This is a genomic window from Priestia iocasae, from assembly GCF_016909075.1.
Classification (GTDB): Bacteria; Bacillota; Bacilli; order Bacillales; family Bacillaceae_H; genus Priestia; species Priestia iocasae.
Window position 1 is genome coordinate 115,343 of the sequence record NZ_JAFBFC010000006.1, and the last position, 57,671, is coordinate 173,013.

Consider the following 57,671-nt stretch of genomic DNA (forward strand, 5'->3'; position numbering starts at 1 on the left):
ACTGTTCCATCGTTTCCGGTTACAATTTCAACTGCGTAATCGTATCTTTCTTGTAATCCAGGGAATTTATCCATATCTAGTGGCTTAAATTCAGTTCCCTGACCACCAAAAGTAGTTATTTTCATTTCAAACTTTCTTACCTCTCTGTCGAGGCTAGAAGAAGCCTTCTCTTTTCTTACATGTACCCAAAAGTTTTCATATGCATCTGTACCTTGAGCTTGAAATCTATTTTCATCTAATTCTTTCCCTTCAAACCCACTTGGAAGTAATAATTCTTCTGCTAGTTCTGAAGAAATAGACATTGGTACCAATTCTTCCTCTTTCTTTTCTCCGCCAACTTCAAACACAAGGACGTTCTCTTCCTCTTCTACTTGTTCCTCTTTTTCGTTATTTTCTTTTTCAGTTGTTACGGATTGTTCTTTGTCGCTGCAAGCACCTAGAAATAGTGCAGATGTAACGAACAAACCAATTATAAGTTGTTTTTTCATTGATGTACTCCCTTTTATGTAACTTTTTTATTATTCTAAAATAATTTTACCATAATTTAACCATGCTTACTTCCTATTTTGATTTTATTATTAACAAGCCGCTATTATAGTAATGTTTTTTGAGAAAAGAGATTTAGAATAGTAGTTTTTACTTTAAAAAACGCAAAGGTAAGGTGCAAAGTGAACTTTACATTGGGCCTAATCTTTGCTGAAGAGCTCATGTTTAATAGAGGTAAACAGATGAAAGCGGAGAAAAGCCGTACATCTTCCCCTTTCTCACATTCTATTAAAGTAGAGGATGACCTTCCCATTTAATGTTAAAAGCAGCGAGAATCCTCGTTGCTTTTCTTAAGAAAGTGCTGTCACTCCTCAAAAACCTTGTTTCACAGCACAATGTCATATAGCCATTCGATGATAGTATGACTACTTATTAAAAAGTATCAGGTACATATCACTATTCATCTGTCATCACCATTCAAGCTACGTACAGGATACAACAAAACTAACATGATATGAAAAAAGAACAAGCCCACAACCTTGTTCTTTTTTTCATAAACAACCTTCTCTTCCAATCACCACATGTATATAATTAACAATGATAGAGTGTGCTGACTAGTAGCTACGAGTACACTTCGATGTACGGCTATCAAAAAGCAAGGGGGGATCAAGTATGGAAGTAAAGAGAGTTCTCCCCGAACCTCATCGGTATGCGGTTTGTGCATATGAAGACGTACCGATAAAGGAATTTTATAAGGGTGTGTTTAATGAAGTGTTTATTTTCTTTCATCCTTTTATTAAGCCGGTGACGATTGATTTGGAATTGTTTTGTGCAGAAACGTATCCAGACAAATTTCAACTGATCAATCATTGTGAAAGGGTGAGGTGGAACGAATTTTTAGCTCTTAGTGGGATGAAGAGTTATGAAGAGTTGGATATTGGACTTCGCACGAGAATACTGGGCTTACATAAGAAGTATGAGGATCAGAAGTTAAAGGAGATCATTCATACTGTGAGTGAGAAGCACCAGCTTGTTCCACCATTAGAAGGGATTCTGCCTACTATCCTCATCAATACATTGCTAGAAGCGGTAAAAAAAGAAAAGGATGATTGGATTTGGGTAGGGGATGAATTTGGTACGGAACGAAAGTTAGAATACATTGATGACCTTATCAACCAAGATACACTCGCAAGACACAATCTCTTTACACATGACCATTCAATGCTAATCACGACTCATTGGGATAGCCATTTTTCCATGATTTGTTCAGATGATAAAGGGAAGATAAATCGAATCATTAAAGCGTGTAATCTTGATGGTTTTTACTGTGATGATCGTACAGAAATCTATTGGAGCGTACAGTCACGGTGACGATAAAAAGGAGTTGATCAAACATGATCTATACATACTCACTTAATGGAATTTCAACTGATAGATTGAGAGGCTTCTTTGTAGGCTGGCCTAACCCACCAAGTCCAGAAACGCACTTGAAGCTGCTGCAAAATAGTAGTAAGGTGGTTCTAGCGATTGATGAGGATACGAATCAAGTGGTTGGGTTTATTACCGCAATTAGTGATGGGGTTCTGTCTGCTTATATTCCATTTCTTGAAGTTCTGCCTGCGTACAAGAACCGAGGGATCGGTAAGGAATTAGTAGATCGCATGTTAAAAGAGCTTGATACCATTTATATGATTGACTTGTGCTGTGATGATGCGCTCGTTCCTTACTATGAGAGATTTGGAATGATCAAATCAAACGGAATGCTTGTCAGAAATTACGAGATGCAGTCGGGAAATGTAAATAAATAGATGTGAAGAAACGCTTGGGGTGCAGGTCGCTTTCAAGCGTTTTTGCGTGCAGGGCTATGTATGGATTTACCATTACTTGTACCAAATAATAACAGAATATGGTAGTATAGTAATGGGTTAAAAGATTGATAGTGATGAAAACGGATGAAAGAATGGATAGACAAGCGAGGTGCTTACAATGGAAGAGTGGTTAAAGATGAATCAAACGTATAACTTGTTTGACCCGATAACGAACGAGTTAATGAAAAAACTCAGCGTGTTCAAAAGGCATGTGAATGAGTTGAATACAAAAGCTCTTGAAGTGACTGTTCGCAATGTGTATAAGATTTATGAAGATGAATATTGCATTTATCTCTTTTTTCAAAAAGAGTGGAATGAGGAAGAGATCGATAGAGATTGTCGAACAGAGAATATACGCTACATGCTGACCATCAATGATGACCTTGTTAGTCATAAGCTGTATTCGACACTCTATGAGGTAGAGATTTTAATCTTCCTACAGGAGCTTAATAAAAATTACAATAGTGTTTATTGTGAGCAATCGCTGATTCACTTGCAGCCATTTATTGATATTCAGCATCTTATTGACGACCTTGTGTTGTTTAATTCGAAACAAGCCGTGCAAGATGTTCATGAAGGGAAACTGCCTTGGTGTTAATAAGCCTATCTCGTCGTGATCTCTTCTTACAATCGTTTAAGACTGCGATCTTACAACCTTATTATGTTATGACGGAGGGTTAGAATGAAGAAAACACGTTTCCTCATTTTAGTGTTAACACTACTTATCGCTTTGTTTTCACCTAGTTTGAACACAGGGCAAGCAGCAAGCTCTTTTAAAGATGTACCAAGCAATCATTCTACGAAGAAAGAGATTGATTACCTAATCGGTCTTGGCATTATTAAAGGATACAATGATGGCACGTTCAGACCTTACAACAATGTCACAAATGCTCAAGCAGCGACGATGCTAGTGAGAGCGTTAAAGCTACATACAAACGGAAGACCTAATCCTCAATTTACGGATGTTTTCTCCACAAATCCTGCATTTAAAGAGATTGCGACGGCTGTAGACGCTGGTATTTTCCCGAAAAGCAAAGCGTTTTATCCGAATGCTTCCATTTCACGAGAGGCGATGGCAAGAGCATTAGTGAATGCCTTTAAGCTTCAAGGGAGCGAGGGTATTTATTTTACGGATGTGTCAGAGTCTTATTGGTCGTATCCGTACATCTCAAAGCTAGCTGCTAATCAAATTACAACTGGATACCCAGATGGTTCATTTAAACCGAAGAATACAGTAACGCGTGCTCAGTTTTCGGCTTTTGTTGCACGTTCATTAAACAAAACGTTTAAGCCTCGTGTTGAAAACCGAGTGGTGACAGGTGGATTGAAGCATAATCCTACTAAGAGTTATGTGTACAACCTATACAACCATTTTACGGGTTATGAGAAAGCATCTTGGCAATATGAATGGACAAATCAATCTGGATGGGATAATTGGACCGCTTACTATGAAGATGATTATGACGGTGAAGATGTTTATTATAGCCAACGAGAAGATAAAGGAGGCATGTACTTTGGATGGCAAGACTCCGAAATTTCCTTCGCGCTTCCTTATCCTTTAACGTTAAATAAAAAGTGGAGTAGTGAGCGATATACGTATGAGGGAGACAAAATAGATTATTATGTAGTGACCAATATTGCCAAAACGATCACAACGCCTGCTGGTACGTTTCATAACGTAATTGAAATCAAGGATTACGATGGATACTACCTGTATTACGCACAAGGAATTGGTCACATTCTAACGATTGACGCAACGCAACAACCAGCTAAAAAGACGATAGAATTAGTTGAAATCTATTAAAACGTGCCTGTCACTCCTCGACATCTGTTTAAAAACGTTGAGGGGTGACAGGTATTTTCAATAGAGGTTGTACGTGTATCAACCCATTGAACACCTACTACCCTAGGATTATTGTGTGTAGAACGATTCAATGGGTGTGAAAGAAAAGGTTAATCATGTGAAGCTATCTCCTGATTCTCCAAATAGTCAAGAGTTAATGAGGGAATGTTTAGAAGTACTTGCACTAGTTACATAGACTTATTTTCTCTTATTTAGATACCAACATATGGAATTTTTTATATAATAAAGATGATTTGGTGGTGTGTGTTTCTAAGTGACATCACCGCAGCAAAACTAGTAGGAGTGAGTATAGTTTGGGATGTCTTGGTTCCATCTTTCGGTTTTTCGTCTTTTTTGTATGTGCCATGATTGTGTCCATGGGTGCTGTGATCACTGGTTTGACCTTTTTTGATGCCTTGTCTTCTCGAGGAGATTGGTTTGATTTCTTCTTTGCCTTTACGGTTTGGTTTGTTGGAAGCTACATCACGGGCTGGTTCATTGAGGCGAGGAATTACGATGTAGGTGGAGGCAGTGAAATCGGAGAAGAGTACTTCATCATGTTGGTGCTTTTTATATTAACGGTGTGTGTATACCACGGGACGAATTGGCTCGTTCGCTTGCCGTTTCGACGGAAGTCAAAATCAAGAGACTAAAGAAGATCCTCTTTCACGTTAAGAAGAGAATCTTCTTTAGCATTCTTGCGTTTAGCTCATTTTATCTGTAATCAATGCCTTTGAGATACACATCGCTTTAATGATCTTTTCACAGCGAGTGTGCGCAGGGGTTCCTTGGGCCAATGTTCGCGTTGCTTTTTCACATTTGCGGATGATCGAAGAAAGAGGTTGCAATGCTTCCCTTACTTCATCTTTTGTATAGTGATTGAGGACGGGTTCATCTGTTAGGCATGATTTTGCAATAGATAAGGCTTTGATTCTGTTTTTAAGCAGTGTGTGCTGAGAGGTACCTTCAGCAAACTTTGGTTGCATGTTTTCGCAGTTACGGATGGAGGAATCGACCACTCGTAGCGCTTGAGTTACGGCTTCTTTTGAATAATTTTCCATGCTGTTACACCTCTCATGTGTGATTTCTGTTCGTTAACACCCCAACCCACTCAACCCTCGATTCACAAATCCAAATAAAAACTCCGCCATTTCCTGTGGGGTTTTCTTTTTGCCGGTTTCGAGCCAGTTTTTGATGACGTACATACTGCCGCTCACAAGAAACAAATTGAGGTAGTCGTACGTTTCTTTGTCTAGCTTTTTATCAAGTATCCAATTGTCAAATACGTATTCTTGGGTGATCTGCATCCCTTTGTTTTGAAAGTGCATGTCGTTGTTTTCGCTAAAGAGAACAAGGCAGATGTCACTTTTGTCCGCCATGAATTCAAAAAGCTTCACCATCATTTGAATGGCTTCTTCTTCTTTTGAAAAATTGTATTGATTGAGCGTCTGAACTAATTCACCCATAAACTCTTCTTCAATCGCATACAGTAGTTCATATGGACTTGCATAGTGGGCATAGTAGGTAGAGCGGTTAATATCGGCGCGTTCACATAGTTCTTTTACGGTAATATTGGCAATTGGCTTTTCTTTAATGAGCGCAAGTAGGCTTTCTTTTAAGACCATTTGCGTATATTTTTTTCGGCGATCCATACATAAACTCCTATTCTGTTCGTTTCTCTACATATTGATCAAAAGTGTAGGTTATCAAACATATTCTAAGCAACTGTTTGTTGTATCTCCAACACGGTGTTTACTATAATGATAGAGAAGTTAGAAGCAAGAAACAAGAGAGGGTGAACAACGATATCAATTGCATCTCGCATTATTAAACATAAAAAAGCCGTTTTACTTGTCTTTTTCGTCTTAACGGTACTATCAGCTGTGGCTTCATCTTTTGTTTCGGTGAACTACAACATGGTTGATTATTTACCAGAAGAGGCTCAATCGGTTAAAGGCATTCACATTATGGAAGAAGAGTTCTCAGGAGCGGTCCCGAATACTCGGGTGATGATTCCAGATGTTACCGTGCCAGAAGCGCTTGACTATAAAGAGAAGCTTACGGCCATTGATGGCGTGACGGATGTTCTATGGCTCGATGATGTCATGGATGTGAAAACACCGTTAGAGCTAGCCGACTCGTCCTTAGTCGAAACATATTACAAAGATGAAACGGCACTCTTTTCCATCGGCGTCGAAAACGGGAAAGAAGTAGCCGCAACGGATGCCATTTACACGTTAATTGGCGAAGACGGAGCGATTGCGGGAGAAGCAAGCAATACCGCAAGCTCACAAAAGATGGCCGGATCAGAGTCGATGTATGCCGGACTTCTGTTAGTTCCCATTATTATTTTCATTTTAGTCATTTCCACGACATCATGGATTGAGCCAGTGTTTTTCTTAACCGCGATTGGTGTATCAGTTTTAATTAACCTTGGTACGAACATTTTTATCGGAGAAGTGTCGTTTGTGACTCAATCGGTTGCTCCGATCTTACAGCTAGCGGTCTCACTTGATTATGCGGTCTTTCTGTTACATAGTTTTTCAGATTATCGAAAAACAACCGAAGACCCTGCAGAAGCAATGAAGTTAGCGATGAAAAAGTCGTTTCCAGCGATTACAGCAAGTGCGGCGACGACATTCTTTGGGTTTATCGCCTTGATGTTTATGAACTTTGAAATTGGGTCAGATCTTGGGTTAAACCTTGTGAAAGGCATCTTGTTAAGTTTTATTAGTGTGATGGTGTTCCTGCCTGCCCTTACGCTTTATTTTTATAAATGGATGGATAAAACGAAGCATAAAAGCTTTATTCCGGATTTTAAAGGAATTGGAAATAAGTTTGTGAAGCTGAAAGTTCCTAGTTTGCTTATTATCGCGATCATTATCATTCCAGCGTTTTTAGCACAAAGCAACACCTCGTTCATTTACGGTTTAGGTGAACAGCCGGAGAATACGCGAAATGGAAGAGACTTGGTGAAAGTACAAGAAGCGTTCGGAGATATGACGCCGATTGTTGTGTTAGTACCTAGAGGAGACATAGCGAAAGAAGAAGAGATGGTCAAAGAGTTTGAACAGCTTGACTATGTCACGGGTGTCATTGCGTATGCGAACAGTGTGGGGACGGCGATTCCACCAGAGTACTTAGACGAATCCGTTCGCGATGAGTTTTACTCCGAAAACTATAGTCGTATCGTCATTAATACGAACCAGACCACAGAAGGAGACGTTCCGTTTTCAATCGTGGAAAATGTCGAGAAAATCGCAGCGAATTATTATGGAGAGCAGGCACTTAGTTTAGGGGAAAGTGTGACACTGTACGATATTAAAAATACGGTCACAAAAGACAATATCGTCGTAAACACGTTAACGATTGCGACGATTGCGCTTGTGCTACTCATTAGCTTCCGTTCCATCTCCATGCCGGTTGTATTACTGATTACGATTCAAGCAGCGGTGTGGATCAACTTGTCGATTCCATACTTTGCGAACACCTCACTCGTATTCGTAGGGTACCTCATTATTAGTACCGTGCAGCTTGCAGCGACGGTCGACTATGCGATTTTATTAACAGAAGCGTACAATCACAATCGAAAAGAGCTGTCTGCGAAAGAAGCGATGATCAAAACGTTAGATGAAAAGACGTTTTCGATTTCGATTTCGGCCGCGATTTTATCAAGCGTCGGGTTCATTTTATGGATTACCTCGTCGAACCCAATCGTACAGTCGATTGGACTGTTACTCGGTCGAGGAGCGCTACTGGCGTTTATTATGGTCGTCATTTTGTTACCGGCATTACTGATTGTTTTAGATAAAGTCATTAAGAAAACAACCTATCAAGCAAATTATCATGAGGAGAAGTGAGGATGATGAAAACACGATACGTATCCGTAGCCGTTGCCACGATGCTTGCTGTTCCAACCGTCCTATCTGCTCCTGCTTATGCAGCGACAGGAGAAGTCGCTTCTAAGGAAGAAGTCGTGTATGCGACCCTTACGGCAGATGGGGACGTTGATCGTGTGTATGTGGTGAACACGCTAGATGTTGAGCAAGCAGGAGTCATCACGGATTATGGACAGTACAAAACGGTCAAAAATTTAACGAATGTGGAAAAGATGAACCGAGAAGGCAAATCAATCTCGGTGGAAGCACCAGAAGGGAAATTTTATTATCAAGGGAACATGGACAATACAACACAGCTGCCTTGGAATGTTGACGTGTCGTATACCTTAGACGGCGAGGAGAAGGAAGCCTCAGAGCTTGCGGGGACCTCAGGTAAGGTCGAGATGACTATTACGACGAAGAAAAATGAAAAAGTAAACCCTGCTTTTTATGAAAATTATTTGTTACAGATTTCCGTTACCTTGCCAAACACGTACCAAAACATTGAATCCACAGGCGGAATGGTCGCGAACGTCGGAAAGAATAAGCAAATCACGTTCACCGTTTTACCAGAACGAGAAGAAGCGTTAAAAGTGGAGGCGGATGTGAAGGACTTTGAATTTCAAGGGGTCGAGATTGCTGCTGTTCCATCAAGCTTTCCGATTGATATGGGCGATACCGATCGCTTAACAGACGATATGGGTAAGCTGTCAGATGGAATTCGTGACGTGCACAGTGGTGTGACGGAGCTAGAGGATGGTGTCACAGAGCTAAATAAAGGAGCCGCTAAGCTAGCAAAAGGCTCTGCACAGATGAAATCAGGCATCAATGAACTCAATCGTCCATCGGGTGACATTGTTTCTGGGTCAACCGAGATTAAACATGCGCTTCAAACGTTAAATAAAGAGCTATCGGGTAGTGCTAGTGGCATGGATTTAGAAGCGTTAAGTGAATTACCTGGTGGCTTAAAAAAATTAGCGGACGGACTACAGCAAACGAATGCTGGATTAACAACGCTGCAACAAAATTATCAACAATCCTACACGGCACTAGATGGAGCCATTCGTGCGATTCCAGCCACACAAGTGACAGAAGAAGAAATTGCGACTCTGTACGCGAGTGGAGCAAATAAGCAAGTGGTGGATACATTGGTTGCTTCCTATACAGCGGCGCAAAAGGTAAGAGGCACATATGAAGCGGTGCAAGCAGCCTTTGCGGCCGTGGATCCAACATTAACGCAAGTAAAAAGCTCGCTTGGAACGATTAGCGGGCAATTACAAGAAATCTCAAAAGGTATCGCCATCTCGCTAGAAAGCATGGATACGGGTGGATTAGCGGAGCTTCAAAAAGGGATTGAACAATTAGCAACGAACTACAACACGTTTCATACAGGCATTGTTCAGTACACACAAGGAGTCGGGCAGCTAGCCAACTCGTATAGTGAGCTGCATGGTGGCATGACCAGCCTTTCGAGTGGCACCAATGAGCTCAAAGGCGGTGTCGGAGAGCTACAGGATGGCACAGCGCAGCTGAACAATGAAACAAAAGATTTACCAGAGCGCCTACAAGCCGAAATCAATGAGATGATTGCGCAGTTCGATAAGTCGGACTTCAAACCCATCTCGTTTGTCTCACCTGAAAACGAAAACGTTCAATCGGTTCAATTCGTCTTGAAAACCGAAAGCATCAAAAACGAGGAGCCGAAAGAAAAGAAAGCCGTAGAAGAAGAGAAGAAAGGGTTTTGGGCGTTGTTTAAGGAATTGTTTAACAAGTAATCGAATAAAAGGCCTGTCACAACCGTAATTCGGACAGTGACAGGCCTTTTTTTACTTCCAGATCCCTTTTTTAAAGGTCGCAGCTTCCTTTTCATATTTTGATAAGGTTGTTGCGTATTTATTATTTGCAGAATTTGTAACAGCTCGAGCATATCCTTCACGCACTAAGGTCTGGTTAATCATATTTTTTCCTACATGTACATAAGCCCACAAGTTTCCTTGCTTATCGTATTTTACTTTATCAAACTCTAAAGTGACTGTTTGATTCAATATTTTACGTTGTAAGAAGTCGTGAGCTAAATTTTGTGAAAGATTATTAGATAATTTAACTCCAATAAGGTTAATGGTTGTTGCTTTACCATTGACATAACCACGGATAGCCGACCCATTACGAATGTATGTAACTTTCACTGTTGTGGGTTGTGCTTCTGCTTTCTTAGGTGCTACTGTCGTTCCTTGTTTAGGCTTTGTTGTTGGAGCTCCACTGTTGTGATTATGATATTGACCATAATTTAAACCCCAATTTTCACAATTAGTACGACAAGTATGACCGCCATTTCCATCTGTACGCCCTGGATGAGCATAAGTAGGTGCAGTTATACCTAGAAGTAAGGACGTTGATAATAAGGCACTTACTATTTGTTTTTTCATTACATATTCTCCCTATCTTATAAATATCAAACTGATACTATATTACTACCAAGGGCGAGAAATTTCCATATATATTTTATTTACATAGTGTTAATAGTGAAAAGGAACTATACAGCACCACAATTAAGGTATAGTGGGAATAGAAAGGCTAAAATGATTGTTGCTTAATAAAGGTTAAAGAATAATCCAGATACGTTCTTACGCGTAGTTAAAAGACTGATAGATTAATAAAAGATAAAAACTCCTATCAGCCCCTTTTTGATAACCTCACCCAAAATAGGTACACCTTTTTTGTTAGGATGTAAAAAACAATCACCTAAAAGAAAAGAGGAGAGCCCTTGTTTACAATAAGAAGACTTACCCCAACGTGCCCTAAATGTAACGGTTGCCATACGTACGATGTGATTCCGGAACTCCCAAGCGAACCACAGTGGCAGCTACGACCCTTTGATTTTTCTCTAGAAACCTATTCGGTAGGCAATGCAACGTATTACTGTATGGACTGCGAGTATAAATGGAAGAAGTATAGAGGAAAGAAGCCTTATGAAAAGATAAAGGTCATTTACGCACACGCTGGTGGATTCCCTGGCCCTTATCATAAGGTAAAAGTGGATGTAGCGAGAAGTATAGTCGAATACAAAGCAGATTTTTCTTATGACAGTGAATTACCTGTTCACGATCGTAAGGAACGATCGAAAGAAGAACTCGAATTCTTTCTTGCCAAGCTGTACACATGTGATTTTATGAATTGGGCTGAAGAGTATGACATGTCAGGGCCTGTGCTAGATGGGACACATTGGAGCATTCGGATTGAATACGATACGCACTGCGAGATGAAACGAGGGAGTAACCACTATCCATCTAAATGGGCGACATTTTGTAAAGCAATTTCGAGCTTAAGTGGATATGAGTATTACTAGAAGGTAGATTCCTAATGTCGGGTACCTGTCATTTCCCAAATAGATTGAAGAAGTTGGGGGCGTGACAGGCACTTTTATTTATAAGAGTAGTCTTCTGCAAACGGATCAAATTATTGAAAGCCACAACTCAATAGGTGATAGAGATTATAAGGAAATTTACTCATAGTAATGGTCGGGTAGTTTAAGGTGAGTGTGATACATCATGCAATCATTTAATTAAATCTTTAAAGTCCTTCGTTCATAACGATAACGGCGTTCAAAAATTATTCATTTAATAGTATGAAAAGATTCATAACACTACCTTTAGCTCAAACGTTTCCCAACAACATTTTTAGCTGAATGATACATCTACTAGAACATTCTGTCTCAAAAGAGGGAATGACCTGAAAAATATAATAACTTTAGTAGAAACGTACAGGCATTTTCTTGAAAAAATAATAGAATATAGCGTAGTGAATCAGAAAGAGGTGTTATTTATGAATTTATGTAAAAGATGCGGACAACGTACGGATATGTGCCGCTGCTTATCCCCTTATAAACAACGTTATAACTACGCACAGCCTTCTAAACATGTTTTCGTTAAAGGTTATAATAAAAGTTATACTGATTGTGATAATGACTATTACAACGACCATTGTAAATACAGAGAGTGCAGAAGGAAGCCAAAATCGACCCCTCCATCTTCATCTCCATCACAAAGTGCAAACCCAAACTCCAATCCACCTTCCTGTCCACCTCCTTGTCCACCTAAACCATGCAACGAAAGCCTTAGTGAACTCATTTCATCAGCTGCAGAAATTGAAAATGCAATGGCAAACGCTATTAATGCGGAAGTAGATTTGCTTAAACGTGGAAATTTAACAACTGAACAGCTGATAATTCTGACAAATAAATTAGAAAATCTATTAAAATTGGTAATAAAAAAAGAAATTGTATTGGAATTTTTAATTGAGGATGCAACGAAAGCTTGTAAAGAGTCGGACTCTAAGTAACCTTAGTTATTTAGCCTTTTTATTGTTGCTTATCCTTTTAAGGGATAATCGTTTATACCAATTCTAGTAGACAAGCATAAAGTGTAGATAGGGACTCTGAAATACCAAGTATCGTATGAAATAGAAGTCTACTAAAATTGAGAAAGGGAGTTTAAAATGGCAAATGGACCATTTATCAATGCGGCTGCAAAGATTGAAGAGGCAATCGCAGCTATTTTACAGTTTGCTGCAACAACTGAAGATAAGGGGTTTATTGAACGTATTACCAGATTGGCTATCAAAAAAGAAATTGTGTTGGAATTGTTACTGGATGAAGTCGGTCAAGTTGAAACTGAATGTCGATGTAGTGGTGCAGTTAATGTAACCATTCCGAATACGAGTATAACTGTTAATAATGTTCAAGACATAGGGACTGTTATGTTTGTTGGTCAAATTTGTCCTAACTGTTTTGTGGAAGGATCTGGTTTTACTTTTAATTTCATGGATAATACACCTAACCCAGATAATTCTTTTACGTTTGTGTCAACTAGTATCTCACCTTCTACGTGTAGTATTAGTCCTACTAGTATAAGTTTGAGCTTTAATGGATTAGGGGTTGTTACAAGAGCAGATATGTCAACAGTTAACGTATTCTTTAGTGGGAGCTTAACTGAAGGGACAGTTCCACCTGGTGCAACTGATAACTTTTTCATGTTTTTCAATAGTCAAGAAGTGGGTAATCCGTTTAGTGCATCATATAGTTCTCCTAGTTTACCAGATAGTTCTATTACTGTTGAAGAGTGTAATTCCTAAGAATGTAACCAATCTCCTATCACGAAAAAAGGTATAATTGGTTGCTTTTTTATAAAGCTATTATATGTTGGTTTGAAATGTTGTTCACCTAATAGACGATAGAATTGTATGTAAAAACAATGTTTTTCACATGCAATCTATTATTCCAAAGGTGGATTACATTAATTTAATAGATCTAGAGAAACTCACTATAACGAAAACAATTAAACTAGCAAACAAGCCTTTGGGAGTAATCATATGCATATTAAAAAAAGCTGTACCGATTTAATCAATCCGTACAGCCTTTTTAATACCTTACTTCGTTTTTGTTAATAGTAATGAGATAATCTTTGCCGCTTGTGCTCGTGTGGCTGCTTGGTTTGGTTTGAATTCGCCTTGTTCATATCCGCTCATGACTTGTAGCTCGTATGCTTTTTGTACCGCTTCTTTGGCATAAGGAGCAATAGCTGCTTCGTCTTTGTACGTGAATGAGCCTTGCTTGACCTCAGTGTTCATCACCGTTTCATACGCATAAACAAGAATCGTCGCAAGCTCTGCACGTGAAAGCGGATGGTTCGGTTGGATGAGCTCGGCTGGGATGATGTTCTGTTCGTTTAATTGCGTCATAAGCTGTTCAAATGAATGCGCTGGAAACGCTCTTGATAAAATTGACGAAAGCTGAGCATACGTTAAGGGTTTGTTCGGTGAAAATGTGTGAGCATCTGTACCAAACAAAATGCCACGATTCACTAATTCGTTTACATATGAATAGCTCCAATGCGAAGCAGGGACATCGTTAAACTCATAAGACTGATCTGTTGTTAGGGTTTTGTCGTCTAATTCATAAACGGCGACGGTTCCTGATACTTCATGCGTGGCACTTAATAAAGGCTTGCCAGTTGGGCTATCAGATGCCGGGATAAAAACCAATCCTTCTGGTGAAACGTCTCCTTTTACATTTTCAGAAAAATCACGGCTTGAAATCATCGTCACAAATTTAGAAGAAGCAGGGTTTGTCACATCATAGACCATAATCGCACTGATTCGCTCTAAGGCAATAAAGGCATACTTGTTGCTGCCGATTTCCCCGGTCACAACGGTTTCGGGTTCTGGTCCTTTCGATGAGCTACGCTTGTCCATGTTGATTTCATCGTTACTCGTATTAAAATATTCAGGTAGGGCGTCATGTGTAATACGCTCAAAGTCAGAGCCAGAGTCGAATACAACGTCCATCGTCTCGGCATCAAAAATCGTAAAGCTACGCGTACCATAAGAATGAAGAGACTCATATACATCGTTGACTTGTCCGTTTTCAGTTGTAATCTTCGTTTTATTCAGGCGATCCAACCAGCCGTCTTTGATAAGTTCATCTAATTCTTCTTGTGTATAACCTGCATAATGCTTTGCGTCCAGTCGTACAGAGCCTGCGATATCACCAATGGATGCTTCTTCTGAGTACGCTTGATAATCGCGTGCATCCCCTTCATTTGGTGTTAAAATGTACGTTTTACCTTTATACTCCATCACATCAATCGCATCAGGCATGTAATACCCTAAAAGAGGTTGTTTCTCTAAGCTATATTTTCCGTCTTGAACCGCATCAAGCTCGTTGCCTTTCACCGAATGATCCTTTACGCCAAGACCTTTTACATGTAGAATCTTTTTTGCTTCAAGGTCAACCGTTGCGATAGCATTGTTTTCTTGCATAGAGACGTAAGCCGTTTTACTATCGGCTGACACCGAAATATATTCTGGTTCTAATTGTTGAGCGATGGTTCCTTTTGATTGAACACGGACGTTCTCGTCAAGTAACTCTTCGCTAAACGGAAGCAACGTATGAGAGAGTATGTCGTTTTGTTTCATTTGACTTTTTAGCTCAATAATGGAAAGAGAGCCTTCAGGGTCAACGCTGTAATCGTCTGTTGGTTCGCCTTCATTCGCAACAATGACCTTTGTGCCATCTTTTGAGAACGTCACCATATCAGGCAAAGAACCAACTTTTACTTTCGTGAGATATGTACCGTCTTTTTTCAAAAAGACAATGTAGCCAGGATCCGTTTTGGGCTGACTGACAACGGCTAGTGCGATAAGGTCTTTCGTTGGGTGTGACGCAATGCTTGTTATATCATCAACACGATCAATGCCTAAGTCTTTTGAGAAAATTCGTTTTTTCGAGGGAATGCTTGAGAATTGATTTGATTTTAATGATTGAAATGAAAGGATATCAAAAGCTGTCTCTGCTCCGTTTGTGACAAACGCTTGTTTTGACGCTGCATCAAACGCTAAAATCTCCGTTCCACCTTTTCCTGATTGACTATTATATTGACCAATCTGTGAAATAGACAGCGACTCTCCTTTGTATTGATAAAAAGAAGTCTCCGGATTCTCTGCTAACACCGCAAGCGGTGCGCCGACTGTACATACAAGACTAGCAGCGATGGCGCTAGACCATAACGATTTTTTCATCTTCATATCGATTCCTCCTATTTAAAAATACCTTTTAATGGTATCAATTGTTTGTAAAATCAATATGAAGCTTGTGTAAAGGTATAAATGGTTAACTACAAAAAAGGGCTGATCACATTCCGTATCATGTCGGAAGTAATCGGTCCTTTTTATTATTTTGCTAGATACAGCTGAATGCCAGCTGCTTCGTATGTTTTTTGGATGTCCTTTGGCAGGTTGCAGTCGGTAATAATGGCGTGAACGTCACTTAGAGGCGTGACGGCCACAGTGACGTTCTTCTCAAATTTTTCACTACCAGCTGCGACGTAGACTTGTTCGGCAAGAGAGATGATTTTTTTTCGGGTAACGACTTCTTCTAAGCTGTAATCTGAAATGCCTTTTTCAAGTGAAATGCCGCTTGCGCAAATGAAGGCTTTTGTGACGTTTAGTTTTTCAAAGTTAAATAAATAGTCATAAGTCACAATGGACTGTTCTTGTTTGCGCATTTTTCCACCTATTATAATCAGCTCTACGTCGCTATGTAGAAGTTCAGACGCCGCTGGAAGTGAATTGGTGACAACGGTTAGTTTCTTTTTTGTTTTCATGTATTTTGCAATATGGTACGTCGTGGATCCGCTATCTAAATAGATGCAGTCGCCGTCATTAATGAGCTGACTACATGCTTTAGCAATCGCTTCTTTTTCCTCGAGGTTTTTCACCATTCGCTCATCAATGTTCGATTCTCCCATGATGGTTTCAATTAGTTTAATTCCACCATAAATCTTTTCAATCTTTCCTTGTTTCACAAGCTGTTGAATGTCTCTGCGAACCGTATCAATCGATATATCTAATGCTTCAGTTAATTCATTCATCGTTAATGTTTTTTTGACAACGAGCATTCGTAAAATAAGTTGTTGTCGTTCTAATGGATACATAATGGGCACGTCCTTTGTCGGTATTTCCTTCTTTATTTTACTAAATGATGCCTAACTCATCAACATGGTAAATGTTAAAGTGTGAATAACATATGCAAAACTTTATTAAAAGTTATGAATAACATATGCAAATTTTAACGTCTTGTTTACAAAATTCGTGTTTTTCTTTTACAAACTGATTTTATACTGAGGGGGAATAAGGAGGTGGCGATGTGCTACATGTACAACACGTGTCAAAGCAATTTGGTGAAAAAATGGTGTTAGAGGATATTAGTTTTCATGTGAAGCCAGGAGAGATTGTTTCTCTACTGGGTGCAAGTGGCAGTGGAAAGACAACATTATTAAAAATGATACTAGGCTTAATGCCAGTAGACGGTGGGACAATTCATTATCAGGATAAAGATGTCACACATCTTCCAATGAAAAAACGAGGATTTAACATTGTGTTTCAGGACTATGCGTTGTTTCCGCATTTAAATGCGGTTGATAATATCACATATGGATTACGAAATAACCCGGACTTAACGACGGAGGCAGAAGTTGAGGAGTATATCGACTTTCTAGGGTTAACGCCTCATAAGCACAAAAAAATTCATGAATTGTCTGGTGGGCAAAAACAACGAGTAGCACTTGCACGAACGTTAGTCATGAAGCCGAATGTACTGTTATTAGATGAACCGCTTAGTGCATTAGATGGCGTAATTAAAGAGTCAATTAAGGAGCGAATTCAATCGATTGCTAAAGAGTTTGGTCTTGCAACGATTATTGTCACACATGATCCTGAAGAGGCGTTAACGTTATCCGATAAGATTCTATTGATTAATAAAGGAAGAGTAGCTCAGTTTGATACGCCAGAACGCATTATCCAATCACCAGCCTCAACATTTGTAGATGAGTTTATTGTAAGACAGCTGAATATTAAACGTCGCAATCTTTTCACACTTTTTGGTGGTTCGTATGCGTAATACGACAGGAACAATGAGAGGAATTACGTCAGGCATTTGGTTTGTATTTATTTGCTTTTTGTGTGTCCCACTTTTGTTCTTATTTTATCGTTCATTTTCAGTCGATGAAGAACAATTGCTTCGTCATTATGAAGATGTGATGACAGATGCAACGTTTCAGCAAGCGTTTCTTAATAGTATAAAGGTTTCATTGGTGTCAGCAGTTATCACGACGGTACTTGCTTTTTGGATAGCGTATACCGTACACGCGACGAACCTTACAAAAGGGTTTAAGCGTGTAATTCATATAGGAATTCTACTGCCGATGCTGTTGCCAACCATTACATATGGTTTTGCGATTATGTACTCATTTGGCAATCAGGGTTTGATGACCAAACTAGTGGGAAGTCAAATCTTTTCGATTTACGGCTTTCCAGGCTTGCTTATTGGCTATGTAATCTATACATTACCGCCTGCTTTTCTACTCATTTCAAATGGTTTTTTGTATGTAGATAAGAAGGTGGTGATTGTGTCGAACTTAATGGCCGACTCTCCGTGGCGAGCGCTTTGGCACACGACGTTACGTCCGTTAGTAGGTGCCATTAGTGGAGCGTTTGTGCTGGCTTTTATTTTGAGTTTTACCGACTTTGGGATTCCTGCTTCATTAGGTGGGACTTATCCAGTTGTAGCAACACAGCTATATCAAGCGATGTTAGGCGCGATTCCAAGTTTCGCAAATGGGGCAGTTATTGCGATTATCATGCTTCTTCCTGCAGTGATGGGGGTTATACTTCTTCGTTATGTAGATCGCTTCCACTTTCATTCAGAAGATTTGACCGACATGGACATGCTTCCGAATCGAGTGCGTGATGTTTTCGCTGGAGTTGTGGCTACGCTCGTTTGCGGGGGAGTGGTATCGATTTTCTTAGTCATGTTTTTCGTACCGTTTTTTCAAAGGTTTCCATATGACTTAACGCTAACGGCAGATCATGTGGTACAAGTGCTGCAGTCGAACATGCTACTTTCTGTGTATCAAAACTCTGTCATCATTGCCGTACTAACCGCGATTGCGGGGACTCTTTTAGCGTTTACAGCTGCACTTATGCGTGTCCGAACATCTGTAAAAGGAGCCAATGCGTTTGATTGGTTTGCGATGGTGGCCAATACGGTTCCAGGGATGGTGCTTGGAATTTCCTATCTGCTTTTATTTAATGGCAGCTCGTTAAAAGGAACATTTACCATCATCGTTATTAGCATTGTAATTCACTATTTTACAACACCATATTTAATGGCAAAGCAAGCGCTTGAAAAAATCAATCCGTCATGGGAAACGACGGCTGCGTTACTTGGCGATTCTTGGTGGCAAACCATTCGTCGCCTCTTGTTGCCAAATGTGAAGGACACACTGGTTGGAATGCTTTCTTATTTTTTTATTCATGCCATGGTGACAATTAGTGGGATTATCTTTTTAGTGACGCCGGAAACGTCTGTGATGGCAAGTAAAATCAAAGAACTTCAGCATTTTGCTAAATTTAACGATATTTTTGTGTTGTCTCTCCTCATTTTTGCGACGAATTTATTGGTTAAAATCGGGAGTGGATTTGTTGTTCAGCAATTTCAATATTCAAAAGAAGAGAGGAAACAAAACATGAAGAAATGGTGGAAACGATTAGCGGTAACAGCATCTCTAGCAAGTGTGATTGGAATAATTGTTGCATGCAGTAACGGTGCAGGTGATGAGAAGGTTGTGATTCAAACGAACGGAGACGAAGAAGCAGTAGATGCGATGGAATCGGCCCTTCAAGAAGCAGGATACGATGATCAATACGTGGTCCAATCGTTAGGAACGTCTGAATTAGGTGGGAAGCTTTTAGCAGAGGGCGAGAACATTGATGCAGATTTAGTCACCATGAGCTCATACTTTTTAGAAAGTGCACAAGAAGAGCATGACATGTTTGCTGATATCTCGTTTGATACGAAGCCATTAGCGGAATATCCTTCTTATTATACTCCGATCTTAGCGAACACAGGAGCAATCTTTGTAAATGAAGAGGCGTTAAAAGAAAAAGGATTACCAATGCCAACATCGCTGCAAGATTTAACCGATCCAAGGTTTAAAGGAGCAATCTCAATCCCGAATATTATGGACTCCTCGACAGGCTGGTTACTTGTACAATCCATTATGGAAACATACGGGGAAGAGGAAGGTAAAAACATGTTACAAGCGCTAGTAGAGAATAGCGGTCCGCATTTAGAAAGCTCTGGTTCTGGCCCGATTAAGAAAGTACAAGCAGGTGAAACAGTAGCAGGCTTTGGTTTGCGTCATCAGGCAGTCAAAGCAAAAGCAGAAGGAGCACCGATTGCTTTTGTTGACCCGAACGAAGGAAATTATTCGTTAACAGAGTCAGTAGCCGTCGTGAAAAAGGGAGAAGAGAAAGAAGCGCTAGCAACTGAAATGGCAGAAGTACTGATTAAAGATGCACGTGAACAGCTTCTTACTCATTACCCAGTTGCGTTGTATGAAGGTGAGACTGTATCAGCGGAAAATAAGCCTGCGAATCCGAAAACATACAAAGAGTCTCTAACGGTTGAGTTATTAGAGAAACATCAAACATTGTTCCAATCTGTTCAATAAGAAAGGAGGACACAGTATGTCATCATATAAATTGTTAACCCCAGGTCCATTAACAACGTCCAGAGCGGTGAAAGAACAAATGTTAGTAGACCGCTGCACATGGGATGATGATTATAAAGCTATTACACAGAAGATTCGCCGTCAATTGCTAGGACTTGCTCACGTACCGGAACATGTGTACACGACCGTTTTAATGCAAGGTAGTGGAACGTTTGTGGTAGAGGCCGTATTAAATACGTGCCTTGGTCCCACTGACAAAGCGTTGATTATTACAAACGGAGCGTATGGAGAGCGTCTAGCACAAATTGCAGCTTACAATCAAAAGAACTTTTGTACATATGCATTGCCTTATAATGCAGTTCCTGAAGGAGATGTAGTAGAGGACATATTGAAAGGTGATCAGGCTATTACGCATGTGGTGATGGTTCATTGCGAAACAACAACAGGAATGTTAAATCCAGTAGAGATGGTTGCCAACATTGCAAAGCGTCATGGTAAAATCGTCATCATTGATGCGATGAGTAGCTTTGGTGGTATACCGATGCATGTGGAAGACCTTCAGCTAGACTTTGTGATTAGTAGTGCTAATAAGTGTATTCAAGGTGTGCCAGGCTTCGGTTTTGTAGTGGCTAAAAAAGAGCAACTGCTTGCTTGTGAAGGCAATGCAACGAGTCTATCACTAGACTTAGTGGCACAGTGGAAAGAGATGGACAAAGACGGAAAGTGGCGCTACACCTCTCCAACCCATGTGGTCGCGGCATTTTCAAAAGCATTGGACGAGCTAGAAGAAGAAGGAGGCGTACAAGCACGGTATACAAGATATCGGACAAACAATGCGACCTTACGAAAAGAGATGGAGAAGCTTGGATTTCACTCATATATTGCAGAAGTAGTGCAATCGCCAATTATCACAACCTTTTTGTTTCCATCTTCTACATTCTCATTTAAATCTTTCTATGAATTTATTAAAGCACGAGGCTATGTCATTTATCCCGGGAAGTTAACGAATGTTGACACATTTCGAATTGGTAACATTGGAGACATTCACGAAGAGGATATGATCGAACTTGTTCAAATCATCGCTGATTATCAAGGAGGAAAAATAGATGCGTAACATTCAAGGTGTGATTTTTGATTGGGCTGGAACGATGGTTGATTTTGGTTGCTTTGCCCCGGTTCAGGTATTCATTGATATCTTTACAGAGGCAGGAGTGGTTCCGACGATGGAGGAGGCGCGTGCGCCAATGGGAATGTTAAAGATTGACCATATTCGAGCGATGTTGCAAGGAGAACGATTAGGAGCAAAGTGGCAAGAAGTACATGGCCGTTCGTTTACCGAAGAAGATGTGAAACAATTGTACGCTGAATTTGAGTCGGCTCTTTTAGCATCGCTAGCGAACTATACGACTCCGATTCAAGGCGTCGTCGCCACCATTGAAGTGTTACGTAAAAACGGACTAAAGATTGGATCGACAACAGGCTATACAGATAACATGATGGATATTGTGGTCCCACACGCAAAGGAAAAAGGCTATTCGCCAGATTTTATGGTAACAGCTGATGCGACAAACGGATACGGTCGTCCTTATCCATACATGATTTATCGCAACATGGAGAAGCTATCGATTGCATCATGTGCCCAAGCGGTGAAGGTAGGAGACACCATTTCGGATATAAAAGAAGGACTTCATGCAGGTGTTTGGACAGTTGGGGTAGTCGTAGGAAGTTCTGAAATGGGCTTAACAGAAGAAGAATACTACGCACTTTCGGATGAGAAGAAACGAGAAGTGAAAGAGCTCGTCACAAATCGCTTCTTAGAGGCAGGAGCGCATTACGTAATTGAGACGATAAACGAACTGCCTCAATTAATTGACACAATTAATGAAGTGATGGAGCAAGGAGAAACTCCTTATGCTCGATTATAATTGGCTCAATCGAGAGGGAGATACGAATCATGGAAAGGGACGGGAAGCCTGGATGCGTACCGTCCCTCCTTTAATCAGTGAAGCAATTGAAGCTGACAAGCAATCTTTTTTCAAGCAGTCGATGTCGACTCCTTGTCTTTCTTCTATCGTCGATGCAGAAGGTTGTTATCTGATTGATAAGACAGGCAAGAAGTATTTAGATTTTCATGGAAACAGCTTGCACCAAGTAGGCTATAAAAATCCATATGTAGTTGAGGCGGTCACGCGCCAACTGAATCAGCTTCCGTTTATACCACGGCGATTCACAGCAGACATTACGGTTGAAGCCGCTCAAACTTTAATTCAGCAAACAACATCGCATGATTACTGTGTTCTTTTTACGCCATCTGGTGCAGCGGCAGTAGGAATCGCTTTAAAAATTGCACGTAAAGTCACGGGTCGTCACAAAGTCATTTCAATGTGGGAATCGTTTCACGGTGCAGGATTAGACACGATTTCAATCGGTGGAGAATATGTATTTAAAAAAGAGATGGGCCCGATGATGCCAGGGATGATAAAATCGATTCCTTACAACGCCTATCGGAACCTTTTTGGACTTACCGAGCCGGAGAAAGTAGCGGAGCAATGCTTAGCCTATCTTGAGTACTGCATAGAGCACGAAGGTGAAATCGGTGCGATTGTTCTTGAACCCATTCGCGCAACAGACACACACATACCGCCGCGTTCTTATTTTCAACGTCTGAGAGAGTTGTGTGACCGACATGGTATTCTCCTTATTTTCGATGAAATTCCGACGGCCTTTTTACGAAGTGGCTCGTATTATGTGCATCAACAATTTGGAGTAGAGCCGGATATTCTCGTACTAGGTAAAGGGTTAGGTGGTGCAGTGGTGCCACAAGCGGCGGTTTTAGTGCAAAGGAAATGGGATCAGGCAGATGATCTTTCTTTAGGTCACTATACACATGAAAAGCCCGCATTAGGCAGTGCAGCCATTGTAGCAATGACTCATTATTTAGAAGACTATCATGTAAAGGACAATGTCGCTCGTCTATCTCACTTCGTTCAGACCGAACTCCAAGCCATGCAAAAGCGTCACGAAGCAATTGGAGACATTCGAGTGGCAGGCTTACTTATCACGATTGAGCTTGTACAAGACAGAGTGACGAAAGAAAAGGCAAGCAAGCTAGCTGAGTATGTTCTATATTATTGCTTAACGAAAGGATTGTCTTTTAAAGTAAGCGCAGGAAACTGTATTACATGGCATCCTCCATTAATTATTACGGAATCACAGCTAAGTGAAGCTTTGGCATTGTTAGAAGAGGCCTTGACTACTTATCAAGAAGCGTAGTTATAATACGATATATTGTTTGGTTGTACAGTTTTAACGAGCTCCTGTTATGTAAAATGACAGGAGCTTTTTTGATAAGCAGTTAAAATGTACATAAGAATGAGTGATTCATTCAACTAACATGTGCAACGTTCGTAAAAAGTAGTAAAATATTAGAGACACATTTGTTAGAACATAAATAGAGACAACCATCCTAAACCATTCAACAGGTGATAAAATGATTCATACGTATTTAGGTGAGACCATCCGTTTTGAAATAAAATATAAAAACCGAACGTCGATTGGGATTTCGGTTGATAGCTATGGAGATTTAGAGGTGCTAGTTCCGAAAAAAACGCCGGATGAGCAGGTGATTCGGGTGTTAGAAACCAATTGGGACGTGATTCAGCAAAAGGTTAATGAAATGAAGGAAAGGCTGAATGGACCGCAAGAAAAGGTGTATGAAAATGAAGAGGAGTTTCTTTATTTAGGAAAGACGTATCCCATTCACATCATTCAAGATGCCGAGGTTGAACAAGACTATGTCGTGTTGAAAGGGAACGCATTACATGTTTACGCCAGGGAGCTAGATGATGAAAAGCTAAAGCAATCACTCAAACGATTTTATTATCAACAAACAAAGTCGTTAGTCGAAGCGCGCGTTACTTCCTATCAGCACCACTTTAAAACAAAGCCACGTTCCATACGGATTACCGATAGCCCAACGACGTGGGGAACGTGTGATTCGAACCTTCGATTAACCTTCAACTGGCGATTAGCCATGGCTCCACAGGACGTGATTGACTATGTGGTCGTTCATGAGATGTGTCACATGGTTCATCTCAATCATGATCGCTCCTTTTGGCGTCTCGTTGGCAAAATCATGCCAGACTACAAGGAAAAAGAAAGATGGTTGGCGTTATCGAATTGGAAGATGACGGTGTAACAAAAAAGCACGCAACCCCCATACAGGGAGGTTTGCGTGCTTTTTATATCCATTTATTTTAAATCAAAACGATCGGCATTCATCACTTTCACCCAAGCTGCGATAAAGTCACGAACGAATTTTTCTTTGTTGTCGTCTTGTGCGTATACTTCGACAATAGCGCGTAAAACTGAGTTAGAACCGAATACAAGGTCAACGCGCGTTGCTGTTCGCACGACTTCACCTGTTTGACGGTTACGTCCTTCATAGACAACGTCGTCTACTGGCTTCCATGCGATTCCCATATCAAGCAGGTTCACAAAGAAGTCATTTGTAAGCGTACCAACGCGATCTGTGAAAACGCCGTGTTTTGTACCGCCGTGGTTCGTACCTAACACGCGTAGGCCACCAACTAGTGCCGTCATTTCTGGTGCTGTTACGTTCAATAATTGAGCTTTGTCGACGAGTAGCTCTTCTGGACTAACGCTGAATTGCTTTTTCTGATAGTTACGGAACCCATCCGCAACTGGCTCAAGTACAGAGAAGCTTTCAACATCCGTTTGTTCTTGTGTTGCATCGCCACGTCCTGACACAAACGGAACGGTTACATCAAAGCCTGCATCCTGTGCGGCTTTTTCGATTGCGGCGCTACCACCAAGTACAATTAAATCAGCTAGGCTTACGTTTTTGTCTACATGCTTTTGAATGTTTTCCAATACATCTAGTACGTTTGCTAGTTTTTCAGGTTCATTTGCTTCCCAATCCTTTTGTGGAGCAAGACGGATGCGCGCACCATTTGCACCACCGCGCATATCAGAGCCGCGGAATGTGCTTGCTGAAGCCCAAGCCGTTGTTACAAGCTCGCTGATTGTAAGTCCTGAATCTAAAATCATCACTTTGATTTTTTCCACTTCGTCGTCTGTTAACGTATAATCAACAGTCGGTACAGGATCTTGCCAAATCAGCTCTTCTTTAGGCACTTCTGGACCAAGATATCGATCGCGAGGACCCATGTCACGGTGAGTAAGCTTGAACCATGCACGTGCAAATGCATCCGCAAATTCGTCTGGATTCTCATAGAAGCGACGAGAAATCTTTTCATAATCTGGGTCCATGCGTAACGCCATATCCGCTGTTGTCATCATCGTTGGAACACGAACCGATGCATCTTCTGCGTCTGGAGCCAGATGATCTTCAGCAGGGTTGATAGGAGCCCATTGATGTGCGCCTGCTGGACTCTTTGTTAGCTCCCACTCATAGCCAAATAGTAACTCAAAGTATCCATTGTCCCACTGCGTTGGATTCGCTGTCCACGCACCTTCCACGCCGCTCGTAATCGTGTCACGACCTTTTCCACTTCCATGTGTACTTAACCATCCTAAGCCTTGTGCCTCAATAGGTGCCGCTTCTGGCTCTAGACCAACATGAGCAGCATCTCCTGCACCATGTGCTTTACCGAATGTATGACCACCAGCAACAAGCGCAACGGTTTCTTCATCGTTCATCCCCATACGTGCGAATGTGTCACGAATGTCACGCGCACTTGCTAGTGGGTCTGGCTTTCCATTAGGTCCTTCTGGATTTACATAGATAAGTCCCATTTGAACAGCAGCGAGTGGGTTTTCAAGCTCACGGTCACCTGTGTAACGCTTGTCGCCGAGCCATTCTGTTTCTGTACCCCAGTAAATGTCTTCTTCTGGATGCCACACGTCTTCACGTCCGCCTCCAAAGCCAAACGTCTTAGCGCCCATTGATTCAATCGCGACATTCCCCGTTAAAATCATTAAGTCAGCCCAAGAAATCTTGTTGCCGTACTTTTGTTTAATCGGCCATAGAAGACGACGAGCTTTATCAAGATTTCCGTTGTCAGGCCAGCTGTTTAGTGGAGCAAAACGCTGTGTACCCGTTACGCTACCACCACGTCCGTCAGCTGTGCGGTATGTCCCGGCAGAGTGCCACGCCATACGGATAAAGAAAGGGCCATAATGTCCATAGTCAGCAGGCCACCAATCTTGGCTAGTTGTCATCAAGTCACGAAGATCTTGTTTAAGTGCGTCATAATCTAATTGAGTAAATGCCTCTTTATAATCAAAGCCTTCATCCATTGGATTCGACTTTTTATCATGTTGATGCAGGATGTTTAAGTTTAATTGATTAGGCCACCAATCACGGTTCGATGTTCCAGTTGTTGCTGGACTAGTCGCGCCTCCGTGGTGAAACGGGCATTTTCCAGCGCTCATATTTTCTTTTGCTTCCATCTGTATTTCCTCCCTTAATCATGCTTCTTATTTATAATCAATGTAAAAAATCAATAAATTATAATCATTACTAATTTATAATTATAATAAAGTAGTATATAGAAAGAGAAATGGAATTGCAAGTGATAATCATTACTATTTTATAATAATAATAAACTATTATGAAAATCTTTTATACAAAAAATGTGCCATGCGCGATTTCTTTAGACTGGGTGAAATTTGTTCTTCCATTAATGAATATGAAAGATGTCCATAGAGATTACTTTTTTATTCGCTTTGATCTCATTCCTTTCCTTTTTGATTTATGATAAATAGGTAGGGAGAATGGATGGTATTTGTGGAGATGAATGAGGATTACTACTGCTTATCGAGGAGGACTGTTCATTGAATTCAAGCACAGTTCAGGCTTTTTATCGTGTAGTTAATTATGTGTTCGTGTTTCTGGCCCTTGTTGGCTATTGGTTTGTGAGAGAAAGTTTAATTGATGATGTAGGTATCGATATGAGAATTAGAAGAGGAATCGATCTTGATTACTCGCTTCCAACCTTTTCGTTGATGGCTGTGCTTTATGTGTCGATGTTGCATTATTACCGAAGAATCAAAAAGAATGAGCCATTAAATAAAGTCAACTACCTGCTCTACATCATGATTCTTATCGTCTTGTTTCTGTTTTACGGCTACATCATATACATCGTGAAGTTTGCAGTGCTAGAAAGCATGATGCTACATATGGGAATGTGTTTGTTGTTTTTGATTTGGAATGTAGTGATGGTTGTATTTCTTGATTATGCCAAATAAAAAGGACGATAAGATAAAACAAAGAAAAAGCGCCTGTCACCATGTCGGAATAAGAATGGGTGATGGACGCTTTTTATGATTTATGATTATTGACGATTAAATAGAGGGTCTTTGCCGTTGACACGAATTGAAATTTCTTCGTTTCTTACAGATGGCTCTGTACAGTTGCTTTCGTTTCTCTGCTCAGGAAGAGGGGGACCAATCTCAACCGGTCCTTTAATCGGGCTTAACGTATCGGCCATTTTCTTCGCGTTAATCCCATAGGAAAGCTCATACACTTCGGGAGGGGTGAGTCGTAATGTCGTTGAGCCTAACGCGGTTTCGAATTGATCATTGTTAAAGAAGAGGTGTAAATGCAGCTTTTCCGATAGAGGGGTAATCCAATGCCACCACCCCATAGGAATAAACACCACTTGCCCGGGATTAGCGGTATAGTTGTGCAATTTATTTGTATCGGGGTCGATAATGGAAATTTGTGCTTTTCCTGAAACGACGACGTCTAATTCCCATGCATTTGGATGCCAATGAGGCTCTCGGATATTCCCTTTGGTGAGGTACACATCCGCAAAAGCACCTCCAATCATTGCAGGAAGCTGTGTCGATGTTACCTTATATATCACATTGTCAGCATTTTTCTCAAAGTCAACACTCTTCTTTGAATCAAAAAAGAGATTAGGTGTTCCACTTGTCTTCTTTAAATTTTTATTATCCGTGACAAATCCAGTCGTTCTCATGAATGTTCCTCCCGTTGTCCAGACATGTATGGTTAGAATCTGCCATTTTACTGTTATATGTGAGAGTCATAGGGAATATGAGAGTGGAATTCTACCTCTGGATGCTAAGCTTCGGATAAATCGAAAGAAATGTTGAGGGGGAAAAGCATTGTTTGTTGATCCTGTATCAAAAATGATCATTAAGCAAATGAACAAGGAATGTTCTTCAGTAGTGGGTATTGTAGAGGATTAAATAACAATAGAGACATAACAAAAGCTCGCAATAAGCGAGCTTTTATGATTACACTTCTTAAAAAAGAGTAAGCTAAACGTCTTTCGCTGAGAAGTTGGTAAGAGAATGAAGGTCATCTTTACATCTGATAGATAAGTTCATTACTTTTAACTTAATATACGTCCCGCTTTGTAATTACAACCGCAGCCTCCGCAATCACATTTAATCCATCTGCAATCGTAACATACAATGTCTGTGTAAGAGGATAAATGCTTACTACATTTCCAACAATTAGACACTCTGTATTTTTCGATTTTCCTTTGAATCTCGATTTTTTTCCTTTTATAGATCATATAGTTCTCATGTTCGAGTCTGTTTTTTTCTTCGATTCTTTTATGCTCGCTAACTATTTCTTTAGCTTTCCTATTAAGTGTTTCTTTTTGTACAGTCCCGCAAAATAGTTCTATTTTGTAACCACCATTATATCCACCAGTTTCTTTCATATCAGTTATAAACCCATATAACCTTATACCTGATTCGACTGAAAGTTTATGTATATTAGCTAAGTCTCCGCTCAATTTACCTAGTAAATCCCGATTAAAGTAAACAGATGAATCGTCATTAAATAAATGAAAACGTACTTCACTCAAAAGCTGAGCATCTATATGCTTCTTTTCACAATAAATATAAGCTTTTTCAACTTTATCTTTTACCTTTAGGGTTATTTGTTCTATTCGCTTTTTCCTTTGTATTTCTACATTTTTCTTTATTCTTTCCTCTTCTTCTTTTTCTTGTTGAAGCCTAGGAATCATTACACACTCTCGGCATAATACATTTTGACCAGGTATGCTGATTAGTTGTCCACAATTTTTACAAGTATTCATAATAACCTCCTTGTCTTCATGTCCGGAAATTCATATGCACAATTTTACCAATAAACATTTTGTATATCTATCTTAAAAAATCATTTCCCAAGTCAGCCATTTCCTGAAGTGTCAGCGGTTAATTATGAACTCTCAAACTTTCCGCCTATAACCCTATACTAAAAATGGTCAGACTAATCAACTATACTTTAGTCAGAAAGTAACAACGGTGTAATCAAAATAAAAAGAGATGGGATGCGTGTCATGGATGAATAAAGAACAGTGGAAAAAGGTGTTTGGCTCTATACGAGATGAGCAGTTAGTGGATTTGTGTAAGGTGTGGGATGTGAAGGTGAAAGGATTTCGGACACTCACCAAGCAGAATGTGAAGCAAGCGAAAAAACGATTGATGACGGAGTTAGTCGATTTTAGAACGTTACGACCGATTATTGAGTTTTATCAGCTAGCGGCTGTCGGAGGAGAACATGATGGTGGGAAAGGAAAAGTGTTAGACATTCAGGTGAGAGATGCGACGATTCCAGAACTCATTCAAGCTTATGAAGATGGTGAAGAGCTGCATTTCTTATTAGGAGGTTTGTTTTCAAGTGAAGACGTTAACCACCATGCCTTGGCTGATGAATTTTTAGAAGCATTGCTGACACAAAAAAACGTTCAATCGATCGAACAGCTACTGATGGATGTAGTAGAAGAGAAAGATGTAGTGGAGCGTGAAGAGTCTAGTGCTCAAGGTACAAAGCAAATCGAAAAGAAAATAGAGAAGGCTGAAGCGAAAAATCAAAAGCTTCAACAGCAAATCAGCGAGTGGGAACAACAATACAGTAAGCTAAAGCAGGAGTTTAAAGAGGAAAAGCAGCAATGGATCAAAGAGCGAGCACAGCTACAGCAAGAGATCGGCAATGAAAAGAAAGCCTGTGAGCGTGTGCAAGAAGCAAATGAGACGTCTGAGGATGAAAAGCAAAAATTGAAAGATGAAATAGTGGAATTAAAGGCTAAAATTGCCCATTTGCATACACAAATTCTCCACTCAACCAAGCAGGCGGCCGTGACCATTGCGCACGAAGAGAAAACTGAAGCGACACAAGAATTCACGATATTACTGATCGGTGATCCGAAAAACAAAATGATTCATGAATCGACAAATCCAGTGTTTCACGTAGTAGATCCAAGAAATCAAGAAGCGCTTGAAGAAATGGAAGTCAGGGCGTTTAACGAGATTTGGATGCTGGACTATTTAGTACCGTTTCAACTAAGGAAAAAATGGATGACTCATGATAAAGATGAAATGAAACATTTTAAAAATTTCAACGAAGTGAAAACCTATGTAGCGAAAGGGAGAAAATAAATGAGCATGAAAGTATGGGAAAACGATTTAATTGGCGTGTTAGATGCACCAACCGAGGAGATATGGCCGTATCGAGATTCGATTTTTATTAACAATCAAAATAGCTTACAGTTTGGAATTCACATTCTCTCTCAACCACCTGAAAGCTTTCCGAACGTCAAAACAGTGACGTGCTTTACATCAGATTTAGAGCAGTGGGGCTTTGAAGATGACTATACGCAGCATGATTATGTGAGAAAAGAGAGATTGAAAGAATGGTTAGCTGATTGTTTATTAGTGTTCAAAGTGGAAAGACGCATTCGTTATAACCATGAAGAAGTGTTTAATGCAAAGGATGTGCGCGTGTTACCGAAGCTGCCGAGCTTTAGTGAAAATGTAAGGCTCATTTCAGTTCCGATTTTCAGTCAAGATACTCATGGGATGGATGTGGATGAATTTGTGCATCGCTTATCTAGTCGGAAGTTTGTTGGACGAATTGACTCCATTTCTCACGAAGTAGACGATACACCATCGATGGTTGTGTGGAGAGAAGAAAACAGCGATCAGTTGAAGCTATTCGGTGAGTTTGAAGATCATCAATACGCACACGGTGGATTTAGTTTTCATGTGCGTGGAGCGTTAAAGGAAATGCCATTTAAAGAGGAATGGCTAGAGGAGTGCTATTTTTGTAGTGATGTAGACGAGGTCGTGTATGTGCCGCTACCGATTTATCAACAAATGGCAGACGACATGGAACAGTCGTCACCTATCTCGGTTTCACCATCAGTGGAAGCAATTCCTCGTAAAGTGGAAGCTCAACCCAAAAAGAAAGAAGAACATGAAACGATTGTGCAAAGTAAGGCGGAAGTGGCCGTCGCGGTAGAGGTACTGGATTTAGTGAACGAAGAAGCGGATGAGAAACAAGCAGAAGAGCGAGAGTTTTTAGAGCTGTTTTACACGTACACACAAGATGCGGGGCTGTCTTACAGTCAAGAGAATTTGATTAATTTCCACACGTGTATGAAGTCGTCACCACTTGTGATTCTGTCTGGCATGAGCGGAACGGGTAAAAGTAAGCTCGTTGATTCATATAGCTACTCGCTTGGGTTAAAAGGTGATCAATTCACTGTCATTCCTGTCAATCCATCCTGGACATCTGATTCTGACTTAATTGGATACGCCGATACGATGAATATGGTGTATCGTCCAGGAGATTCCGGGTTGATTAATGCGCTGAAAAAAGCAGCGGATCATCCGGATAAGCTTTTTGTGATTTGTTTTGATGAAATGAACTTAGCGCGTGTCGAGCACTATTTCTCACAGTTTTTATCCATTTTAGAAATGGAACCAGGAAAAAGGGTACTGCGATTGTATAACGATGACCTTGAAAGTCGCTTATATAACTCTGCGCAATACCCACCGACCATTTCGATTCAAGATAACGTTCTGTTTGTTGGAACGGTCAATGTGGATGAATCAACGTATCATTTCTCAGATAAGGTGCTTGACCGCTCGAATGTGTTAGAGCTAGACGTGATGCCATTTGCGGCGTTAAAGCAGTTACCTGAACGGAAAAAAGTAGCGGGTCGTAAAGAAGAAGTTGGTTTTGAAGCGTATAAACGGTTTAAAAACGAAACGCGAACACTGTCGTTAACTGATGATGAGACAGCTCTTTTATGGGATGTGCATCAAGCGCTACAACATGTGAATCGTCAACTTGGAGTGGGACCGCGAATTGTGAAGCAAATTGATCGTTACTTACATAATTTGCCGATGCAATCAGTTGTGACAAGAGACAAAGGATTTGACCTTCAATTTGTGCAGCGTGTGTTAACGAAAATAAGAGGTTCAGAGGAACAATTAAGAAGATTATTAGGTACTTATCGAGATGGAGAGGTCGTAAACAGTCAATTGTTGACCATCTTGAATGAATACGAGCATGTGTCTCGCTTTGACCGAAGCAAGCGCATCATTGAACAAAAAGTGAAAGAGCTGAAGCTGAATGGATACACGTTCTAATAAGCGAGGATTTGAAGTTGAATTTACACAAATCTTTCAGGATGAGACTAAGGTACCTATCCTTGTAGAGGATTTTGTGGAAGATGTTCAAAAATGGGATGACGCTGTTCATTCGTGTGCGGTAATTAGAGAAAACATTAACGTCACAATGACCTTTCGAAGTGACGATTCACATGCAACATGCACGATGGACGGTTTTGATGTTTTGCCAAAAGGGACGGTGCAACATGATGAACAGAATGTGCCCTATATAAAAGCAAGCACAATCACACTGTTTGAGCATCATTCCAAGTTAAAATACTATCCGTATATTCCAGGTGTATACCGCCTATCAGTAGACGTAAGTGGAAAGACGTATTACTCATTTGTAAAAGTCATCGCCAATCGACTGACTGAGCAGCAGTTAAAAGTGATGCAACACGAAGTAGAGGAGACCATTACAGGCCTTGCTTTGGATACAGTTCGAAAGCAAAGCGTGTATCAGCAGATGGAAGGGCTTAATCTTGATGACTCGCTGTTTCAAAGCTTTCGACGGTTAGAGGCTCGTTTTGGAGATGTGACAGCCATCGTGGGAGATGTCTCTAAAAGAGTGAGATCATCATTAAAAAAGGAGTATCGTCTTCAATCGATTGACACAACGTCTCATGTTGATGAGATGGCAATTCACTACCGTTTGAAGCATCCGGAGTCTACGAATTACCTGAAAACAAGAAAAAACAAGATTGATTATGATTTACCTGAAAATCGCTTGCTAAAGCAGATTGTCAACAAGTGGGTGAATCTGTTAGATGAGTTCATTCAACAAGTAGAGTATAACGTCAATCATTTGTTTAGATCAAAGAATGAAGTCTTTTCTTCTTACACAGACGCTACAAGAAGAAAAGTGTTATTGACTGAGCTCGAGCGCTATATCACGAGAGCGACGAAAATGAAAGGGATGCTCAACCACCTTCGTGCAAGTCATTGGTACAAAGAAATTAGTGATCAGCCTCAAATGAGTATCCCAAGTGCCATGTATGTGGATGTTCGCTACAACAAGCTTTTAAACATCCATCAAACATTATGTAGTCAGCGTCGCGGTGTGACCTTGCATGAGTCATGGAAGTATCAATGGAAGCGAACCGATCAGCTATATGAGATATGGGCGTTTTTAACGGTACTGAACATGTTTCAATTCAATGGCTTTACGTTAAGTAATGGTTCGTCATGGCTTTTTGATAAAGAGGAGCAAAAGAACCGAGATTTATTCGTTGTGCCAACCATTCCAAAAGGAAAGATTGTTGAGATGACAAAAGGAGAGGTAAAGATTGCTCTCTTTTACGATCATGCGATTCCAACGGAACAAGCAGATACAGATGAAGGAAATGAGCCTATTTATACCACTTGTACACATAATACCCCAGACATTCGAGTGGATGTGTTTATAAAAGGCATCTTTATTGGCACCATTCTGATGGATGCGAAGTATCGAAGAAAAGACGTAATCATGGACTCAAATCAACAGCTCATGAGCTACGTGGATCATGTGCGCTCTCCTTATATTTTTAAAAGAAAGCGCTGGGAGAAAATTCGCCCGGTTCATCGTGTAGTGGTGTTCTATCCAGACAAAAAAGGAGAAGAAGAGATTGAACACCTAGACGACAGAAGCATTAGTCTTATTCCGTTAACACCTGCTCTTTCAAATCAACAAGCTGCCCTCATGCTTGAGAAAATGATGGAGGAATTAATGATAGAAGCAGAAGAAGAGATCAAGCAAGCGGTGTCTACACAAGTTTGACAACTAATCAAGGCGTGGAGAAGGAGGTTCTAGCATGATAAACAGAAAATGCCCGAGGTGTCAGCAACCTCTCTGTTTTCACCGATGCATGTAGACGCCATTCTTTCAAAAGGATACTGGGAAGAAGTGTGGACAACGATTGATCTTCAAGATGTATTAGCGTCTGTCAAAATCGTTGAGGAGTGGTGAACGTTGATTTATCATAGTAAAATAGAAAGTTTTTTAGAAATATTGAAAGAATGATGAGGCATACTAAAAGGAAATGAACGAACAGAAAGACGCATATCTTCATAAGAAAGGAGTCAAAACCAACATGAAACAGTCACCCAAAGATGTGGAAAAGCAAATGAAAAAAGCCCAAAAGCACTTTTCAGACGATCGATTTTGGGCCAAGGTAAAGAGAGTAGGGAAAAAAGCAGGGTCTTCTGTCATTTATGCGGTGTTGCTTTTATATTACACGCTTCAAAAGCCAGAAGTGCCTAAAAAAACAAAGGGAATGATTATTGGAGCGTTAGGCTACTTTATTTTACCGTTAGATTTAATTCCTGATTTGATGGCAGGGGTTGGATACACCGATGATCTTGGCGCGTTAGGCATTGCTTTACTTCAAGTGGCGATGTATATCGATGACGACATCAAGCAAAAGTCAAAAGAAAAGTTGGCAGACTGGTTTGGTGAAGGAGTCGATACATCAGAGATTGATGGGAAAATCTAAATTTTCTAGTGTGTTACTCCTTATCTTAATTAAAGACAACTATTAGTAAAAGAGACTTGGCACATTAACCAAGTCTTTTTTATGTTCTTTTGAAAAGAAGAGTACGACGTGTCATAAGCTCTTTCTCTTCATCATGTAATCTAACAGCTTGTCACCCTTTTTTAAAAAATAAGCATGTCTAAGCTAAGTATGTATAGAATGAAAGAATAGAACATGAAAATTTTGTAAAAAGTCAAAATTTTTTATAGAAATGTCATTGACTTTTTGTGGTATAGACTATATATTTTGCATTAAGGAAACTTTTTGTAGTGTGGACAAAATGCAGATTACTAGAAACTGCGTATAATAGAATACAATTTTTTTTCGTTTAAAAGTTAACCTTATGCAACTTAAATAGCCTGTGTAAACATATGTGTATAAAGAAAACCATTGAAGCGATGTTAAAATGGTCAATTACTGTTTAGGAGTGTAAGGAATTTTTTTGATTCAGATGCGGCAAGTGTAGGTTGATGGAGTCATATGACAAGGAGGATTTGTTCATGAGTGATCTTGCTATTTCAATTCAAGATTTACACGTTTCTTATTACGGCAATGAGGCTGTAAAAGGAGTGAGCCTTTCAATAGATACTGGTAACCTTGTTGGGATTATCGGACCAAACGGGGCAGGTAAGTCCACGTTTTTAAAATCGGTTCTAAATCTCATTCCAAGAGATAAAGGAGAGGTGAAAGTCCTCGGTAAAAGTGTTAAAGAAGTTCGAAAAAAGATTGCCTATGTTCCGCAACGAAGTGACATCGACTGGGACTTTCCGATTACAGTGTTGGATGCAGTTCTAATCGGTACGTACCCTAGCCTGAAATTGTTTCAGCGCCCGAGAAAAAAGGAAAAAGAATGGGCCTATGAGTGCTTGAAGCGAGTGGGCATGGAAGACTTCAGCAAGCGTCAAATCGGAGAGTTATCCGGTGGACAGCAGCAGCGTGTGTTTTTAGCGAGAGCCCTTGCTCAGAAGGCGGAAGTTTTTTTCCTTGATGAACCGTTTGTCGGAGTGGATGTCTCTAGTGAAGAAACCATTGTTAAGATTCTAAAAGAATTATGCGCACAAGGGAAAACGGTCATGGTAGTTCATCATGATTTAAGTAAAGCGACGAGCTATTTTAATCAGTTAATTCTACTAAACAAAGAGTTAATTAGTTACGGATCTACAAGTGAAGTGTTCCAATCAAGTGTGATTGAGAAAGCATATAACGGACAATTTGCATTTTTAAATGAAATGGGGGTGTAAAGAAAAATGGCATTTATTGAAGCGGTGATGCAATATGGATTTTTGCAAAAAGCACTCATCACGTCCATTATGGTTGGAATCATCTGCGGAGTCATTGGCTGTTTCATTATCCTAAGGGGAATGGCCTTAATGGGAGATGCGATCTCGCACGCCGTATTACCTGGTGTCGCCATTTCCTATATATTAGGAATCAATTTCTTCTTTGGCGCTGTATTTACGGGGATTATTACGGCCATGGCGATAGGCTATGTGAGTCAAAATAGCCGTATCAAGCACGATACGTCCATTGGTATCATGTTTACCGCCATGTTTGCAGCTGGGATTATCATTATTACAATGCTGAAAAGTAGTACAGATTTATACCACATCTTATTCGGGAATGTATTAGCCGTTCGACCTTCTGATATGTGGATTACACTTGGTACCGGACTATTTGTTCTGACCGCTGTGTATTTGTTTTACAAGGAGTTATTGGTGACATCGTTTGATAGTACAATGGGAGCGGCATACGGATTACCTGTTCGCCTCATTCATTACTTCCTCATGGCACTTCTTACGATGGTGACGGTTGCGTCGCTTCAGACAGTAGGAATCGTTCTCGTTGTAGCCATGTTGATTACACCTGCAGCCGCAGCATATTTATTAACGGATCGCTTATGGGTAATGATTTTCATCGCAGCTGGAATTGGTGTCATGTCTTCAGTTGTCGGCCTTTATTTTAGCTTTACCTATAATTTAGCTTCTGGGGCTACCATTGTGATTTCGGCGACAGCAATCTTTATGTTTGTGTTCATATTCTCTCCAAAGCATGGGTTACTTTGGAAAACACTAAAAGCAAGAAAAAAGCGATCCGCTTTAATATAAGATAAAGATAAAAAATCTGAGGAGGAATACATGATGTTAAAAAAGTTATCGATTCTTTTACTTTCATTATTTTTGGTTGGAGTATTAGCCGCTTGTAATAGTGAAAAAACAAATGGTAATGAGGAAAAAGGCGAAGGAAAAGTGCAAGTTGTCACAACGTATTCAATCGTTTATGACATTGTTAAAAATGTCGGAGGCGATTTAGTTGATATTCATAGCTTGGCGCCTATCGGATCAAATCCACATGAGTATGATCCCCTTCCAGAAGACGTACAAAAGACAACAGATGCAGATGCGGTCTTTTATAATGGGTTAAACCTAGAAGAAGGAAATTCATGGTTTAGTAAGCTAATGGAAACAGCAGGTAAAGATGGAGAGGATGCACCTGTTTTCCTAATGAGTAAAGATGTAGAAGCGAAATATTTAACTACAAAAGGAAAAGAAGGGGAAGAAGATCCTCATGCATGGTTAGATGTTCGAAATGGGATTAAATATGCTGAAAATGCACGTGATGGTTTAATTAAAGTTGATCCAGAAAACAAAGATGTATATGAGAAAAATGCAGAAGAATACATTGCGAAGTTAGAAAAGCTACACAGTGATGCAAAAGCGAAGTTTGACAAAATTCCTGCAGAAAAACGAGTTCTTGTAACGAGTGAAGGAGCGTTCAAATACTTTAGTGACGCATATGAATTCCAAGCAGAGTATATTTGGGAAATCAACCAAGAAAACCAAGGAACACCAGATCAAATTACACGAATCGTCGATATTATTAACGAAAAAGAAATTACAGGGTTGTTCCTTGAAACGAGTATTGATGCTCGCAGCATGGAAGCTGTATCAAGAGAAACAAATGTACCGATTATGGGGAAAGTATTCACTGACTCATTAGCCGCTCCAGGAGAAGATGGGGATACGTACATTTCAATGATGGAATGGAACATTAATAAAATTAGTGAAGGCTTAACGAAGTAACGCCAATAGGTAGCTCCCTCACCCAAGTAATGGATGAAGGGAGCTTTTTAAAAAGGAAACAGCCTAATGGTTGAGATTTTTGACGTTTTGTGTAAATGACTTCTATCACGTAAAGCCTTCCCCATTTCAGTGACAGGGAGTGACGAATGAACAGCTCAACTGCCGAATTTCAGTCTTCTAACAAAAGGAAAACATGTGTAGAAAGAGGTGAAGGATACAATGGTCTCACCTTCTGAAGAAAGATATTTAGAAGAAATTTATTATCATGTCTTAGAACATGGATATGCAAGAATTTCTTATATTGCTAAATCGCTCAATGTGGCAGTTCCTTCTGCATCTAAAATGGCAGGTAGACTTTCACGTCAAGGATTATTAGATTATGAACCTTATGGGATGATTCATTTAACAAAAAAGGGATTTGCGATTGGAAGAGAGCTTGAACGAAATCATAAAGTGTTGGAGAATTTCTTTCGTTTGATACAGCTAAAAGAAGAGCTTATCGAACAGGAGGTAAAGAACATTGAACATCATATCAGCAGTGAAGCGGTAGGAAAGATCAAAGATTTTATGAGCACTCATTTTCCTGAATAAACAAGTCAAAGGAGGCTGCCCTTATTCCACATATTCTTGGAATAAGGCAGTCTTCTTTTGATTTATGAAGCGATTATCAATACTTTAACGCAATGACGATTAAAAATTGCATGACTTTTTCTCCTATTTTCACCTATTATAGTAATAACACTAACAATGTTCATCATTTAACGAGGTGATTACTATTCGAAATGCTGCATTAAAAAAAGAGACAACGAATCATGACTCCCAATCGAACAAAACGTTTTCACATGAAGAAAAAGCGAGTCGTGTCGCAAGAAAGCATGATAAAAAGAAAACGAAGCGAAAAAAGGTTCCGACAGGACTTCTCGTACTCATCGGATTATTTGGTTTCTATACCATTTTTACAACCATTAAAACTCCAAAGGATACGTTTGATAAGCCGAATGTCGTTGCGGATGAAAAAATCAATCGAGACTCAATGGATGAGATCGAGAACGCGACAGAAGAAGACGAAATTGAAATCGCCCCTAGTGAGAGCGAGCAAAATAAAAGCGAGGTCGAGCCAACTGTTCCGAAAAAGACCGAGGAGGATCGTGTAGTTGAGGAGACAAAGCGTGAGCCGAAGGTTGCACCCAATCCTAAGCCTGAACAGGCTACGCCTCCAGTCAGGAAGCCATTAAATCTTTATCGTGTTCAAGCTGGGGCATTCTCTTCCAAAGAAAATGCATCCGCATTAGTGGACAAGCTTCGAACAAAAGGATTTGAAGCGACGGTACGAAAGAGTAAAGAGCGTTACATTGTTCAAATAGGTGCATTCAGCAACAAACAAAACGCCAATCATCAAATCGCTCAATTGAAATCACAAGGCTTTGAGGGGTTTGTGAGTCAGGATTAAAAGCTAGGACAAGGATTGGACAACCTATTTGTCACCAATCCACCTTAAACGACTATGGTTTCTTTAAGTTTTTAGATGAGTAGACTAAACAGGCAGCTCATGAGCTGTAAATAAAAACGAGGGAACTCCTATGTACGGAGTTCCCTCGTTTTTTAGCCTATAAACTAATACTTTTCTAGATATAGGTCGCACTGTTTTTGGGCATTCAGTGCATCTTCTTGATTAAACTTTGAACTTACCTACAACTGCTCGTAATTCTTCTGCCATTTGTGCTAACGATTGCGCGGATGTATCGATTTCTTCCATAGAAGCGAGTTGTTCTTCGGTTGAAGCAGCAACTTCTTCAGCACTAGCAGCATTGGTTTGAGCTAGTTCAGAGATGTTCATGGCTGAGTTTGTTACTTTATCAATGTTAGCCAAAATTTCTTGAACCGTAGCAGTCATTTGCTCCATTTCAGGGGCTATTTCTTTTGTACTTGTTAAAATGCGAAGGAATTTATCAGATGTTTGTTTTGATACGTGCAATCCTTTTTCTGCATTTGTGACAACTTCATTCATGATGGTTACTGTTTCTTCCGTATCATGTTGAATGAATCCAATTAATTCAGCAACGTTTTTGACGGATGCTTGTGATTGCTCTGCTAGCTTTCGGACTTCAGCGGCTACTACGGCGAATCCTTTTCCATTTTCACCAGCTCTTGCTGCTTCGATTGCTGCATTTAGGGCCAATAAGTTCGTTTGATCTGCAATGTTACTAATTACATCTAAAATCGCTCCAATTTCTTTTGAACGATGAGATAGTGATGAAATAACGTTATTTGAGCGACAAATTGACTCATGAATAAATGTCATTTGAGCTAAATTATTTTCAACAAATTGACTTCCTTCTTCCGCTTCTTCCTTTGTCTGCCTTGATAAGTCTGATACATTCGTCGAGCGTTCAGAAATATGAGAAACGCCTCGTAGAACATCTTGCAGAGAATGAGTGTTTTGTTCTAGCTTTACCGTCGTTGTCTCTGAGCTACCAGCAATTTCTTGAATGGCAGATGCGACCGTTTCCGATGCTTTACTAGATTGCTCGGCACTAGCATTTAGTTGTTCAGCGGAAGCTGCTACTTGATCTGAATTTTCCGCGATAGAAGTAATCATCTCTCGTAAGTTTTGTGTCATTTGCTGAAAGGCTTCATTTAAATAATAAATTTCATCTTTTCTCTTCATGTGTAATGGCTCTACTTGTAAGTCCCCATCGGCTACCTGATTGGCGATGTTTTTCAATTTAACAATTGGATTTGAAATAATCATTGAAATGAAAATACCACTTGCGATGGCTAGAAGTGTCGCGAGGATACTGATTAACAATGAAGTTCTGCTCGCTTGTTTTGAATTCTCTTGCGTTTCTTTTATCTTAACATCCAAAATGTCTTTATCTAACCAGTCATGCATCGCTTGACTATCTTCCATTAATTTCGTGCTAACAGGAACAATTAATGCGAGCCCGTCGTTAATCGCTTTTTCTTTGTTTACTACTTTTTGATCCATCACTTCGTTTGTTATTTCTCTAAATTGATTGTTAGACTCTTGAATCGCATTTAAGCGATCAGTGGTTTCTTGGATCGTAGCTAATTCTTTTCCACGTTCAATGTTGTCGTTAATTCGTGTGTTGGCTTCATTCATTAACTCTCTAAACTTTGCATTATCATCATACAGCATAAATGCACGGTAAAAGCCGGTCTGTAAGGCTGTATCTGTTTGAATCGCTTGAGTGATTGACCGTAATTCTGTCACGACGTCGATTACATAATTGTAATCTTCATTTGACTTCTTCATGTTGCTGAAAGAAAGAAAGGAAGCTGTTCCAAAAAGGATAGAGACGATTAGGAAGCTTCCTATCAGTTTTTGTTTAATTGATAGGTTCATCATGCGGAGTCCTCTTTTCTTGAAATAAAGTATGTAATACATAGTATCTTCAACCGACATCAATCGTTAGGCGTATTTAATTCTTAAAGACTATGTCTACTCAAAAAGAACGATATGTTTTAAGACTCTTTTATGTTTCTTTGTTTCATCTACTCCTTACAGTTATTTTTAGTCATAGAAAAACACCTATAGAAAGGCTATAGGCGATGTAAGGACATGAAATGCAGCTGGCTGGCATAGTTTTGTAACCTTAGCCCCTATAGCTTTGCGTCCTTTCCTTTAAGAAAGTTTGCCAAAATTGATAGAAATGTCGAAGAATGTAAAAAAATGTCGTATAGTAAGATAGTACCACATAAAATGAATATGTAAAGAATCATTTACCATTTTTAGATCTTTTTATATTGCTGCATCAAGGATTGAGAGGGAGGAAGCTCATCTAGAATAGTGGTTTCATTTAATAATTCAACTACATGTGCAACAGTCATGTTATCTACCTTCTTTATATGAATGTCTATAGCTAATGAGATAGTTATATATTGCTATATAATGGTTTATTTTCCTTACTATTTATCAACAAGGACTCTCGTTCTTTACATCCGCTCAGTAACTGCATGTTTTCAGGAAAGGAACCGCTCATAATCAATGCATTGACGAAAAGTATAGGGTGTGTATCACAACCTTCTTATTTGTTTTACGGTGAAAACATCGATATACTATTCCTCAAAGAATATTACTACCTTTTAAACATTACAAAAAACCTCATCCAATTTTGGTCATACTAACTTGTATCACAACAAAGGAGCAAGAAGCGTGAAAGACATTAATTTTGCAGATTTACAAATAAACTTAAATCGGTTTCGATTGTCTTATAAATTTGCATTAGAAGAAATGCAAACGAAGGTCAATATTCTTCGAGAAGAGTTTCATGTGATTCATGAATATAATCCAATTGAGCATATTTCTACCCGTCTTAAGTCACCTGAGAGCATCTTAAAGAAAGTAATGAAAAAAGAGGTTAAGTTGTCCTTAGACGAGATGAGAGAGAATATTCGAGATATTGCTGGTCTGCGCATTACATGTTCATTCATTGAGGATATTTACAAAGTGTCAGATTTAATTCAGTCACAAGACGATATTACAGTTGTCGACGTAAAGGATTACATAAAGAACCCGAAACCAAATGGCTATCAAAGTTTGCATTTAGTCGTTAAGGTACCAATCTTCTTATCAGACGGCGTTGAGTTTGTGTATGTTGAAGTTCAAATTCGTACAATTGCGATGGATTTTTGGGCAAGCCTTGAGCACAAAATCTACTATAAATATAATAAAAACATTCCAGCTCACATACAAGACGGCTTAAAGGAAGCGGCTATGCAAGCAGCTATGTTAGATCGTAAGATGGAACAAATTAACCATGAAGTCAATATTTTAAAACAGCAAGATGAACAGCCGAAAGACTTTATGACACCGCAAGATGTGTATCAACTTCTTAAAAAGCTTTCACAAGTTGAAGGGAAGATAGAGGAATAATAAAACCGAACAGGAGCATTCTCGCTTTCTGTTCGGTTTTTATTTTCTTCATGACAAAGAGGCTAAACTAAACAGGCTGAATCAAACAATTGATGACGAGAAATATAACAATAAACAACCCTCTCCTAGACAACAACACATTTCCGCTCAACTCTACTATTTGTTCAGAGAAAGGTTAATAGATTTATACTATTAGTCATTGCACTATTTTCTACAGGTTTTTTACCTGACTAAATCGAAATGACGAAAATGCTTCATTTGCGATAGATGAATAATACTTTGTTCAGAATGGGGGAAACTACGGTATACAGACTTTGAGGAGTGATGTCGTGTTCATGCAGGGGCATATTATCGCAGGGGAATTCGATTCATCAGTGAATGAGTTTTCGTTACAAAAAGTAAAGCATTTCAATACAGAATCAACCTTAAACGAAGCGCAATTAACGAATGTCTATCATTATTTGAAAAAACATCAGCATGAAGAGGATGGGCATATTATTACGCTATACGATCAAATGCTGGTGCGCTTATCTCAAGAGGAAATGAACCAGGTAATAAGTGATATTGAGAACGTGTTGTCGATGTATCAATAAACCTCAAAAAGAAGAGCTGTCGTTTCATCTTGTTTATCGATGGATACAGCTCTTCTTTTTATTGTGTTTTACATCTGATTAATTAAGTTTCGTAACGCTTTTGATTTAATTTGTTCGTATTCAAAGGCTGCGGATAATTTTTCGCCAAGTAGTGGCGTTTTTCGTACAAAGCGCTCTCGGATGACGGCGTAGAGTTGGTGAGGAAATAGCATATCGATAAACATGATTTTCTTTTGTTCAGCCGTCAGTGGAGAGACAGATTCGTAGGCGTCAATCATAATGTTAAAGGTTTGATCGTCCCATGTCCCTGTTGTATCAAGGAGTGGAATAATCATTTTCCGTATGTCTCTTATCGGTAATTCAAACGAAACGGTATCAAGGTCGATAACCCAAATGTCTCCATTCGGTCCTAGTAAGGAGTTACCCGTTCCATAATCTTGGTGACATAGATTCGGTGTATGTTTAATACTATTAACCCACTCATGGTACCCTGAGTTAAGCAATAATTGTAACGTTTCTTTTCCTTCAGCAATAAATGGATCAACTTCTGCTAGATAAAGTTGCGAGAATGAATCATCTGGCATTTGTTGTGCGATTTGTTTCCATGTCTCCATTTGTTGGCAGCGTTTAATATAGTGATTTGGCCATCTGCCTAACTTTGTGAAAATAGGAATACCGGGTGGAGGTTGGTATCCTATTGAATCGAGGTGAAAGTTTGCTAGACCTTTCATAATAAACTCTAAATCTTCGTTTGCCGTTAATTCAAACGGTCTTCCTTCAATCCACTCATACACAACAAATAAAAATGGATCGTGCTTAGAATAGAGTTCACCAAATTTATTTGGAATGATACCTGGCACTTTTGTCCCTTTCTTGGCTAAATAATTCTGTGCATAAATTGAAAAAAGTGCTTTCTTTTCAGGTCTATAAATGCGCTTTAGGCAAAAGGCATCTCCATTTGAGGTGAAAACTTTCCAAACAATCCCCATTTGTGCACCTTGAATGACTTCGATTCGATCCACAGATAAATCCCAGTTCACCATCATAGCTTCAGCGATTGATATTAACTTCGCTTGTTCTTCAAGAGACAAAGTGCTTTCTCTTTGTTCATTTAGTAGTACTTCTTTTTTTTGCTCTTCCATTTCTTTACCCCTTTCTCAAAGGCCTCTAAATTAATGTATGGTTAACAACCTATGAATGTCCTAGTCTAGTATCTAATTATTTAAAAATAGGTAGATGTAACAGAGACAAGCGCCTTTTTTAAAAATGGGGATAGTTTAAAGTCACGATGATGTAGGGGGTCTCGTATCATAAGTTGAGAAGGCAATACTTCTGTATTTCCGCATTTTTTTGAATGGAGGTCTCATATGAAAATCGCATTAATTGCAACTGAAAAGCTTCCAGTGCCTGCTATAAGAGGAGGAGCGATTCAAATTTATCTAGATTCTGTTGCTCCTATTATTAGTCAAACACATAACGTAACAGTCATTTCTATTACAGATCCTGAATTACCACAAACCGAAGTGAAAAATAGAGTTCAATATGTTCGTTTTAATGAAGAAAACTATGTTCAATCTCTTGCACAGCATTTAAAAGAAGTATCTTACGATGTTGTTCATTTATGTAACAGACCTAAATGGATTGAAATTCTTCACGCAGCTTCACCTCAAACAAAGTTTGTGTTAAGTGTTCATAATGATATGTTTTCTTATGAAAAAATGAGCGATGCTGAAGGGGAGAGCTGCATCTCAAAAGTATCGAAAATTATTACGGTGAGCGATTATATTGGTAACACGATTACGTCACGCTTTCCTCAAGCCATAAGCAAAACCTCTACGGTCTATTCAGGGGTTGATTTACAAGGATTTAATCCTAGCTGGACATCTGAAGGAGCTAGTAGTAGAAATCGCGTACGCAACGAGTTAGGGTTAGGGAACCGAAAAGTAGTCTTATTCGTTGGGCGTCTTAGTAAAGTAAAGGGCCCGCACATTTTGCTACGTGCCATGACGAAAATCATTGAGCAGCATCCTGATGTCATGATGGTGTTTATTGGCTCTAAATGGTTCGGCGATAATGAAGTCAATAATTATGTAAAACACTTGTACACGCTTGGTGCCATGTATAAAGACAATGTCAGCTTCATCCAGTTTGTTAAGCCACAGGACATTCCAGACTTATTTGTCATGTCAGACGTATTTGTCTGTTCGTCACAATGGCAAGAACCGTTAGCGCGTGTTCATTATGAAGCGATGGCAGCTGGCCTTCCGATGATTACAAGTAATCGAGGAGGCAATCCTGAAGTAATTGAAGAAGGAAAAAATGGTTACATCGCTTATGATTTTGAAAATCCTGAAGAATATGCTCGCCTCATTAACGAGCTATTAGGAAATCAATCTAAAAGAGAAAGTTTAGGCAAGTACGGGCGTCAAAAAGTGGAGCGTGACTTTGGGTGGAACAATGTTGCGATGAATTTAATGAATGTATATCAAGGGTAGAAAGGGTGAAAAGCATTGCAAGAAGAAGTGAATAATACCGAACAGAGTATCCAGCATGTCCTTCAATTGTATCCTTTTGAAGTTCAAAACATCACACTATTAACAACAAAAAGTGGAAGAGTGACGTGGGAGGTTGAGACAGATCAAGGAGTCAAGATATTAAAGAAAACCGACGTTCACCCACGACGGATGTGGTTTATTGCTGAAGCACATGAGCATTTGCAGCAGCAAGGACTTCCAATGGCCCCGATTCACCGAACAACGAATGGCGGCATTTGCGTTGGAGCGGAAGATCATGCCTATGTTATGTACGACAAGGTAGAAGGAAACGAGATTATTTACTATCATGCTGAAAATTTAAATAAAGTGATGCAGTATATTGCTCAATTTCATATAGCTTCCAAAGGATTTAACCGAACAGAAGGAACGAAAAAACGTAGCCGCTTAGAAAAATGGCAAAAACTTTATCGATGGAAACTACAAGAATTAGAAGGAAATAAACAAATTGCCTTAACAACCATGCATGATCCATTTTCCCAATTGTTTTTAGCAAATGTTGATCAAATGATCCAAAGAGGAAGAGAAGCGCTACAAGCGTTAGAAGAAGAACCCTATCAAAACTGGGTACAAGAAACGATTAATAACGGCAGCTTTTGTCAACAAGATTTTACACTTGCACGATTGATTGAAGTCGATTCTAGTCCGTATATGAAAGAGTTTCACTCCATCACGTACGATTTACCTTCAAGAGACCTCCGAGTTCTACTCAATAAACTAATGAAGAAGTTATCAGTATGGGATAACCAATTATCCATACAATTACTACAATCGTATGATTCCATCAATCCATTAACAGAAGAGCAATATAAAGTGTTATGGGATGACCTCAAATTCCCACATATGTTCTGTTCCATTAGTCATAAATATTATCTCGCTCAAAAGCGCTCGTGGTCAAATGAGAAATATTTATGGGCGATTCAAAACGTCATTGCCGTTGAAACTTCAAAAGAACAGTTTTTACAAAACCTCCCAAGCATTTATCAAGAAATTAAAAAAGGAGGACTCTAAATGGGTAATCAAGTAAAAGGGAGTACACCGATTCCAAAAGTTGACCTAAATCAGTATACGTTCTCTCCTCCTGGTTCTATGGGTTGGAGCTTGTCTGAATATGAACAGATGGTTAGTGATGGTCAACTAAATATGGAAGTCGAATCAGCTAGTCCAAGTTTCAGACCAGAAATTAATTTAGAAGGAAAGCAATTAATTGAGCTAGGGGCTTTTCAACAGTCCAATGGGCTAAACGTTGTAGAAAAGCCAACGGCCTATCAACAACTTCAGCAAATTGATAGTGAACAACAACCAGATGCTCCATTCATCGATGTACAAACAGACGTCTCTTCACAGCCTTCAGGAGTAGATTCAGTAGAAGAAATAGATTCAGTAGAAGAAATAGATTTAGTCGAAGAAGTAGAAGTACCAATCCTAGCAGAACTTGAAAAACCAAAAAACAAAGTAACCATTAAGATTGAAGAGGATATCCTTAGAGAACCGTGGACAGCCGCTTTTGTTGCAAAGCCGAATTAACGTGTGCGGTAAAGGGTTGTTTTCTGACAAAGCTTTCTTATTTTATGAAAAGGATATCTAACAATAACCCCTACAAGAGGATTCATTCATGTAGGGGAATTTTATTAATATGAAGTAATCTTTTTCAACGTATATGCTTCTTCATATACGTTGTTGTAACGCTCTGCTACATGGTAAAACTGAAACATGGACTCTACATACTCTCTCCCATTTCTAGCCATTTCCTCTGCTAATGAGGGTTCGGTAATGAGACGATCAATGGCTTTGACAAATGAAGACGGAAGATCATATTGATCAACGACGATGCCGTTGTAACCATCTTTTACGACTTCTGTATTTCCTCCACGATTCGTTGTAATAAGAGGAGTGCCAGCGGCCATTGATTCATAGTGGACCCGAGCTAGCGGCTCATTCCATTGAGAGCTACATACGAAAATATCACCTAATAAAAACATGTTCGGAATCTCGTCAGGGTGGATGAATTTTGTAAAGATAACGTGGTCTTTGACTCGACTCGCTAATTGATAAAGATAATGAACATAGGCATTGGTTCCATCGTTGCTGAACCATTTGCTTCCAACAATCATCAGCACAAGATTATCATGTTTTTGAATCAGTTTTTCTAACGCACGAATGAGTAGGTCAGGTCCTTTTGTTTTACTTAATCGCCCGACAAACAAAAGGACCTTTTTATCTTCAACGCCATATTTTTTTCGATAAAAATTTCGAATGTGTTGGCCTTTCTGTGTCCAAACGGGAGGATAGGAGGCTAAGTCGACGCCTGAATAAGTGACTTTCGTTTTGGCTGCAGCTTTAGGAAAGCGATTGATAATCTCCTGCTCAATATAATGACTTACGGTTGTGATAAAATCCACTTGTTCAATCACATCGTAGCCTAGCTTATAGGAGATTTTTTGTTCTGAAAACATATCATTGTGAAGACTTAATACAAACCTACTTTTCGGTGATGAAGCCTTATAAAGCAAAACATGCTTAGGTCGGTTAAATACGTGAATTACATCAAAGTTGTGACGCTTTAGCTCTCTTGCTACGCTAAATCGGTAATGTTCTTGTGGAAAGCGAATATATGTGACACCATCACGCGTTTCTTGATCGGGTAGGTCAGGATCCGTAATTGAAAAAATAGTGAAGTCATGTTTTTTACTTAAAAAAGGAGAGACGCCATCAATCATCATTTGAATTGCTCCGCCTTTTATACCTGGGGCAGGAAGCTTCTCTGTACAAATATAAGCGAGTTTCATGGCTTATTCCCTCCATATACATATAACAAGTGATTCCATTCGTTTTGTAAGCCATCTGTTAAGCTCACAGCGGGCGTGTATGCAAGCAATTGAGAGGCTTTTGAAATATCAGCCCACGTATGCTTCGGCTCACCGATGACGGTCGGGGAATAATGAATCTTTGCCTTTTTACCAGCTATTTTTTCGAGGATTTCAATGACTTCTAATACTGAAGCTCGCTCTTTTCCACCAATGTTAATGGTTTCACCAATTGCTTTTTTATTATTTAAAACTGCGGTTACTCCATCTATGCAATCGCTAATATACGTAAAGTCTCTTGTTTGTGTACCGTCACCGAATACGGAAATCGGTTCATCTAAAAGGATTTGCTTGATAAAGCGGTGAAACGCCATATCAGGACGTTGACGAGGTCCAAAAACAGTGAAAAATCGTAGAATGGTGGTTGGCACACCGTAATACTTACTATATACATGACACAAATGCTCACCAGCTAATTTAGTAATGCCATAAGGAGAGAGTGGTTGTGGCGTTTTGTCTTCAGATACTTTTCCATCCATTTCACCGTAAGCAGAAGAGGTAGATGCATAAATGAGTTGCTTAATCGATGTGTCTTTACAAGCTTCTAAGAGTCGTTGTGTTGCAAGGATATTATTTGTTACGTAAGGGTCAAAATCAGTTCCCCAGCTTGCCCGAACGCCTGGTATAGCCGCTAAATGATAGACAACATCAATCTTTGATAGTAATTCTTGAAGGTCAAGGTTCATCAGGTGGTTTTCAATTAATTGAAAGTGAGAATGAGTAAGAAGTGACTTTATGTTTTCTCTTTTTAATGAAAGGGGTGTAGGGCCAATAAACGTGTCAACACCAACAACGCGGTGTCCCTCCTTTAACAAGCGTTCACAAAGATGAGATCCAATAAATCCAGCTGCACCTGTAACGAGAATGTTCATTTGCGTCCCACTCCTAGATAGATATATCCTAATTCCTTCATTTTTGAAGCATCTAAACAATTTCTTGTATCTAATAACACGTGATGTTTCAGGAGGGAATGACCTTTCTTCCAATCAAAATGGAGAAACTCATCCCATTCTGTTGCAATCACCACACAATCACAGTTTTCAATCGTCTTTTCGATGTTGCTGTATTGCGTGACACCCTTCAAGTAAGGAGGAAGAGTAGCTTTAGGATCAAAGGTGTGAACCTCACAGCCTTCTTTTACAAGAGCATTCATAAACTCGATGGCTTGAGAGTGTCTTGTATCATCTGTGTTGGGTTTAAAGGCGATCCCGAGCACGGCAACTTTCTTTGAAGATAAGGTTGATACATACGATTTTAGTTTCTTTAAATAAACATCAATTAAGTGAGCATTGATGGTTTGGACCGCATCTAATAAATGTGTTTGAATGCCAAGCCTGTTTGCCTCATATTGAAGCGATTTCAAATCCTTTGGAAAACAAGATCCTCCATACCCAATGCCAGCCTGGAGAAAATGAGGGCCCACTCGCTTATCTGCTCCAATTCCTTTAGCCACATCTTCAACCTCTACTTGATAGGCATCACAAATCATGGCCATTTCATTAATGAATGAGATTTTCGTCGCAAGAAAAGCGTTGCTGCCATACTTAATCATTTCAGCACCCGTTAAGCTTGTGATTACGTAAGGGGCGTTAATTTGTTGATACATTGCTTTTAATATAGAAAGGGAGTATTCATCCCCTTTTTCTAATCCAATAACTGTGCGGTCGGGGTGAAGCGTATCATACACAGCCGACCCCTCTCTTAAAAATTCGGGATTGGATACGACACGAAACAATTCTCGTTTCACGCCACACTGAAGGAAAGACGTAACAATCCTTTCATTGGTTCCGGGTGGTACGGTACTTTTTGTGATGATTGTTTTATAAGTTTGCAGGTGCTTAGCTATTTCTTCGACAACAGAATCGATGTATTGAAGGTCTGTGCTTCCATCTGGTAAAGAGGGAGTACCGACGGCAATCATAATAACTTCGGACTTTTCAATGGCCTCCTTTATCGCAGTTGTGAATGTAAGATTTGTTCTGTTTTTTTGCATTAGTTCTTCTAATCCAGGTTCGTAAATTGGGATAATGCCGTTAGATAGATTGTGAATTTTCTCTTCTATTTTATCTACAGAGATGACATGATGTCCTAACTCAGCGAGTATGATGGATGTCGTGAGCCCAACGTATCCTGTTCCAATGATACAAATGTTCATCCAATACCTGTCTCCTTTCATACCAAATTAACCAATGGCTTTTATATCGTATTAGTTTGGAGTTAGTAACGGTACAGTTTTAGAGGCCCAAATGTACGAACAAAGGATATACGCCTTTTTTAGATGGACAACCTACCAGCTTGTTTCTCTTGAATAAACTAATATAAATATGAAAAGGGGAGAATACACATGGTGAAAAAAGCAATTATCCCTGCAGCAGGATATGGTACACGTAGTCTTCCAGTAACAAAAGTTCTTCCAAAAGAAATGTTTCCAGTAGGCGTAAAGCCTGCGATTCATTATATTGTGGAAGAAGCAATGGAAGCAGGGATTGAACAAATATTGATGATTGTTTCTAGAAAAAAGAGTATGATTGTTGACTATTTCGATCACTCCCTAGAACTAGAAACCTTTTTAGAGAGAGAAAACAAGCAACATTTACTAGAAACAAACCCTATACCAGATATTCAAATTCACTACACGAGACAACCATATGCGAAAGGTTTAGGTGACGCCATTCGTCTTGGTAAAACATTTGTTGGTAACGACCCTTTTGCTGTTCTCTTACCGGATGATATCATCACATCAAATACTACACCAGGTCTAAAGCAACTTATTGATGTTTATGAGGAGAAAAAAACGAGTGTGATAGGCTTAAATAAAGTCGAAGAGGAGCACCTTAAAAATTACGGTGTAGTAAAAGGAATAGAGGAAAAGAAACATTTAATCAAAATTGATGATGTCGTCGAGAAGCCAAAAACAAATCCACCTTCTAATCTGGCCATCATTGGACGCTACATTTTCACTCCTACGATTTATCAATACCTCGATCAGCTACAACCGGGTGTAGGCGGAGAGTATCAGCTAACAGATGCCATTAAAACGATGCTTCATGACCATGAGGTGTTTGGTAAAGTCATAAGCGGTACAAGGTACGATATTGGAAAAGAAGAAGAATATATTCGCTTATTAAATTTCATCTATCAACAAAATAAATGATGTTTCGTTATTCAATTGATTGCACAAAGTAAAGAGTTAAACAAACGTTTGATTTGTGTAAAAAATTTCCTCTATACAAAATTTGCTATAGAGGAAATTTTTTTAGGTTGGTACACTGAATAATGAAACTAATGAACATAGAAGCCGTACATAATGTATCAAATAAGACAGGTGGCTAAAAAATGGAGTCTAGAGATTATTTGCTAACCGAGCTAAAAGAGATTGAAAAATGGGAAAAGGATCAAAAAGGAATCTGGTTTTGGGAGAAGCTGACTCGTTTACCGTTTCGATTACTAGATAAGGTAACGCCAATGTTTATCCAAAAGAAAATTGGTCGCTTATTAGATGAACTAGGCAGTTACCTACAAAATGGTGGTCAATACTTAGTGAGTGAAAAAGCAGCACTTCAATTTTTTGAGAAAAAGACGGGCATACCGATTCTCGATTTATCCGATATTGGACAGGCATCACTAGAAGAAATGAAAAAAGCGTCTTTCGAATTAACAAAAAATCGTAAACATGCGGCAACGGTTCAAGGGGCAAGTACAGGAATTGGGGGTATTTTCACGCTTGCCATTGATATTCCTGCCATTTTAGCGATTTCGTTAAAAACACTTCAAGAAATCGCCATGCTTCATGGATATGATCCGAAAGAGAAAAATGAGCGCGTGTTTATTTTAAAATGCTTACAGTTCTCCACAGCGGATGTTGTCGGGAAAGAAGCTATTTTAAATGAGATTGCCGACTTTACGAATGAAGAACGAAAATCAACAGAAGTCATTTCACAGCTTCAAGGCTGGAGAGAAGTCACACTCACATTTACCGAGTCATTTGGTTGGAAAAAGCTTTTTCAACTAGTACCGGTCGCGGGAATTCTTTTCGGTGCATTTGCAAACCGCTCCATGATTAGTGACCTGGCAGAAACGGGGACAATGTTATATCAGAAAAGAAGAATTTTAGAACGATTAGAGGCAACTTCACATTTAGAGAGCGGTCATGAGCAGCAGGGGGTGTGAGGGAAGAGAGAAAAAACAAGGTGCTTGCCTTGTTTTTTTTCTTGTCTTTTTTTAAAATCTGATGGCTTTTCTCGATGTTAAGTGAAGCACAACATGATAAAAACCCCTTTATATGTGTAGCAATCAATTATTTAACAATAATATTGTAAAACGCTTACATTTCTTTTATAATTTACCTAAATCGATTTACTAAACCGATTTACTAAATCGATTTATAAAATGAAGTTTTGGAGTCGTTTTTATGAAAAGAATTACAATTGCTGACGTTGCTCAGCATGCAAAGGTTTCAAAAAGTACCGTTTCACAGTATTTAAATAAACGATATGACTATATGGCAGAAAATACGAAGCAACGAATTGAAGAAGCGATTAAAGAATTAGATTACCGCCCAAACATCGTCGCAAGAAGTTTAAAACAAAAGTCAACGATGACCGTTGGTGTCATCGTCGCGAACATCCTTCATAGCTTTTCAACGCAAGTGATTCGCGCGATTGAAGATTTTTGTCATCTGCAAGATTTTCATCTAATTGTCTGCAATGCAGACGATGATCCTGAGAAAGAGAAGCGATACATTGAAATGCTGAGAGCAAAACAAGTGGATGGGATTATTATTTTTCCAACAGGTGACAATGTAGAGCTTTATCAAGAAATCGTTCAATCAAACTATCCCATTATGTTTGTTGACCGTCTTGTACCAGAGGTTCCGATTCCATCGGTCATGTTAGATAACGAAAAAGCAGCCGGTCTTGCCGTTCAACACTTCGTAGAAAAAGGCTATGAGCGGATAGGCATTATTACAAATGTAATCCGAAACGTCACACCACGGATGGAGCGTATTAATGGATATAAAAAAGTCCTGAAAGAAAATGGGCTATCCATCAATGAAGATTACATTAGAAAAATGCAGGTGAGTTGTGTACAAGAAGCGCTACATGACATGCTGTCTCTTGATGAGCCAATTCAAGCTGTGTTAGCTGGAAATGATTTGACGTTAATGGAAATTTTAAAGTATGTGAAAAAGCATCGTATCCGCGTTCCTGAAGATTTAGCCATTATTGGGATTGATGATGTTTCCTTTGCGAACTTCTATGAGCCAGCGTTAACGATTGTAGAGCAACCCGCATTTGAAATCGGTAAAAAAGCAGCCGAGCTACTACTAAATAAGATTCAGAAAAAGGACGTAGAAGAAGAGCTCGATGTCTACCGTTTTGAACCAACATTGATTGTTAGACAATCTAGTTAAAAGGAGGAGAAAACATGAACGATATCATCACAATCGGTGATGCGATGATTACCTTCAATCCAGCTTCTACAGGCCCGATGAGGTACGTTCCTTCTTTTGAACGAAAAGTAGGAGGAGCTGAACTGAATGTAGCAATTGGCTGTGCTCGTTTAGGTTTGAAAACAGGCTGGATGAGCCGCTTAGGGCACGATGAGTTCGGGCGCTATATTTATAACTTTATGCGTGGAGAAGGAGTCGACGTTTCAGAAGTCGAGATGGTGGAAGGATATCCGACTTCATTGAATTTTAAAGAAGTGATGGAAGATGGAACGGGCCGAACATTTTATTACCGTTCCAACTCTCCAACAACAACTCTAACGCTTGAGTCATTAAATGAAGAATACATCAAAAACACAAAAATCTTTCATATTACAGGTGTGTTTCCAGCGATTGATAAAGGAAAAAATATCGAGTTAATTCAACATGCGATTTCAATCGCAAAGCAGCATGGTGTACGGATTTCCTTTGACCCAAATATTCGCTTAAAGCTTTGGGATAAAGAAGAAGCAAGAGTAGCGCTACGACAATTTCTTCCTTATGTTGATATCCTACTCACAGGTGTGGAAGAAGCTGAGCTTTTACTCGGTGTAAGTAATCCACAAGACATCATTGAAGCAAGTAAAGCATTTGGTATCTCTTATGTAGCGATTAAGCAAGGAGAACACGGCTCAATTGGCTACCATAACGGCGAATATATAAAAGCACCTCCGGTTAAACCAAAGAAAGTAGTCGATACGGTTGGTGCAGGCGATGGCTTTGATTGTGGCTTTATTTACGGGGTGCTACACAAATGGCCATTAGAAAAGATTCTTCGACTTGCAAATACAATTGGATCGATGGTTGTGAGTGTAAAAGGAGACAATGAAGGGCTTCCTTACTTAGAAGAAGTATTGGTGCACTTAGGAGAAAAAGAATTCGTAGAAAGATAGGGTGAGAGAATGAATCTTCAATTAGCCCTTGATCGATTAACGAGGGATGAATGTTTTCAGCTTTTAAAGGAAACAGAACCGTATGTTGATTGGATTGAAATTGGAACCGGTGTGATTAAAGAATATGGAATGGAAATTGTTCGTGAGGTAAAGGAATGTTATCGAGAGAAAGTCATCGTAGCTGACATGAAAACGTGTGATGCAGGTACACATGAAGCGATTCAAGCATTTGAAGCAGGTGCCGATATCACAACGGTCATGGCCTTTTCCGCCGATCAAACCATTCTTGATACATTAGAAGTTGCGAAACGATACAACAAGCAAATCATGATTGATCTGTTAGGGGTAACAAATCAAAATCGACTGATTGAACTTCAGCGACTAGGTGTTAACCTTGTTAGCCTTCATTTTGGAAAAGACATGCAAAAGCAAGGTGAGTTAGGAGCAGAACAGCTGGCGTTCACAACTGGATTTCCGGACGTTAAAGTGGCGGTTGCTGGTGGCATTAACGTAACATCTCTTCCTCGCGTGCTTAAAACGAACCCACATACGGTTATTGTTGGTAGCGCTATCACGAAGGCGGATAATCCGAAACAAACAGCTGCTCACATGAAAGGACTGTTCAATTGATGAAACACATTATTCAAACAGTAAGTGAGGAAATCTCAACGATTTTATCACATGTGAAAGAAGAAGAAGCGATTCAGTTATCCAATCAGCTTCGTGAAGCAAAGCGCATCTTTGTGTATGGTGAGGGACGCTCTGGTCTGATGGGAAAAGCATTTGCCATGAGACTCATGCACGGTGGTTTTCCGGTTTTTGTTGTAGGTGAAACAATTACACCAAGCATTGAGTCTGGCGATTTATTAGTAGCCATTTCTGGTTCTGGCTCAACGGGAGGAATTTTACAGTATGCATCTAAAGCAAAAGAGCTAGGAGCAACGGTCTTTCTTGTCACAACAAATCGAGATTCAAAGATTGCAAGAATGTGTGATGGTTTGCTTGTCATTCCAGCTGCGACAAAGTACCGAAGAGAGAACGAGCCGAGCACCATTCAACCGCTTGGCAATCAATTTGATCAATCGGTGCATCTTGTGTTAGATGCGATTATTATCGCAACTCTTCAAACAGACAATCAAGACGTGACATATGAGGAGATGACAAAGCGACACACGAACTTAGAGTAGAATACCTTTTCTAGAAGGGGATGGGGAAGAAGTGGATGTAGTTAAGTTTATCAAGGAATACCCAATTGTAGCGGTCATTCGTGAAGCGACGCCTGAGAAAATCCTTCCGATTGCCAAGGCGCTATATGAAGGTGGCGTGAAAGTATTAGAGATTACAACTGAGACGCCAAAAGCGATGACACTCATTGAGAAAGTAGCCGACGAGCTTGGAGACAAAGTATTAGTAGGAGCAGGAACCGTGTTAGATCCTGAGACAGCGAGAGCAGCAATCATGGCTGGAAGTCGATTTATTGTTTCACCCTCATTGAATGTTGAAACAATTAAACTAACAAAGCGCTATGGAGTCGTGAGTGTACCAGGTGCGTTAACACCAACGGAAATCTTAACGGCAATAGAACATGGAGCTGATATGGTCAAAGTGTTCCCAGTCAATGCTTTCGGGCCTGGCTACATTAAAAACATTCACGGTCCGTTGCCACACGTGCCATTGATGGTGACGGGAGGAATTAACACCGAGAATGTAAATGAGTATTTAAAAAGCGGTGCGTTAGCGGTCGGTGTCGGCAGTAATTTAGTCAACCCGAAGAAATTAAATCATGAAGCTGATTATCAAGCACTTACACATCAAGCACTTGCGTACACAGGGATGGTTCAAACAAGCGTCACACATTCATAACAATAGGGGGTTATAAAATGAAAAAGGTCTTTTCGTTATCATTTGCATTACTTTTAATGGTGTCGGTTGTATTAGCAGGTTGTAGCAGTGAGGAGTCAAGTTCGTCTAGTGGAGATGGAAAGAAAGTCAAAATTGTAGCCGCTCATAACCAAACATCTCCAGACAATCCATATCAAACAGGTCTTTTAAAATTTAAAGAAGTAGCGGAAAGTGAGTCAAATGGAAACATTGAAGTAGAAGTCCACGCTGGAACAATTGGAACAGAAGAGTCAGAGTTAGTTGAAAAGCTAAAGCTGGGCGCAGCAGATGTTGTGTTAGTATCTCCTGGCTTTATGACACAAACCGGTATTAAAGAAGTTGAT

At 39.6% G+C, this 57,671-nt stretch carries 54 protein-coding genes and 1 riboswitch (2 of these 55 running past the window's edge); of the genes, 40 read left to right on the top strand and 14 right to left on the bottom strand.

Features of this window, described 5'->3' with window-relative positions; genetic code table 11:
* Positions 1-488, bottom strand: the 5' portion of a protein-coding gene (locus JOC83_RS15745; protein WP_205188338.1) for a hypothetical protein. Its footprint begins 142 nt before the window's first position; the window shows 488 of its 630 coding nt (coding positions 1-488); its start codon is at positions 486-488; its stop codon lies beyond the left edge, outside the window.
* 670 nt (positions 489-1,158) lie between these two features.
* Between JOC83_RS15745 and JOC83_RS15750 the strand changes: the two genes are divergently transcribed.
* From JOC83_RS15750 to JOC83_RS15770, 5 genes are all read left to right on the top strand, one after another.
* Positions 1,159-1,857 (top strand): DUF2711 family protein, encoded by a 699-nt coding sequence (locus tag JOC83_RS15750; RefSeq protein WP_205188339.1) that lies wholly within the window; start codon positions 1,159-1,161, stop codon positions 1,855-1,857.
* 23 nt (positions 1,858-1,880) lie between these two features.
* A complete protein-coding gene (locus JOC83_RS15755) occupies positions 1,881-2,294 on the top strand; it encodes a GNAT family N-acetyltransferase (protein WP_205188340.1) in 414 nt (137 codons plus the stop codon).
* Positions 2,295-2,472: 178 nt separating this feature from the next.
* Complete coding sequence (locus tag JOC83_RS15760; protein WP_205188341.1) at positions 2,473-2,952, top strand: hypothetical protein; 480 nt, start codon at positions 2,473-2,475, stop codon at positions 2,950-2,952.
* 84 nt (positions 2,953-3,036) lie between these two features.
* A complete protein-coding gene (locus JOC83_RS15765; RefSeq protein WP_205188342.1) occupies positions 3,037-4,158 on the top strand; it encodes an S-layer homology domain-containing protein in 1,122 nt (373 codons plus the stop codon).
* A gap of 353 nt (positions 4,159-4,511) precedes the next feature.
* The gene (locus JOC83_RS15770; protein WP_205188343.1) at positions 4,512-4,850 is read left to right on the top strand and encodes a hypothetical protein; all 339 of its coding nucleotides are present in this window, start codon (positions 4,512-4,514) and stop codon (positions 4,848-4,850) included.
* Between the two features lie 51 nt (positions 4,851-4,901).
* On the opposite strand, the gene JOC83_RS15775 is transcribed toward JOC83_RS15770, so the two are convergent.
* Together JOC83_RS15775 and JOC83_RS15780 are read right to left on the bottom strand one after the other, a co-directional pair.
* A complete protein-coding gene (locus tag JOC83_RS15775; protein WP_205188344.1) occupies positions 4,902-5,258 on the bottom strand; it encodes a hypothetical protein in 357 nt (118 codons plus the stop codon).
* Between the two features lie 33 nt (positions 5,259-5,291).
* Positions 5,292-5,849 (bottom strand): TetR/AcrR family transcriptional regulator, encoded by a 558-nt coding sequence (locus tag JOC83_RS15780; RefSeq protein ID WP_205188345.1) that lies wholly within the window; start codon positions 5,847-5,849, stop codon positions 5,292-5,294.
* Between the two features lie 264 nt (positions 5,850-6,113).
* On the opposite strand from JOC83_RS15780, the gene JOC83_RS15785 reads away from it, so the two are divergent.
* Both JOC83_RS15785 and JOC83_RS15790 read left to right on the top strand, forming a co-directional pair.
* On the top strand, positions 6,114-8,057 hold the full coding sequence (locus JOC83_RS15785; RefSeq protein WP_239583578.1) for an efflux RND transporter permease subunit: 1,944 nt from the start codon (positions 6,114-6,116) through the stop codon (positions 8,055-8,057).
* A 2-nt stretch (positions 8,058-8,059) separates the two neighbouring features.
* Entirely contained in the window at positions 8,060-9,850 is a 1,791-nt protein-coding gene (locus JOC83_RS15790; RefSeq protein ID WP_205188346.1) for a coiled-coil domain-containing protein, read from the top strand.
* A gap of 51 nt (positions 9,851-9,901) precedes the next feature.
* Here the strand turns inward: JOC83_RS15790 and JOC83_RS20360 are convergent, their stop codons facing one another.
* A complete protein-coding gene (locus JOC83_RS20360; protein ID WP_205188347.1) occupies positions 9,902-10,501 on the bottom strand; it encodes a thermonuclease family protein in 600 nt (199 codons plus the stop codon).
* A gap of 338 nt (positions 10,502-10,839) precedes the next feature.
* Between JOC83_RS20360 and JOC83_RS15800 the strand changes: the two genes are divergently transcribed.
* The 3 genes from JOC83_RS15800 (at position 10,840) to JOC83_RS15810 (ending at position 13,205) form a co-directional block, all read left to right on the top strand.
* Positions 10,840-11,421 carry a hypothetical protein gene (locus tag JOC83_RS15800; protein WP_205188348.1) on the top strand — a complete coding sequence of 194 codons (582 nt, stop codon included), beginning with the start codon at positions 10,840-10,842 and terminating at the stop codon, positions 11,419-11,421.
* Positions 11,422-11,897: 476 nt separating this feature from the next.
* The gene (locus JOC83_RS15805; RefSeq protein ID WP_205188349.1) at positions 11,898-12,413 is read left to right on the top strand and encodes an alpha-helical endospore appendage domain-containing protein; all 516 of its coding nucleotides are present in this window, start codon (positions 11,898-11,900) and stop codon (positions 12,411-12,413) included.
* 156 nt (positions 12,414-12,569) lie between these two features.
* Entirely contained in the window at positions 12,570-13,205 is a 636-nt protein-coding gene (locus JOC83_RS15810) for a hypothetical protein (RefSeq protein ID WP_205188350.1), read from the top strand.
* Between the two features lie 294 nt (positions 13,206-13,499).
* Here the strand turns inward: JOC83_RS15810 and JOC83_RS15815 are convergent, their stop codons facing one another.
* Both JOC83_RS15815 and JOC83_RS15820 read right to left on the bottom strand, forming a co-directional pair.
* Positions 13,500-15,656: a choice-of-anchor I family protein gene (locus JOC83_RS15815; RefSeq protein ID WP_205188351.1), complete on the bottom strand. Its 2,157-nt coding sequence runs from the start codon at positions 15,654-15,656 to the stop codon at positions 13,500-13,502.
* Between the two features lie 146 nt (positions 15,657-15,802).
* Positions 15,803-16,564, bottom strand: coding sequence for a DeoR/GlpR family DNA-binding transcription regulator (locus JOC83_RS15820; RefSeq protein ID WP_205188352.1), 762 nt, complete (start codon positions 16,562-16,564; stop codon positions 15,803-15,805).
* A 212-nt stretch (positions 16,565-16,776) separates the two neighbouring features.
* On the opposite strand from JOC83_RS15820, the gene JOC83_RS15825 reads away from it, so the two are divergent.
* From JOC83_RS15825 to JOC83_RS15850, 6 genes are all read left to right on the top strand, one after another.
* Positions 16,777-17,529 carry an ATP-binding cassette domain-containing protein gene (locus JOC83_RS15825; RefSeq protein WP_205188353.1) on the top strand — a complete coding sequence of 251 codons (753 nt, stop codon included), beginning with the start codon at positions 16,777-16,779 and terminating at the stop codon, positions 17,527-17,529.
* Positions 17,522-20,143, top strand: coding sequence for an extracellular solute-binding protein (locus JOC83_RS20290; RefSeq protein WP_338038935.1), 2,622 nt, complete (start codon positions 17,522-17,524; stop codon positions 20,141-20,143). Before JOC83_RS15825 ends, JOC83_RS20290 begins: the two co-directional genes overlap by 8 nt.
* Before the next feature lie 16 nt (positions 20,144-20,159).
* Positions 20,160-21,257, top strand: coding sequence for a 2-aminoethylphosphonate--pyruvate transaminase (gene phnW, locus JOC83_RS15835; protein WP_205188354.1), 1,098 nt, complete (start codon positions 20,160-20,162; stop codon positions 21,255-21,257).
* On the top strand, positions 21,250-22,068 hold the full coding sequence (phnX, locus tag JOC83_RS15840) for a phosphonoacetaldehyde hydrolase (RefSeq protein WP_205188355.1): 819 nt from the start codon (positions 21,250-21,252) through the stop codon (positions 22,066-22,068). Before phnW ends, phnX begins: the two co-directional genes overlap by 8 nt.
* Positions 22,055-23,416 (top strand): (R)-1-hydroxy-2-aminoethylphosphonate ammonia-lyase, encoded by a 1,362-nt coding sequence (gene pbfA, locus JOC83_RS15845; protein WP_205188356.1) that lies wholly within the window; start codon positions 22,055-22,057, stop codon positions 23,414-23,416. Before phnX ends, pbfA begins: the two co-directional genes overlap by 14 nt.
* A 217-nt stretch (positions 23,417-23,633) precedes the next feature.
* Complete coding sequence (locus JOC83_RS15850; RefSeq protein ID WP_205188357.1) at positions 23,634-24,341, top strand: M48 family metallopeptidase; 708 nt, start codon at positions 23,634-23,636, stop codon at positions 24,339-24,341.
* A 53-nt stretch (positions 24,342-24,394) separates the two neighbouring features.
* On the opposite strand, the gene katG is transcribed toward JOC83_RS15850, so the two are convergent.
* Entirely contained in the window at positions 24,395-26,578 is a 2,184-nt protein-coding gene (gene katG, locus JOC83_RS15855) for a catalase/peroxidase HPI (RefSeq protein ID WP_205188358.1), read from the bottom strand.
* A gap of 384 nt (positions 26,579-26,962) precedes the next feature.
* Here katG and JOC83_RS15860 point away from each other — a divergent pair, with 384 nt between their 5' ends.
* Positions 26,963-27,376, top strand: coding sequence for a hypothetical protein (locus JOC83_RS15860; protein ID WP_205188359.1), 414 nt, complete (start codon positions 26,963-26,965; stop codon positions 27,374-27,376).
* Positions 27,377-27,462: 86 nt separating this feature from the next.
* Here JOC83_RS15860 and JOC83_RS15865 read toward each other — a convergent pair whose 3' ends face one another.
* Positions 27,463-28,110 carry a cupin domain-containing protein gene (locus JOC83_RS15865; protein ID WP_205188360.1) on the bottom strand — a complete coding sequence of 216 codons (648 nt, stop codon included), beginning with the start codon at positions 28,108-28,110 and terminating at the stop codon, positions 27,463-27,465.
* Between the two features lie 378 nt (positions 28,111-28,488).
* Positions 28,489-29,205, bottom strand: a complete 717-nt coding sequence (locus JOC83_RS15870; RefSeq protein ID WP_205188361.1) for a hypothetical protein — start codon at positions 29,203-29,205, stop codon at positions 28,489-28,491.
* Between the two features lie 238 nt (positions 29,206-29,443).
* Here JOC83_RS15870 and JOC83_RS15875 point away from each other — a divergent pair, with 238 nt between their 5' ends.
* The 10 genes from JOC83_RS15875 (at position 29,444) to JOC83_RS20295 (ending at position 39,606) form a co-directional block, all read left to right on the top strand.
* Entirely contained in the window at positions 29,444-30,547 is a 1,104-nt protein-coding gene (locus JOC83_RS15875) for a hypothetical protein (RefSeq protein WP_205188362.1), read from the top strand.
* Positions 30,548-32,545 carry an McrB family protein gene (locus tag JOC83_RS15880; protein ID WP_205188363.1) on the top strand — a complete coding sequence of 666 codons (1,998 nt, stop codon included), beginning with the start codon at positions 30,548-30,550 and terminating at the stop codon, positions 32,543-32,545.
* Positions 32,529-34,322 (top strand): DUF2357 domain-containing protein, encoded by a 1,794-nt coding sequence (locus JOC83_RS15885; protein ID WP_205188364.1) that lies wholly within the window; start codon positions 32,529-32,531, stop codon positions 34,320-34,322. The genes JOC83_RS15880 and JOC83_RS15885 overlap by 17 nt, the downstream gene beginning before the upstream one ends.
* A gap of 48 nt (positions 34,323-34,370) precedes the next feature.
* Positions 34,371-34,511 carry a hypothetical protein gene (locus tag JOC83_RS15890; RefSeq protein WP_205188365.1) on the top strand — a complete coding sequence of 47 codons (141 nt, stop codon included), beginning with the start codon at positions 34,371-34,373 and terminating at the stop codon, positions 34,509-34,511.
* A gap of 124 nt (positions 34,512-34,635) precedes the next feature.
* Positions 34,636-35,037: a YkvA family protein gene (locus JOC83_RS15895; protein ID WP_205188366.1), complete on the top strand. Its 402-nt coding sequence runs from the start codon at positions 34,636-34,638 to the stop codon at positions 35,035-35,037.
* Positions 35,038-35,576: 539 nt separating this feature from the next.
* On the top strand, positions 35,577-36,317 hold the full coding sequence (locus tag JOC83_RS15900; protein WP_205188367.1) for a metal ABC transporter ATP-binding protein: 741 nt from the start codon (positions 35,577-35,579) through the stop codon (positions 36,315-36,317).
* A gap of 6 nt (positions 36,318-36,323) precedes the next feature.
* Positions 36,324-37,181: a metal ABC transporter permease gene (locus JOC83_RS15905; RefSeq protein ID WP_205188368.1), complete on the top strand. Its 858-nt coding sequence runs from the start codon at positions 36,324-36,326 to the stop codon at positions 37,179-37,181.
* 33 nt (positions 37,182-37,214) lie between these two features.
* Entirely contained in the window at positions 37,215-38,156 is a 942-nt protein-coding gene (locus tag JOC83_RS15910) for a metal ABC transporter solute-binding protein, Zn/Mn family (protein ID WP_275580444.1), read from the top strand.
* 219 nt (positions 38,157-38,375) lie between these two features.
* A complete protein-coding gene (locus JOC83_RS15915) occupies positions 38,376-38,747 on the top strand; it encodes a metal-dependent transcriptional regulator (RefSeq protein ID WP_205188370.1) in 372 nt (123 codons plus the stop codon).
* Positions 38,748-38,922: 175 nt separating this feature from the next.
* Positions 38,923-39,606 (top strand): SPOR domain-containing protein, encoded by a 684-nt coding sequence (locus JOC83_RS20295; RefSeq protein ID WP_205188371.1) that lies wholly within the window; start codon positions 38,923-38,925, stop codon positions 39,604-39,606.
* 222 nt (positions 39,607-39,828) lie between these two features.
* Here the strand turns inward: JOC83_RS20295 and JOC83_RS15925 are convergent, their stop codons facing one another.
* Positions 39,829-41,526 carry a methyl-accepting chemotaxis protein gene (locus tag JOC83_RS15925; RefSeq protein ID WP_239583579.1) on the bottom strand — a complete coding sequence of 566 codons (1,698 nt, stop codon included), beginning with the start codon at positions 41,524-41,526 and terminating at the stop codon, positions 39,829-39,831.
* Between the two features lie 216 nt (positions 41,527-41,742).
* Positions 41,743-41,827, bottom strand: a riboswitch (cyclic di-GMP riboswitch).
* 506 nt (positions 41,828-42,333) lie between these two features.
* On the opposite strand from JOC83_RS15925, the gene JOC83_RS15930 reads away from it, so the two are divergent.
* Positions 42,334-43,053: a GTP pyrophosphokinase gene (locus JOC83_RS15930; RefSeq protein ID WP_338038936.1), complete on the top strand. Its 720-nt coding sequence runs from the start codon at positions 42,334-42,336 to the stop codon at positions 43,051-43,053.
* A gap of 335 nt (positions 43,054-43,388) precedes the next feature.
* Positions 43,389-43,646 carry a hypothetical protein gene (locus tag JOC83_RS15935; RefSeq protein ID WP_205188455.1) on the top strand — a complete coding sequence of 86 codons (258 nt, stop codon included), beginning with the start codon at positions 43,389-43,391 and terminating at the stop codon, positions 43,644-43,646.
* 68 nt (positions 43,647-43,714) lie between these two features.
* Here the strand turns inward: JOC83_RS15935 and JOC83_RS15940 are convergent, their stop codons facing one another.
* On the bottom strand, positions 43,715-44,788 hold the full coding sequence (locus JOC83_RS15940) for a CotS family spore coat protein (RefSeq protein ID WP_205188372.1): 1,074 nt from the start codon (positions 44,786-44,788) through the stop codon (positions 43,715-43,717).
* 225 nt (positions 44,789-45,013) lie between these two features.
* Here JOC83_RS15940 and JOC83_RS15945 point away from each other — a divergent pair, with 225 nt between their 5' ends.
* Genes JOC83_RS15945 through JOC83_RS15955 form a run of 3 tightly spaced genes read left to right on the top strand, consistent with a single transcriptional unit; the run spans position 45,014 to position 47,725 of the window.
* Positions 45,014-46,141 (top strand): glycosyltransferase family 4 protein, encoded by a 1,128-nt coding sequence (locus JOC83_RS15945; protein ID WP_205188373.1) that lies wholly within the window; start codon positions 45,014-45,016, stop codon positions 46,139-46,141.
* A gap of 15 nt (positions 46,142-46,156) precedes the next feature.
* Positions 46,157-47,209 (top strand): CotS family spore coat protein, encoded by a 1,053-nt coding sequence (locus JOC83_RS15950; protein WP_239583580.1) that lies wholly within the window; start codon positions 46,157-46,159, stop codon positions 47,207-47,209.
* Positions 47,210-47,725, top strand: coding sequence for a hypothetical protein (locus JOC83_RS15955; protein ID WP_205188374.1), 516 nt, complete (start codon positions 47,210-47,212; stop codon positions 47,723-47,725).
* 104 nt (positions 47,726-47,829) lie between these two features.
* Here JOC83_RS15955 and JOC83_RS15960 read toward each other — a convergent pair whose 3' ends face one another.
* From JOC83_RS15960 to JOC83_RS15970, 3 genes are read right to left on the bottom strand one after another with little or no spacing between them, the layout of a single operon-like run.
* Positions 47,830-48,987, bottom strand: a complete 1,158-nt coding sequence (locus tag JOC83_RS15960) for a glycosyltransferase family 4 protein (RefSeq protein WP_205188375.1) — start codon at positions 48,985-48,987, stop codon at positions 47,830-47,832.
* Positions 48,984-49,937: an NAD-dependent epimerase/dehydratase family protein gene (locus JOC83_RS15965; RefSeq protein ID WP_205188376.1), complete on the bottom strand. Its 954-nt coding sequence runs from the start codon at positions 49,935-49,937 to the stop codon at positions 48,984-48,986. The genes JOC83_RS15960 and JOC83_RS15965 overlap by 4 nt, the downstream gene beginning before the upstream one ends.
* The gene (locus JOC83_RS15970) at positions 49,934-51,220 is read right to left on the bottom strand and encodes a UDP-glucose dehydrogenase family protein (protein WP_205188377.1); all 1,287 of its coding nucleotides are present in this window, start codon (positions 51,218-51,220) and stop codon (positions 49,934-49,936) included. The genes JOC83_RS15965 and JOC83_RS15970 overlap by 4 nt, the downstream gene beginning before the upstream one ends.
* Positions 51,221-51,409: 189 nt before the next feature.
* On the opposite strand from JOC83_RS15970, the gene JOC83_RS15975 reads away from it, so the two are divergent.
* The 8 genes from JOC83_RS15975 to JOC83_RS16010 form a co-directional block, all read left to right on the top strand.
* Positions 51,410-52,219 carry a UTP--glucose-1-phosphate uridylyltransferase gene (locus tag JOC83_RS15975; RefSeq protein ID WP_205188378.1) on the top strand — a complete coding sequence of 270 codons (810 nt, stop codon included), beginning with the start codon at positions 51,410-51,412 and terminating at the stop codon, positions 52,217-52,219.
* A gap of 182 nt (positions 52,220-52,401) precedes the next feature.
* Positions 52,402-53,235 carry an EcsC family protein gene (locus JOC83_RS15980; protein ID WP_205188379.1) on the top strand — a complete coding sequence of 278 codons (834 nt, stop codon included), beginning with the start codon at positions 52,402-52,404 and terminating at the stop codon, positions 53,233-53,235.
* A 241-nt stretch (positions 53,236-53,476) separates the two neighbouring features.
* A complete protein-coding gene (locus JOC83_RS15985) occupies positions 53,477-54,478 on the top strand; it encodes a LacI family DNA-binding transcriptional regulator (protein ID WP_205188380.1) in 1,002 nt (333 codons plus the stop codon).
* 14 nt (positions 54,479-54,492) lie between these two features.
* On the top strand, positions 54,493-55,446 hold the full coding sequence (locus JOC83_RS15990) for a sugar kinase (RefSeq protein ID WP_205188381.1): 954 nt from the start codon (positions 54,493-54,495) through the stop codon (positions 55,444-55,446).
* A gap of 9 nt (positions 55,447-55,455) precedes the next feature.
* Positions 55,456-56,076 (top strand): 3-hexulose-6-phosphate synthase, encoded by a 621-nt coding sequence (hxlA, locus tag JOC83_RS15995; RefSeq protein WP_205188382.1) that lies wholly within the window; start codon positions 55,456-55,458, stop codon positions 56,074-56,076.
* Positions 56,076-56,633, top strand: coding sequence for a 6-phospho-3-hexuloisomerase (gene hxlB / locus JOC83_RS16000; protein ID WP_205188383.1), 558 nt, complete (start codon positions 56,076-56,078; stop codon positions 56,631-56,633). Before hxlA ends, hxlB begins: the two co-directional genes overlap by 1 nt.
* Before the next feature lie 31 nt (positions 56,634-56,664).
* Complete coding sequence (locus JOC83_RS16005) at positions 56,665-57,309, top strand: bifunctional 4-hydroxy-2-oxoglutarate aldolase/2-dehydro-3-deoxy-phosphogluconate aldolase (RefSeq protein WP_205188384.1); 645 nt, start codon at positions 56,665-56,667, stop codon at positions 57,307-57,309.
* Between the two features lie 17 nt (positions 57,310-57,326).
* Positions 57,327-57,671 carry the 5' end (the start) of a TRAP transporter substrate-binding protein gene (locus JOC83_RS16010; RefSeq protein ID WP_205188385.1) on the top strand. 684 nt of this gene lie beyond the right edge of the window, so 345 of the gene's 1,029 nt are visible here — the first part of the coding sequence; the start codon lies at positions 57,327-57,329; its stop codon lies beyond the right edge, outside the window.

Bases quoted from the DNA above. Each gene is read 5' to 3' on its own strand.
- JOC83_RS15750 (WP_205188339.1), top strand. From the start codon at position 1,159: ATGGAAGTAAAGAGAGTTCTCCCCGAACCTCATCGGTATGCGGTTTGT.
- JOC83_RS15755 (WP_205188340.1), top strand. From the start codon at position 1,881: ATGATCTATACATACTCACTTAATGGAATTTCAACTGATAGATTGAGA.
- JOC83_RS15760 (WP_205188341.1), top strand. From the start codon at position 2,473: ATGGAAGAGTGGTTAAAGATGAATCAAACGTATAACTTGTTTGACCCG.
- JOC83_RS15765 (WP_205188342.1), top strand. From the start codon at position 3,037: ATGAAGAAAACACGTTTCCTCATTTTAGTGTTAACACTACTTATCGCT.
- JOC83_RS15775 (WP_205188344.1), bottom strand. From the start codon at position 5,258: ATGGAAAATTATTCAAAAGAAGCCGTAACTCAAGCGCTACGAGTGGTC.
- JOC83_RS15780 (WP_205188345.1), bottom strand. From the start codon at position 5,849: ATGGATCGCCGAAAAAAATATACGCAAATGGTCTTAAAAGAAAGCCTA.
- JOC83_RS15785 (WP_239583578.1), top strand. From the start codon at position 6,114: ATGGTTGATTATTTACCAGAAGAGGCTCAATCGGTTAAAGGCATTCAC.
- JOC83_RS15790 (WP_205188346.1), top strand. From the start codon at position 8,060: ATGATGAAAACACGATACGTATCCGTAGCCGTTGCCACGATGCTTGCT.
- JOC83_RS20360 (WP_205188347.1), bottom strand. From the start codon at position 10,501: ATGAAAAAACAAATAGTAAGTGCCTTATTATCAACGTCCTTACTTCTA.
- JOC83_RS15805 (WP_205188349.1), top strand. From the start codon at position 11,898: ATGAATTTATGTAAAAGATGCGGACAACGTACGGATATGTGCCGCTGC.
- JOC83_RS15810 (WP_205188350.1), top strand. From the start codon at position 12,570: ATGGCAAATGGACCATTTATCAATGCGGCTGCAAAGATTGAAGAGGCA.
- JOC83_RS15815 (WP_205188351.1), bottom strand. From the start codon at position 15,656: ATGAAGATGAAAAAATCGTTATGGTCTAGCGCCATCGCTGCTAGTCTT.
- JOC83_RS15820 (WP_205188352.1), bottom strand. From the start codon at position 16,564: ATGTATCCATTAGAACGACAACAACTTATTTTACGAATGCTCGTTGTC.
- JOC83_RS20290 (WP_338038935.1), top strand. From the start codon at position 17,522: ATGCGTAATACGACAGGAACAATGAGAGGAATTACGTCAGGCATTTGG.
- phnW (WP_205188354.1), top strand. From the start codon at position 20,160: ATGTCATCATATAAATTGTTAACCCCAGGTCCATTAACAACGTCCAGA.
- phnX (WP_205188355.1), top strand. From the start codon at position 21,250: ATGCGTAACATTCAAGGTGTGATTTTTGATTGGGCTGGAACGATGGTT.
- pbfA (WP_205188356.1), top strand. From the start codon at position 22,055: ATGCTCGATTATAATTGGCTCAATCGAGAGGGAGATACGAATCATGGA.
- JOC83_RS15850 (WP_205188357.1), top strand. From the start codon at position 23,634: ATGATTCATACGTATTTAGGTGAGACCATCCGTTTTGAAATAAAATAT.
- katG (WP_205188358.1), bottom strand. From the start codon at position 26,578: ATGGAAGCAAAAGAAAATATGAGCGCTGGAAAATGCCCGTTTCACCAC.
- JOC83_RS15865 (WP_205188360.1), bottom strand. From the start codon at position 28,110: ATGAGAACGACTGGATTTGTCACGGATAATAAAAATTTAAAGAAGACA.
- JOC83_RS15870 (WP_205188361.1), bottom strand. From the start codon at position 29,205: ATGAATACTTGTAAAAATTGTGGACAACTAATCAGCATACCTGGTCAA.
- JOC83_RS15880 (WP_205188363.1), top strand. From the start codon at position 30,548: ATGAGCATGAAAGTATGGGAAAACGATTTAATTGGCGTGTTAGATGCA.
- JOC83_RS15885 (WP_205188364.1), top strand. From the start codon at position 32,529: ATGGATACACGTTCTAATAAGCGAGGATTTGAAGTTGAATTTACACAA.
- JOC83_RS15890 (WP_205188365.1), top strand. From the start codon at position 34,371: ATGCCCGAGGTGTCAGCAACCTCTCTGTTTTCACCGATGCATGTAGAC.
- JOC83_RS15895 (WP_205188366.1), top strand. From the start codon at position 34,636: ATGAAACAGTCACCCAAAGATGTGGAAAAGCAAATGAAAAAAGCCCAA.
- JOC83_RS15900 (WP_205188367.1), top strand. From the start codon at position 35,577: ATGAGTGATCTTGCTATTTCAATTCAAGATTTACACGTTTCTTATTAC.
- JOC83_RS15905 (WP_205188368.1), top strand. From the start codon at position 36,324: ATGGCATTTATTGAAGCGGTGATGCAATATGGATTTTTGCAAAAAGCA.
- JOC83_RS15910 (WP_275580444.1), top strand. From the start codon at position 37,215: ATGTTAAAAAAGTTATCGATTCTTTTACTTTCATTATTTTTGGTTGGA.
- JOC83_RS15915 (WP_205188370.1), top strand. From the start codon at position 38,376: ATGGTCTCACCTTCTGAAGAAAGATATTTAGAAGAAATTTATTATCAT.
- JOC83_RS15925 (WP_239583579.1), bottom strand. From the start codon at position 41,526: ATGATGAACCTATCAATTAAACAAAAACTGATAGGAAGCTTCCTAATC.
- JOC83_RS15935 (WP_205188455.1), top strand. From the start codon at position 43,389: ATGCAGGGGCATATTATCGCAGGGGAATTCGATTCATCAGTGAATGAG.
- JOC83_RS15940 (WP_205188372.1), bottom strand. From the start codon at position 44,788: ATGGAAGAGCAAAAAAAAGAAGTACTACTAAATGAACAAAGAGAAAGC.
- JOC83_RS15945 (WP_205188373.1), top strand. From the start codon at position 45,014: ATGAAAATCGCATTAATTGCAACTGAAAAGCTTCCAGTGCCTGCTATA.
- JOC83_RS15955 (WP_205188374.1), top strand. From the start codon at position 47,210: ATGGGTAATCAAGTAAAAGGGAGTACACCGATTCCAAAAGTTGACCTA.
- JOC83_RS15960 (WP_205188375.1), bottom strand. From the start codon at position 48,987: ATGAAACTCGCTTATATTTGTACAGAGAAGCTTCCTGCCCCAGGTATA.
- JOC83_RS15965 (WP_205188376.1), bottom strand. From the start codon at position 49,937: ATGAACATTCTCGTTACAGGTGCAGCTGGATTTATTGGATCTCATCTT.
- JOC83_RS15970 (WP_205188377.1), bottom strand. From the start codon at position 51,220: ATGAACATTTGTATCATTGGAACAGGATACGTTGGGCTCACGACATCC.
- JOC83_RS15975 (WP_205188378.1), top strand. From the start codon at position 51,410: ATGGTGAAAAAAGCAATTATCCCTGCAGCAGGATATGGTACACGTAGT.
- JOC83_RS15980 (WP_205188379.1), top strand. From the start codon at position 52,402: ATGGAGTCTAGAGATTATTTGCTAACCGAGCTAAAAGAGATTGAAAAA.
- JOC83_RS15985 (WP_205188380.1), top strand. From the start codon at position 53,477: ATGAAAAGAATTACAATTGCTGACGTTGCTCAGCATGCAAAGGTTTCA.
- JOC83_RS15990 (WP_205188381.1), top strand. From the start codon at position 54,493: ATGAACGATATCATCACAATCGGTGATGCGATGATTACCTTCAATCCA.
- hxlA (WP_205188382.1), top strand. From the start codon at position 55,456: ATGAATCTTCAATTAGCCCTTGATCGATTAACGAGGGATGAATGTTTT.
- hxlB (WP_205188383.1), top strand. From the start codon at position 56,076: ATGAAACACATTATTCAAACAGTAAGTGAGGAAATCTCAACGATTTTA.